Origin of the sequence: uncultured Fibrobacter sp., assembly GCF_947305105.1 — a bacterium.
In the GTDB taxonomy this organism is placed as follows: Bacteria; Fibrobacterota; Fibrobacteria; order Fibrobacterales; family Fibrobacteraceae; genus Fibrobacter.
Window position 1 is genome coordinate 57,672 of sequence record NZ_CAMZCS010000001.1, and the last position, 57,554, is coordinate 115,225.

51 protein-coding genes (2 of these 51 cut by a window edge) are annotated in these 57,554 nt (G+C 53.3%); 28 read left to right on the forward strand and 23 right to left on the reverse strand.

Annotated elements, in window-relative coordinates; genetic code table 11:
• On the reverse strand, positions 1 to 1,279 hold the 5' portion of the coding sequence (gene mutL, locus Q0Y46_RS00245) for a DNA mismatch repair endonuclease MutL (protein WP_297943565.1). The gene continues 566 nt to the left of window position 1, outside the view; only the first 1,279 of its 1,845 coding nucleotides appear in the window; it begins with the start codon at positions 1,277 to 1,279; its stop codon lies off the left edge, out of view.
• A gap of 84 nt (positions 1,280 to 1,363) precedes the next feature.
• On the opposite strand from mutL, the gene Q0Y46_RS00250 reads away from it, so the two are divergent.
• A complete protein-coding gene (locus Q0Y46_RS00250; RefSeq protein WP_297943568.1) occupies positions 1,364 to 2,662 on the forward strand; it encodes a hypothetical protein in 1,299 nt (432 codons plus the stop codon).
• 352 nt (positions 2,663 to 3,014) lie between these two features.
• Here the strand turns inward: Q0Y46_RS00250 and thrC are convergent, their stop codons facing one another.
• A complete protein-coding gene (gene thrC / locus Q0Y46_RS00255) occupies positions 3,015 to 4,355 on the reverse strand; it encodes a threonine synthase (protein ID WP_297943571.1) in 1,341 nt (446 codons plus the stop codon).
• Between the two features lie 80 nt (positions 4,356 to 4,435).
• A complete protein-coding gene (locus tag Q0Y46_RS00260; protein ID WP_297943574.1) occupies positions 4,436 to 5,446 on the reverse strand; it encodes a hypothetical protein in 1,011 nt (336 codons plus the stop codon).
• 208 nt (positions 5,447 to 5,654) lie between these two features.
• Between Q0Y46_RS00260 and Q0Y46_RS00265 the strand changes: the two genes are divergently transcribed.
• The 4 genes from Q0Y46_RS00265 to Q0Y46_RS00280 are packed head-to-tail and all read left to right on the forward strand — an operon-like array spanning position 5,655 to position 11,304.
• Entirely contained in the window at positions 5,655 to 7,136 is a 1,482-nt protein-coding gene (locus tag Q0Y46_RS00265) for a hypothetical protein (protein WP_295678380.1), read from the forward strand.
• Positions 7,129 to 8,373, forward strand: coding sequence for a hypothetical protein (locus Q0Y46_RS00270; protein WP_297943577.1), 1,245 nt, complete (start codon positions 7,129 to 7,131; stop codon positions 8,371 to 8,373). Before Q0Y46_RS00265 ends, Q0Y46_RS00270 begins: the two co-directional genes overlap by 8 nt.
• Positions 8,374 to 8,412: 39 nt before the next feature.
• On the forward strand, positions 8,413 to 9,669 hold the full coding sequence (locus tag Q0Y46_RS00275; protein ID WP_295678384.1) for a DUF4912 domain-containing protein: 1,257 nt from the start codon (positions 8,413 to 8,415) through the stop codon (positions 9,667 to 9,669).
• Positions 9,670 to 9,723: 54 nt separating this feature from the next.
• The gene (locus tag Q0Y46_RS00280) at positions 9,724 to 11,304 is read left to right on the forward strand and encodes a 1,4-alpha-glucan branching protein domain-containing protein (RefSeq protein ID WP_297944006.1); all 1,581 of its coding nucleotides are present in this window, start codon (positions 9,724 to 9,726) and stop codon (positions 11,302 to 11,304) included.
• Here the strand turns inward: Q0Y46_RS00280 and Q0Y46_RS00285 are convergent.
• From Q0Y46_RS00285 to Q0Y46_RS00305, 5 genes are all read right to left on the reverse strand, one after another.
• Positions 11,301 to 12,935, reverse strand: coding sequence for a hypothetical protein (locus Q0Y46_RS00285; RefSeq protein WP_297943580.1), 1,635 nt, complete (start codon positions 12,933 to 12,935; stop codon positions 11,301 to 11,303). The two genes, Q0Y46_RS00280 and Q0Y46_RS00285, sit on opposite strands and share 4 nt — an antisense overlap.
• Entirely contained in the window at positions 12,932 to 14,722 is a 1,791-nt protein-coding gene (locus tag Q0Y46_RS00290; RefSeq protein WP_297943583.1) for a UbiD family decarboxylase, read from the reverse strand. Before Q0Y46_RS00290 ends, Q0Y46_RS00285 begins: the two co-directional genes overlap by 4 nt.
• Positions 14,723 to 14,726: 4 nt before the next feature.
• Entirely contained in the window at positions 14,727 to 15,221 is a 495-nt protein-coding gene (locus Q0Y46_RS00295; RefSeq protein ID WP_297943586.1) for a hypothetical protein, read from the reverse strand.
• A 169-nt stretch (positions 15,222 to 15,390) separates the two neighbouring features.
• The gene (locus Q0Y46_RS00300) at positions 15,391 to 17,235 is read right to left on the reverse strand and encodes a DNA topoisomerase IV subunit B (protein WP_297943589.1); all 1,845 of its coding nucleotides are present in this window, start codon (positions 17,233 to 17,235) and stop codon (positions 15,391 to 15,393) included.
• A 165-nt stretch (positions 17,236 to 17,400) separates the two neighbouring features.
• Positions 17,401 to 18,162 carry a transporter gene (locus Q0Y46_RS00305; protein WP_295678392.1) on the reverse strand — a complete coding sequence of 254 codons (762 nt, stop codon included), beginning with the start codon at positions 18,160 to 18,162 and terminating at the stop codon, positions 17,401 to 17,403.
• A 285-nt stretch (positions 18,163 to 18,447) separates the two neighbouring features.
• Here Q0Y46_RS00305 and Q0Y46_RS00310 point away from each other — a divergent pair, with 285 nt between their 5' ends.
• The 5 genes from Q0Y46_RS00310 to Q0Y46_RS00330 are packed head-to-tail and all read left to right on the forward strand — an operon-like array spanning position 18,448 to position 22,757.
• Complete coding sequence (locus tag Q0Y46_RS00310) at positions 18,448 to 20,187, forward strand: type II and III secretion system protein (RefSeq protein WP_297943592.1); 1,740 nt, start codon at positions 18,448 to 18,450, stop codon at positions 20,185 to 20,187.
• A complete protein-coding gene (locus Q0Y46_RS00315; protein ID WP_297943595.1) occupies positions 20,177 to 21,268 on the forward strand; it encodes a hypothetical protein in 1,092 nt (363 codons plus the stop codon). Before Q0Y46_RS00310 ends, Q0Y46_RS00315 begins: the two co-directional genes overlap by 11 nt.
• A gap of 7 nt (positions 21,269 to 21,275) precedes the next feature.
• A complete protein-coding gene (locus Q0Y46_RS00320; protein ID WP_297943598.1) occupies positions 21,276 to 22,175 on the forward strand; it encodes a hypothetical protein in 900 nt (299 codons plus the stop codon).
• The gene (locus tag Q0Y46_RS00325; RefSeq protein ID WP_297943601.1) at positions 22,153 to 22,524 is read left to right on the forward strand and encodes a type II secretion system protein; all 372 of its coding nucleotides are present in this window, start codon (positions 22,153 to 22,155) and stop codon (positions 22,522 to 22,524) included. Before Q0Y46_RS00320 ends, Q0Y46_RS00325 begins: the two co-directional genes overlap by 23 nt.
• Positions 22,515 to 22,757 carry a prepilin-type N-terminal cleavage/methylation domain-containing protein gene (locus Q0Y46_RS00330; protein ID WP_295678399.1) on the forward strand — a complete coding sequence of 81 codons (243 nt, stop codon included), beginning with the start codon at positions 22,515 to 22,517 and terminating at the stop codon, positions 22,755 to 22,757. Before Q0Y46_RS00325 ends, Q0Y46_RS00330 begins: the two co-directional genes overlap by 10 nt.
• A gap of 18 nt (positions 22,758 to 22,775) precedes the next feature.
• On the opposite strand, the gene Q0Y46_RS00335 is transcribed toward Q0Y46_RS00330, so the two are convergent.
• Entirely contained in the window at positions 22,776 to 24,347 is a 1,572-nt protein-coding gene (locus Q0Y46_RS00335; RefSeq protein ID WP_295678400.1) for a glycosyltransferase, read from the reverse strand.
• A 170-nt stretch (positions 24,348 to 24,517) separates the two neighbouring features.
• On the opposite strand from Q0Y46_RS00335, the gene Q0Y46_RS00340 reads away from it, so the two are divergent.
• From Q0Y46_RS00340 to Q0Y46_RS00370, 7 genes are all read left to right on the forward strand, one after another.
• Entirely contained in the window at positions 24,518 to 25,030 is a 513-nt protein-coding gene (locus Q0Y46_RS00340) for a sulfurtransferase TusA family protein (RefSeq protein ID WP_295678402.1), read from the forward strand.
• A gap of 12 nt (positions 25,031 to 25,042) precedes the next feature.
• Entirely contained in the window at positions 25,043 to 25,633 is a 591-nt protein-coding gene (locus Q0Y46_RS00345; RefSeq protein WP_295678404.1) for a hypothetical protein, read from the forward strand.
• 4 nt (positions 25,634 to 25,637) lie between these two features.
• A complete protein-coding gene (locus tag Q0Y46_RS00350) occupies positions 25,638 to 25,988 on the forward strand; it encodes a hypothetical protein (RefSeq protein WP_295678405.1) in 351 nt (116 codons plus the stop codon).
• A gap of 304 nt (positions 25,989 to 26,292) precedes the next feature.
• On the forward strand, positions 26,293 to 28,200 hold the full coding sequence (sulP, locus tag Q0Y46_RS00355) for a sulfate permease (protein ID WP_297943605.1): 1,908 nt from the start codon (positions 26,293 to 26,295) through the stop codon (positions 28,198 to 28,200).
• Between the two features lie 568 nt (positions 28,201 to 28,768).
• Complete coding sequence (locus Q0Y46_RS00360) at positions 28,769 to 28,984, forward strand: DUF3791 domain-containing protein (protein ID WP_290956653.1); 216 nt, start codon at positions 28,769 to 28,771, stop codon at positions 28,982 to 28,984.
• A complete protein-coding gene (locus Q0Y46_RS00365) occupies positions 28,981 to 29,460 on the forward strand; it encodes a DUF3990 domain-containing protein (protein ID WP_297943608.1) in 480 nt (159 codons plus the stop codon). Before Q0Y46_RS00360 ends, Q0Y46_RS00365 begins: the two co-directional genes overlap by 4 nt.
• A gap of 1 nt (position 29,461) precedes the next feature.
• On the forward strand, positions 29,462 to 29,680 hold the full coding sequence (locus Q0Y46_RS00370; protein WP_290956655.1) for a hypothetical protein: 219 nt from the start codon (positions 29,462 to 29,464) through the stop codon (positions 29,678 to 29,680).
• A gap of 5 nt (positions 29,681 to 29,685) precedes the next feature.
• On the opposite strand, the gene Q0Y46_RS00375 is transcribed toward Q0Y46_RS00370, so the two are convergent.
• The 5 genes from Q0Y46_RS00375 to nadE all read right to left on the reverse strand — a co-directional run bounded on the left by Q0Y46_RS00375 (position 29,686) and on the right by nadE (position 35,675).
• Positions 29,686 to 30,723 (reverse strand): SufD family Fe-S cluster assembly protein, encoded by a 1,038-nt coding sequence (locus Q0Y46_RS00375; RefSeq protein ID WP_297943612.1) that lies wholly within the window; start codon positions 30,721 to 30,723, stop codon positions 29,686 to 29,688.
• A gap of 2 nt (positions 30,724 to 30,725) precedes the next feature.
• Positions 30,726 to 31,469, reverse strand: coding sequence for a Fe-S cluster assembly ATPase SufC (gene sufC, locus Q0Y46_RS00380; protein ID WP_295678411.1), 744 nt, complete (start codon positions 31,467 to 31,469; stop codon positions 30,726 to 30,728).
• A 12-nt stretch (positions 31,470 to 31,481) separates the two neighbouring features.
• Positions 31,482 to 33,422, reverse strand: coding sequence for a DNA primase (gene dnaG / locus Q0Y46_RS00385; RefSeq protein ID WP_297943615.1), 1,941 nt, complete (start codon positions 33,420 to 33,422; stop codon positions 31,482 to 31,484).
• Positions 33,423 to 33,428: 6 nt separating this feature from the next.
• Positions 33,429 to 34,046, reverse strand: coding sequence for a peptidylprolyl isomerase (locus tag Q0Y46_RS00390; protein ID WP_297943618.1), 618 nt, complete (start codon positions 34,044 to 34,046; stop codon positions 33,429 to 33,431).
• Positions 34,047 to 34,136: 90 nt separating this feature from the next.
• Positions 34,137 to 35,675 (reverse strand): NAD(+) synthase, encoded by a 1,539-nt coding sequence (gene nadE / locus Q0Y46_RS00395; RefSeq protein WP_297943621.1) that lies wholly within the window; start codon positions 35,673 to 35,675, stop codon positions 34,137 to 34,139.
• A 130-nt stretch (positions 35,676 to 35,805) separates the two neighbouring features.
• Between nadE and Q0Y46_RS00400 the strand changes: the two genes are divergently transcribed.
• The 3 genes from Q0Y46_RS00400 to Q0Y46_RS00410 are packed head-to-tail and all read left to right on the forward strand — an operon-like array spanning position 35,806 to position 38,917.
• Positions 35,806 to 37,323, forward strand: a complete 1,518-nt coding sequence (locus Q0Y46_RS00400; RefSeq protein ID WP_297943624.1) for a hypothetical protein — start codon at positions 35,806 to 35,808, stop codon at positions 37,321 to 37,323.
• Positions 37,324 to 37,346: 23 nt separating this feature from the next.
• Entirely contained in the window at positions 37,347 to 37,586 is a 240-nt protein-coding gene (locus tag Q0Y46_RS00405; protein WP_295678421.1) for an XRE family transcriptional regulator, read from the forward strand.
• A 2-nt stretch (positions 37,587 to 37,588) separates the two neighbouring features.
• Entirely contained in the window at positions 37,589 to 38,917 is a 1,329-nt protein-coding gene (locus tag Q0Y46_RS00410; RefSeq protein ID WP_297943627.1) for a TldD/PmbA family protein, read from the forward strand.
• A gap of 125 nt (positions 38,918 to 39,042) precedes the next feature.
• On the opposite strand, the gene Q0Y46_RS00415 is transcribed toward Q0Y46_RS00410, so the two are convergent.
• The 4 genes from Q0Y46_RS00415 to orn form a co-directional block, all read right to left on the reverse strand.
• Positions 39,043 to 39,957, reverse strand: a complete 915-nt coding sequence (locus Q0Y46_RS00415; protein WP_297943630.1) for a PD-(D/E)XK nuclease family transposase — start codon at positions 39,955 to 39,957, stop codon at positions 39,043 to 39,045.
• A gap of 162 nt (positions 39,958 to 40,119) precedes the next feature.
• A complete protein-coding gene (gene lgt / locus Q0Y46_RS00420; protein WP_295678425.1) occupies positions 40,120 to 41,001 on the reverse strand; it encodes a prolipoprotein diacylglyceryl transferase in 882 nt (293 codons plus the stop codon).
• Positions 41,002 to 41,008: 7 nt separating this feature from the next.
• Positions 41,009 to 42,334, reverse strand: a complete 1,326-nt coding sequence (locus tag Q0Y46_RS00425) for a penicillin-binding transpeptidase domain-containing protein (RefSeq protein ID WP_297943633.1) — start codon at positions 42,332 to 42,334, stop codon at positions 41,009 to 41,011.
• Between the two features lie 3 nt (positions 42,335 to 42,337).
• Positions 42,338 to 42,883, reverse strand: a complete 546-nt coding sequence (gene orn, locus Q0Y46_RS00430; protein ID WP_295678427.1) for an oligoribonuclease — start codon at positions 42,881 to 42,883, stop codon at positions 42,338 to 42,340.
• A gap of 313 nt (positions 42,884 to 43,196) precedes the next feature.
• Here orn and fabF point away from each other — a divergent pair, with 313 nt between their 5' ends.
• Complete coding sequence (gene fabF / locus Q0Y46_RS00435; protein ID WP_295678429.1) at positions 43,197 to 44,429, forward strand: beta-ketoacyl-ACP synthase II; 1,233 nt, start codon at positions 43,197 to 43,199, stop codon at positions 44,427 to 44,429.
• A gap of 172 nt (positions 44,430 to 44,601) precedes the next feature.
• Here fabF and Q0Y46_RS00440 read toward each other — a convergent pair whose 3' ends face one another.
• Together Q0Y46_RS00440 and Q0Y46_RS00445 are read right to left on the reverse strand one after the other, a co-directional pair.
• On the reverse strand, positions 44,602 to 44,763 hold the full coding sequence (locus tag Q0Y46_RS00440; RefSeq protein WP_297943636.1) for a hypothetical protein: 162 nt from the start codon (positions 44,761 to 44,763) through the stop codon (positions 44,602 to 44,604).
• Between the two features lie 111 nt (positions 44,764 to 44,874).
• On the reverse strand, positions 44,875 to 45,510 hold the full coding sequence (locus tag Q0Y46_RS00445) for a hypothetical protein (protein WP_297943639.1): 636 nt from the start codon (positions 45,508 to 45,510) through the stop codon (positions 44,875 to 44,877).
• 1 nt (position 45,511) lies between these two features.
• Here Q0Y46_RS00445 and Q0Y46_RS00450 point away from each other — a divergent pair, with 1 nt between their 5' ends.
• The 3 genes from Q0Y46_RS00450 (at position 45,512) to Q0Y46_RS00460 (ending at position 47,956) form a co-directional block, all read left to right on the forward strand.
• The gene (locus Q0Y46_RS00450) at positions 45,512 to 46,165 is read left to right on the forward strand and encodes a fibrobacter succinogenes major paralogous domain-containing protein (protein WP_297943642.1); all 654 of its coding nucleotides are present in this window, start codon (positions 45,512 to 45,514) and stop codon (positions 46,163 to 46,165) included.
• A 250-nt stretch (positions 46,166 to 46,415) separates the two neighbouring features.
• Positions 46,416 to 47,345: a hypothetical protein gene (locus Q0Y46_RS00455; protein WP_297943645.1), complete on the forward strand. Its 930-nt coding sequence runs from the start codon at positions 46,416 to 46,418 to the stop codon at positions 47,343 to 47,345.
• 32 nt (positions 47,346 to 47,377) lie between these two features.
• Complete coding sequence (locus Q0Y46_RS00460) at positions 47,378 to 47,956, forward strand: fibrobacter succinogenes major paralogous domain-containing protein (RefSeq protein WP_297943648.1); 579 nt, start codon at positions 47,378 to 47,380, stop codon at positions 47,954 to 47,956.
• Here Q0Y46_RS00460 and Q0Y46_RS00465 read toward each other — a convergent pair.
• Together Q0Y46_RS00465 and Q0Y46_RS00470 are read right to left on the reverse strand one after the other, a co-directional pair.
• On the reverse strand, positions 47,953 to 48,948 hold the full coding sequence (locus tag Q0Y46_RS00465; RefSeq protein ID WP_295678439.1) for a bile acid:sodium symporter family protein: 996 nt from the start codon (positions 48,946 to 48,948) through the stop codon (positions 47,953 to 47,955). The two genes, Q0Y46_RS00460 and Q0Y46_RS00465, sit on opposite strands and share 4 nt — an antisense overlap.
• A 23-nt stretch (positions 48,949 to 48,971) precedes the next feature.
• Positions 48,972 to 50,399, reverse strand: coding sequence for an alanine/glycine:cation symporter family protein (locus Q0Y46_RS00470; protein WP_297943651.1), 1,428 nt, complete (start codon positions 50,397 to 50,399; stop codon positions 48,972 to 48,974).
• 406 nt (positions 50,400 to 50,805) lie between these two features.
• Between Q0Y46_RS00470 and Q0Y46_RS00475 the strand changes: the two genes are divergently transcribed.
• Genes Q0Y46_RS00475 through Q0Y46_RS00490 form a run of 4 tightly spaced genes read left to right on the forward strand, consistent with a single transcriptional unit; the run spans position 50,806 to position 54,826 of the window.
• Positions 50,806 to 51,639: a TIGR02147 family protein gene (locus Q0Y46_RS00475; RefSeq protein WP_297943654.1), complete on the forward strand. Its 834-nt coding sequence runs from the start codon at positions 50,806 to 50,808 to the stop codon at positions 51,637 to 51,639.
• Positions 51,632 to 52,510, forward strand: a complete 879-nt coding sequence (locus Q0Y46_RS00480) for a hypothetical protein (RefSeq protein ID WP_297943657.1) — start codon at positions 51,632 to 51,634, stop codon at positions 52,508 to 52,510. Before Q0Y46_RS00475 ends, Q0Y46_RS00480 begins: the two co-directional genes overlap by 8 nt.
• Positions 52,511 to 52,521: 11 nt before the next feature.
• Entirely contained in the window at positions 52,522 to 53,646 is a 1,125-nt protein-coding gene (locus Q0Y46_RS00485) for a hypothetical protein (RefSeq protein ID WP_295678445.1), read from the forward strand.
• Between the two features lie 34 nt (positions 53,647 to 53,680).
• Complete coding sequence (locus tag Q0Y46_RS00490; RefSeq protein WP_295678446.1) at positions 53,681 to 54,826, forward strand: hypothetical protein; 1,146 nt, start codon at positions 53,681 to 53,683, stop codon at positions 54,824 to 54,826.
• 116 nt (positions 54,827 to 54,942) lie between these two features.
• On the opposite strand, the gene Q0Y46_RS00495 is transcribed toward Q0Y46_RS00490, so the two are convergent.
• A protein-coding gene (locus Q0Y46_RS00495; RefSeq protein WP_297943661.1) for a GH116 family glycosyl hydrolase crosses the window boundary here: on the reverse strand, positions 54,943 to 57,554 show its 3' portion. Its footprint extends 526 nt past the window's final position; only the last 2,612 of its 3,138 coding nucleotides appear in the window; its start codon lies beyond the right edge, outside the window — the gene reads right to left on this strand; its stop codon occupies positions 54,943 to 54,945.

Genomic DNA, 57,554 nt, shown 5'->3' on the forward strand with positions numbered 1-57,554 from the left:
GCGCCCAGGGCTGTTCTTGTTGGGGTACTGCGGTTTGTACAGCCTGCTGCCCTGGTTCCAGCGAGATGATTTTCCCGAGTTCCGGCTGCGAGAAAAGGTCTTGTACGGTGTCATCTTCTGCGGTGTATTTGGGCGGCTTGCGTTCGGCGAGTTTGAAGCTGTCTTGCGAGGGCATCTTCTGGCTCATGAAGCCAACGTCGGTGTGAAAACTTTCTGGGGAAGCCCCGGTAGAGTGATTGGTGAAGGTCTCGTATTTTTCGTCGGACAGGTCGATGATGGGGGAGGATGCCTCCATGGCGGCCTTGAATGTTTCGCGGATGGCATGCGTCACGACGAGGAATACCAGGTTCTGGTTGGCGAACCGGATCTCGCGCTTGGCCGGGTGGACGTTCACGTCGAATTCCATGTCGGGCATGTCGAGGAACAGCACCGTGACCGGCTTGCATTGCGCTCCGTAGGGCTCGTATGCCTGCGAGACGGCTTTGCCAATCAGCTTGCTTTCGAAGGGGCGGTTCCGCATGAACAGGAACTGGTGGTGGCGCTTGCCGTTAGTCTCGGTGACAGGGGAGATATAACCGGAAACGTGGATCTGCGCTTCGGTGTAGTCGACAGGCAAGAGGTTTTTGGCAACGCCCGAACCGATGGCTTCGGCGAGGCGGTTCTTGAGTTCTCCCGGGACTCCGATGAATACGGACTTGTCTCCTACCTTGTAGTCAAAGCGGATTTCGGGGTGCGCGACGGCTGCTCGGATGACCACGTCCAAGACGCGGGTCCCTTCGGAGGTGTCGCTGCCGAGGAATGTCCTGCGGACAGGCGTGTTGAAGAATAGGTCTTCGATGAGGAACGTCGTCCCCCGGCTTGCCTGGATGTCTTGCTTTTCGACGACTTCTCCGCCTTTCAATATGATTCTGCCGCTTTCGCCATCGTCGGTGGCGCTGGTAATCGTCATTTTGGATATGGCGGCAATCGATGCCACGGCTTCGCCACGGAAACCGTTCGTGTGCAGGTGGAAAAGGTCGTCTGCACTATGCAGTTTGGATGTCGTGTGGCGGAGGTAGCAAATGTCGAGGTCGGCTTGTCCCATGCCTTTCCCGTTGTCCGAAACGAGAATTTTTGCCTTCCCGCCCTGCTCAATCTGGACTTGAATACGGGTCGCTCCCGCATCTATGGCGTTTTCAATAAGTTCCTTTACGGCGGATGCAGGGCGCTCAATAACCTCTCCGGCGGCAATTTTATTGATGATTTCGTCGGGTAATTGGTGTATTTCGGCCATTTTCATGACAAAAATATAGACAAAATCGGTTGTTTCTACAAAGTTTTGCTACATTTTGCCAAACAAAAGTTCTAGGTACGAGGTACAATTATGGTATCCAATCTGTTTCTTCAATTGATTCACATTGAACTTCTCCTTTCCTATTCCGTCAAGGAAATTCTGACGTTGGTGAAGAGAGATCCTCGCTTTAATGTGAAACTTCTGAACGATCTCTACTTTGGAGATTCCGTTATCGATGAAGAAACCCACCGTTTCATCGCGAACAATGTCGTTTCGTGGTTGTATGAGCGAGGGGAGAATCCGGATGAGTTCATCGAACGCATCGTCAAGCGTTGTTCGGATTTCGAGGCAATCCCGTCTCGGTGCGTCCTGCGTACCTACCTGCCTTATATTTCATCCTTCTATTCTTGCAAGGATGTCCGCGAACTCTGCCTGGAAATCATACCGAAACGTTACCAATTTCTTAAACAGGCGGCCGTACTACGTAACGAGGTCGTGGCTGAAAATCGCGAGATGCTTTTCACTTATAAGTTCGATACTCCGAGTGCTCTGGTGTCCAACCCGATGCGCTGGATTATCGGTATGTTCCGCGTCGGCCCGCTTCTTTTGGGGACTCCGACCTACGAACACATGAACTTCCTCGCCTCGCAGACCTCGTTTATCGAAGCCATGGAAAACCGCCTGCCTGTTGAAATGAGGGATGGTGATGTCTATGTCAACGGCGAAGTCGTCGGCAAAAGCACCCTCTTTGGTGAGTGCGTGAAAAAGTGCGGCATCAAGTGGGAAGATGAAAGAGAATTGGAAATCGGTTGCGTACTGGCAACCAAGGATGTCATTGACCCGAAAACGAAAACGGTCCTTGCCAAGGAAGGCTGCTTCTACGGTGCTCCGGCAAACATCCTCGATGTGAAGTTCAAGGCGAATATCAGTTGTGTCGAACCGTTCATCAAGTTGATGAACTCTGTCGTCAAGCAGGAGTTCGAGGCTTGGCAGCCCATCCAGAAGGCGCAGGAACAGCTCCTCGACGCCATGAACGATTCCGTGACCATTGTTTATTACAAGAGCGATGATTCCATCTCTGTGAACAGCAAGCACCTCATGCGCAACGTTCCGGCTCGAATCCTTCGCAACCTGCTTCGCGAATACACTGCGACCGGTCGTGAAGAATACGAGAACCGCGAATTCAAGCGCGACTCGGCTATCTGCATGGATCCGCTCCGCCCGAATTTCGAAAGCCGCTTGAACCGCGTCATTGCCCACATTAACGGCACCGACGACAAGGACGGCAAGGAAAACGAAGGCGTGAAGAAGTACTTCGAAATCGAACGTCACCGCCGCGGCGGCTTCCGTTTTGTTCCGAAATGCAAGATTGTTTTCCGTGAAGAATAGTGAAAAAAAACGAACTTTGAAAACAAAAATTGACGTATTTAAAATCGTTGTTTCAAATAAGTAAAATAAAATATCCGTCAATTTGTTTTTTGGCTATATTCTAGGTCGTGAGCAGGTGAAAGGTAAATCCTTATACAACTTTATCGTTGCTCCCCTCCTGATAAGTTCAAGGTTCTGTAATCTCTCATATTTTCTCCTTCTTAGGAAAGGGCTCTCGCAAGAGGGCCCTTTCTTTTAGTTCTTCTTTTGTATGTAGTTTCGCGCGATGCCGCAAATGCCTGCAAACAAAAAGCTCCGCGCATAGCGCGGAGCCTTTAAACACTCTAGCCTCTAGATCCTAGATTCTAGCCCCTTATCTCCTTCTCTCCGCCATCTCTTTCTTCAAGATGTCCATGACAGCGCCGAGGTCTGCCGGAGCCTTGAACACGGGGTTCGCGAACTTGGAGCAGATGTTCTCGAGCTTCTTTTCGTGGTAGCCAACCTTGAATTCGGTGAACTTGAGGCCGTGTGCCGTGCTGATGACGACCACGTTTTCTTCCTTGTCGATCTTGCCTGCGGCAACGAGCTTTTCGAGGGCGCCGAGAGCGACACCCGTATGCGGGCAGCAGTAGAGGCCGATGCGGTCGCCGCGGTGGGCGGCGTTGGCGAGTTCTTCTTCGGAGACGCTCACGACCATGCCGTTCGTCTTCTGGATGGCGCGTACTGCCTTCGGGTAGCTGACCGGGTTACCGATCTGGATGGCAGAAGCGAGAGTCTTCTTCGCCTGCACCGGGACGAGCTTGTCGAAGCCGCGTTCGTAGGCCTGGAAGAACGGGTTCGCGTTCTCGGCCTGGGCGACGATGATGCGCGGGATGCGGTCGATAAGGCCCATGGCCTTGCAGTCTTCGAAACCCTTGGCCAAAGCACTGACGTTACCGAGGTTGCCGCCCGGGATAATCACGGTGTCGGGAACCTTCCAGCCCAATTCCTGGCAGATTTCCGGAGAAATCGTCTTCTGGCCTTCTACGCGGAGGCTGTTCATGGAGTTGGCGAGGTAGATGCGGTTGTCGGCGGTGACCTGCTGAACAATCTTCATGCAACCGTCAAAGTCGGTGTCGAGGGCGAGCACGATGCTGCCGTTGGAAATCGGCTGGATCAGCTGGGCAACGCTCGTCTTGCCGGCGGGCAAAAAGACGATGCTCGGGATGCCGGCCTTGGCGCAGTAGGCGCTCAAAGCGGCGGAGGTGTCGCCGGTAGAGGCGCAGGCCACGGCGTCAATTTCGTGAATCCTCTTCTTGATGATATGGTTCACCTGGCTCACGAGAACCGTCATGCCGAGGTCCTTGAAGCTACCCGTGTGGGAGTTGCCGCAAAGCTTGACCTTGAGGCTCTTGATGCCCATTTCCTTGGCGAGCGGGGCGGCGTCAAAGAGCGGGCTCCAGCCTTCGCGCATCGTCACGATGTCTTCGATGGGCATGTCGGGGAGCACCATTTCGCGCTTGCTCCAGATACCGCTCATGTCGGCGGGTTCGAAGCTCATGCGGCGTTCGGCGAAGAGTTTCTTCCATTCGTCGGGGCTCTTGCTGGCGAGTGCTGCACGGTCGTGTTCGACTTCGAGCAGGCTGCCGTCCACCTTGCTGCGGTAAATGACGTCGGTCAGCGGGTAGGTATCGTCCCCGTTGATGTTCCTAAAATGCGCGTTAAATTGGGCCATAGTTTCCTCTTGATTTTTACGAGGGTAAAGATAGTATTTTAGGGGCTAGAGACTAGGGGCTAGAGGCTAGTTTTTAGAGCCTATGCCGGGGTATTTGTCGTGTCTGCTGGTGTGCTGGTGGAGTCTGCCGGAGCCGCTGTGCTGTCCGCCGGTGTTTTTGTGCTGTCGGCCTGGACTTCGGCGGCTTTGCAGTCCTTGATGGCCTTGTCGACTTCTTCGCGGATGGAGTCCAGCTTTGTCTGGTAACGCGGGTTTACGGTCGTGTCACCGTCGCAAATCTGGGTCATCGCGTATTTCCCCTCGTTGTTGTACGGGAACGAACGTTTTACACAGTTTCGCAGGTTGCTGGTAAGGGTTTCACCTGCTGCCACAAGGCTGTCCAGTTTCTCTTCCTTGCTGCGCAGAATCACTCTGTTCTTGGATATGAAATCTGTTTTTTGACAAAGCGGAGAGGGCGCCGCTGAACTGCTGGATGCCTCGCTGGAACTGCTATTGAATAAACTGTCGTACTCGTCGTTTGTATAAACTAACCCGTCCTTTGTCTTTAAATTTATATAACTATTGCCGTTGGAACACTCATATGTATATTCGTAATCTGGCCAGTAGTTCACACAGGAATAACCAATTCCGTAAAGGGGAGCAAAGGCAACATCTGTGCAATAGTCCAGAGTGTCTTCGATTTGAATCAGTTCTTCGATTGACAGTGTTGTGTTGGATTGCAACTTGGTTTCTTGGGAGGAGCACAAGATGTCTGTGGACTTGGGCTTGTCCACGCAATGGGTGCCGAGAAATCTTTGTTCTCTCGTACAGGTTACGCTTGTGTCGCTGGCGAGCTTGAATTGCTCGCCGCTGCTGCTGGAAACGTCCCCAGTCGGAGCCGAGGATGACGATTCGGGAGAACTGCTAGATATCCCTTTGGCAGGGTCGGAACCGTTTGTGCTGCTCGATTGTAGCAGGGCGTCTCTGGAACTGCTTGATTCCGAGGCGGGTTCGTTGATGTTGATGGGTTGCGTGTTGTCTTCGCCGCAGCTGGCCCAGAAGAATCCCGTGATAATCAAAATGGATTTTCTTAAGAAAGATCTGAATTTCATGGCGGCCTCGGGATGTTGTTGATTGTCTATGGTTAATATATGTTTTTGTGTTTTGAATGATTTTTATTGATAAATCTTTCGGTTGATTTTTTGTCTATGGACGGCCTGCCTCGGTATGGCTCCATTTTTTGGATGCTATTTGGGTTAGAATAGGGGGGATTTTCTATATTATAGCTCGAAAAAAGTTCAACACGATTCGGAGAACTGTGTGAAGAAAAAATTTGTTTTATTGTCTTTTTTGCTCATAGGTGCTTTGGCCCTTTCTGCTTGCCTATTCGATTCCGATGAGGATGGTCTCGGTAACTGGCTTTCGGACCAAGGGCTGCCGAATAGCTACAAGGTTCAGACGGTAAGCATCAATGGTCTTGTCCCGTCGGAGGTGGGGGCCTATAGGGATTCTACTCCGCTTATCATGAATAGCCGTATTGCCTTTGGTAATTCTGCCAACATGTCGCATGAGATGGCTCTTGAATTCCTTTATGTGGCAGATACCTCTTTTTTGAACCGCTTCAAAAATGCCGACACGATTGGCGCATATATTTCTTTCAATATGTACGCCCCGTTCTATAAGGATAAGAACATCCCTGTTGAACGTTTGCCTATTAAGGAAAAACTGAAGGTCCAAGTTAGCTGGACGCTCCGTAAAGGCAAAAGCAAGGCTTTTGTGGATAGTCTTGCTTCTGTTTCTGATTCTGCATGGCAGAGAGGAATGCAAAACTGGGAGCCGGATCTCGTCGTCGACACGACCTATTCCATCAAGGTGAAGAAGGCGGACACGTTGGTCTATTTTGATATGCCGGAAGCCTTCTTGGATAGTATCAAGACTTGCGATAAGGCTTGCCACCTGGAAGTGCGTTTCGCTGCTCCTGAGACCGAAAATTTGTATCGCTTCTATGCAAAAGAAAATAAGAAAGACCCCGTGTTCCGTATGAGGGCGGTGAAAGAGGGCGATACCCTTAATTATTTCAAGCAGTATCCTCCCTGCCGTATGGCGAACGTCGTTATCAGTAACGATTGCTCGGATTGTCTTGTCTTGCATGGTGGTGTCAAGGATTCGATTGTCTTTGAGTATCCTGCAGAACCGGTTCTTAATGCTTTGGCTGAATTTTATGGGGACGAGTTCCCGTATAAGGAAGGAGATGGCTACGATGTACGCCAGGCGGTCGTCCTTGCGCAGTTGACTTTTGCTCGCGACGATTCCGAGAGCGAGAATTATCTTGGTTTGCCGATTTTGGTTGCGGCCAGTTCCTTTGCCGATAGTGCTTCGGGTAAGGAATATCGCATCTCGGAACCTTATACCCGATTTGACAAGAAATATGTCGTAGCGAACGGCCACCAGAACATTGTGTTTTATGGTGGGGATTCTCTGACGCTCCAGGTTACGCAGGGCTTGCGTAATTTCCTCAATCGTGCAAGCAATGGTGCAAAACTGAAGTTCATGATAAATCTGTCCTACCCACAATTGCTAGATAATGATTCCTCTTTCCAGACAAGGATTGTCGAAGAAGAATTGATCAAGAAGAGAGTCTTTAATGGGGACACGATTGAAATGAAATATGCTAAAGGCGATACCGTTTATAAGTTCCTCAGCTATTACGATTACGCCCGCTATGATTTCTCCACCATGATGCAGAAACCGGCGACACTCAAGTTGTGGCTTGCCACCAAGCGTGGAGGTGATGATGAATAGGCTGTTGTGTCTTATCCTTTTTGCTGCATGCTTTGCCTCGGCTTCTATATTGGGTATAGAAGCTCTTGGGGAAGAAAATTCACTTGGTGGAATGGCGAATACTGCGGGTCGTGGCTTTGCGGGTGGTGCTAAGACAGGTGATGCCGAAGGCGTGTCCGTCGTGAACCCGGCGCGTATGGCTTTTGATACTAAGGTCGTGTTCAACTTGAATTTCTTCATTGACATGACGACTGCGGAAAACGATAATTCCACGTATTCTACGACGAATATCTCTTTGCCGTCGTTCAATTTCTCGTTCCCGATGGGGTCGTTCGGTGCAATGGGACTTTCCCTTTGGCAGCACTATGCATCCAATATGGACGAGGATATTCAAGATTCCGCGTTGAAAATGGATGCAGAGGTCAAGTACCAGGGCAGTGTCTACGAAATCGTCCCGGCTTATGCGGTGCGCCTGCCGTTCTTCCGCATGATGTCGTTGGGTGCATCGGCTCATTTTGTGATGGGCAATGTGGAACGCAGCTTGACTTTGGGCCCGGATAAAAGTGAAGTCAGTGAACGCGATTATTGGGCGACAAATGAATCCAAGGTGAACGACTTTGTAAGTGGAACCTGGGAAATCAAGAACCATCCGGCCTACTATACGTTGTCTACGCAGTTCCGTGGTCGCCAGTCGTCGTACTACTTCTCTTATACGACTCCGTATACGTTGCAGAACGATTTGACCTACAATTTGCGTTTTAGCCAACTGGATACTTTGATTCCTACTCGCAGTAGTCGCGAAATCGAGATTCCGGCCCTTTTGGCAACGGGCGTGAACTATCGCCTGTACAAACGCCATAACGTGATGATGGATTTGCAATGGCGCGCTTGGGACAGCGATGTCGAAAATATCGCAGGTGGCTGGGAAATGTCCAAGGTGACCGAAACACAGAACGATTTCATGGTTTCTCTGGGTTATCAGCGTGATGGCAGCCCGTTGTTCTATGATTCGTATTTGGAAAGGACGACATTCCGTTTTGGCGGCTGGATGAAAAGCTGGTACGTGAAGGATGTCTATGAATATGGTGGCTCTATCGGAGCCGGGCTCCCCATGGGTAAAAAGGGAACAACAATTGATTTGGCCTTGCAAGGGGGAAAACGCACTACAGGTGGGCATGGAGACTGGGAAGAATTGTTCTTCGGAATTCGTGTTGGCCTGATGGGCGTTGGCACTTGGGGACAGTCCCGCGCAAGGTAACCGCGAATCTGGATGATTTAAAGAGAAGGAGGTTCGAAAATGGCTGTTAAGAAGAATGCTAAGGATACGAAAACAGAGACAAAGAGTGTGAAAAAGGTTGCTGCCAAGCCGGCTGCTAAACCTGCGCCGAAGCCGGCGGCCAAGCCCGCCGCCAAGCCTGCTGTGAAGGCTCCTGCGAAGGCCGCTGCTAAACCTGTTGCCAAGGCTCCCGCCAAGGTTGCCGCTAAGGCTCCTGCCAAACCTGCGACGAAACCCGTTGCAAAGGCCGTTGTTGCCAAACCGGCCGCCAAGCCGGCTGCTAAACCTGCACCGAAGCCTGTTGCCAAGCCCGCCGCAAAGCCTGCTGCCAAGGTTGCAGTCAAGGCTCCCGCCAAGCCAGCAGTGAAACCTGTTGCAAAGGCTGTTGTTGCCAAACCGGCCGCCAAGCCGGTTGTTAAACCCGCACCGAAGCCTGTTGCGAAGCCCGTCGCTAAACCTGTAACAAAACCTGCAGCAAAGACTCCGGCTGCCAAGCTGGATCAGCCCTTCGACGCCGAATACCTTGTGCTCATGCAGAAAGATCCGAACTGGCTGCATGCCTTCTGGGAAGTTTCTGAAGAGAGAGTGAAACGCTCCAAGAATGGCAAGGGCAAGCTTGTGTTGCGCTTGTTCGACATCACGGACGACTTGACCGTACAGCGTAGCAAAAAGCGCAAGTTCCACGATGTGGAAGTCCCTGCCGACGCTCGCAGCTGGTATGTCGAGAATCCTGTCGGTAATAGCTGCATGGCTGTCCTCGGTTCCGTTGACGGGAATCAGTTCATGCCGATTCTTGAATCGTCCCCGGTGCTCACGTTCGACAAGAATGCTACAGTCCCGTCTTTCGACGACGAATTTGTCCGCGCTTCCTTGGGTGGCAGCGTGCAAGGGAACTTCATGAGTTCAGGCTTCTCCAGCACGACGGCCGAATCCTGGCTCAACAGCCTGCGTTTGGGCAGTTCCTCCGAATCCATGTTCTCCGGCGCACTTTCCAGTGCGGCGCTCAAGAGCAACGAAATTGCCGCTCCGAAGGATTCTGTCAACTATGGCAAGGATTTCTTCTTGTGGGTCAAGACGCGCTTGATTGTGTACGGCGGAACCCGTCCCGATGCCCATTTGCAGGTGCGCGGTGAACCGTTCCCGTTGAACCCGGATGGCACGTTCAGCTTCGAAGAAGATCTCCCGGATTCCACGAAGATTATCCCCGTGTTCGCCACCGACAAGGATGGCGATTTCCCGACGACAATCGTTCCTATCGTTGTCAAGCGCACGGAATAATTCAGTTTTTCGGGTGTTGTTAGCTTGTCTGCACCAGGCCAAATCCTTTTTCTGTTGCATGCGCACTTGCCTTTTGTGCGTCATCCAGAATGTGAACGCTTTTTTGAGGAAAACTGGCTTTTTGAGGCGGTTACGGAATCGTACCTGCCTCTGGTGCAGTCCATGCGGCGCCTGCTCGAAAAGGGCGTGCCGGGCAAACTCAATTTGAGCGTGTCCCCGCCGCTGATCGAGATGCTCCGCGACGAGAGCCTGATTTCAAAGATATCCGGCCATCTGCAGCGCCAACTTGAACTTGCCGAAAAAGAGGTCGCCCGTTTCAAGGACGGCCCTCAGGCGCATCTTGCCCGTTTTTACTTGGACCGTCAGCGTGCGCTGATTGATACGTGGGAAAACCGGATTGGCCGGGATTTGTTAAAGGAATTCAAGGCCCTGGAAGTTGCAGGGAAACTGAACTTGCTCACGTGTGTCGGGACGCACCCCTTCTTGCCTGCATACCAGAGCGACCCTGCTTCTATCCGTATGCACCTGGCCGCGACGGTATCTTGTTTTGAGCAGGCATTCGGGCGCAGGCCCAAAGGCGTTTGGCTCCCGGAATGTGGCTATTTCCCTGGGCTGGAACGTTATTTGGCCGAATTTGGCCTGAAGTATTTTTTCCTGGAAACGCACGGAATCCTGTTGGCGTCTCCGCCGCCCAAGTACGGCGTGTTCACGCCGCTCCTTACGCCGTCGGGGCTCTATTGCATGGGCCGCGAGCAGGCCAGTTCCATGGAAGTGTGGAGCCGCCGCACGGGTTATCCGGGGCATCCTGAATACCGTGAATTCTTCAAGGATATCGCAAGGGAGCGCGAACGCTCTTACCTAGGCGAGTATTTCTTCTCGGGCGATACTCCGATCGATTCTGGTTTCAAGTATTACCGTATTACGGGGAGCGAGCAGAAGGAATTCTATCGCCCGTGGAATGCGATGCGCCTTGTTCAAGACCATGCGCGACTGTTCGTGGCGAACAGGGAGGCGACCCTTTCGGATATCATTCCCAAGATGGGCGGAAACAAGGCCGCACTCCTTTGCCCATACGATGCCGAACTTTTTGGGCATTGGTGGTTCGAAGGCCCGCTTTTCTTGGAAGCGTTGTTGGAACGTGCCGCAGCGAGCTCTATCTTGGACTTCACGGGTGCCGACGATGTGATGGTATCCTCTGCCGACCCGGATGCCCATGAACCGGCTTTCTCTTCGTGGGGCGAGGGGGGATTTGCTTCGGTGTGGATCAATCCCGAGACAGAGAAATATTACCCGCTATCGTACCGTATTCGGGCGAGGATAGATTCCCTGAAACGCACGTCTTCTAAGGTGGATGATGCCGAAGTCGCGGCGCTGATGCAGCGCTTTGTCCACCAGATGGAACGCGAACTGATGCTGTTCCAGTCGTCGGACTGGGCGTTCATGATTCACAACCATTCTACAGAAGAGTATGCGAAACACCGGCTGGAATCGCATTACCTGCGGGCCGAATCGCTGTATGGTGAAGCCTGCATGGTGTTAGACGATTTCAAGGATTGCAAGAGCCTTGACCAGTTCGATACTTCTGTCTTGACGAAACTCGAATCCGAAGATTGCATTTTCAAGGATTGTCTCTAGTAGACAATCATGAACTTTTCGGCTTTGCCGCTGTTGCCCGCACGGAACCAGTAGACTCCAGGGGCCATTTTTTCACGGACTTTGTTTTCTTCGATGCAGAGAAGCGTGCCTTGGTATTTTTCGTGCATGACGATGGCTCCACGGCGGTTGCGGATTTCAACGTAGTCCTTGTCTCGCGGGAGCGGCGTAAAGCAGAGAGAGCCTTCGCGCCAGGGGGTAGGGTATGCCCTGAGCTTGCCGTTGGTGTAAAGCGTCTTGACAAAGTCGCTTTCTCCAAGCCTGCTGAAAATCCAGATTGTGGAATCTGCGCTAGACATGGTGCTGTAGATGGAGTCTGCCGTGTTTGTCGATTTGATGGGAACGATGCTTGCTTTGCCTTTGCGGTAGATGGCCGCACTTGCATCCCCTTTGTAGCGGGTGAAGTCAGGATACCCTCCGGCATAGTACGAAAACAGGAACCTTGTAGTATCGGGCTCAAAGGAGGGAACGTTTGCGTAGCGGATAGTTGTCCAGTTGCCCTCGTCGGCGTAGACCCAATCCGTTTTGTTGATTGCGGAACTGCGGCTGCCCGAGAAAGAAAGGCGTACAGCGTAATCATGGAATACGGAGTCGGCATTGAGCTTTTTCTTGCTCAAGTACTTTGCGAGATGGATGTCGAAACTTTGCTCGTGATTTTGCTTGAACCCGTTCCAGATTTCTTTGTCGAATTTTTTCTCGACATTGTTGAAAAGGTAAAGGTAGAGGGTGCTCATTCCGTAAGCGTCTGAATCGGCAAGGGAATTGATGGGGGTGCCTATCTGTTTGAATGTGTTGGCGATATATCCAAAATAGTCGTTTACGTTGGGGTCGCCCAATTCTTCGACCCCTGTGGCCGAGGCTTCGAACCAGAATGTCCAATAATTAAACATGTTCAGGTAGCGGAGTTGGCTTGCATGGTACATCTCGTGGAATGTGGTTATTCGAATGGCCTTGTCCCAGTTCTTGCTGAAATCTTCACCTGTTGTTTGCTGCGTGAGCGGAATGGATGCTTCGATGTAGGTACACTCGGGATTGTTCGCCATGCTTTTTCGGTTACCTATTGAGCTTATGTATTTGAAGTCGTTGTCAATGAATAGCTGGGTCGTGTCTGTCGTTATCTTGTTTTTGGGAAGGGTGAGCCCGAAGCAACCTCCGCAAGTTTGTCCGAGAAATATGGAAGACGCGTCACGGATTAGATCGACGTCAATGATTTCGACGGGATAGAGTCCCTTGTCGACGTCTTCGTTGAAATGGTGTGTCTTTGTCGAGCCAATCGGTTGGCTCATGCCTAGTTCTTTGGTGTGCATCGTGTATGCACGTTCCAGGTTTACAGCTACACTGTCGACGAATGCTTTCTTTGTGGCGTGGGGGCCTTCTAACGTGTAGAATATCTGGAAATGCTCCGTCTTTTGCGAAAGCACTTTGTTGTAATAGTTTTCGGCAGGACAGTTTGCAATTTTGAACAGGTCCGCTTTTTGTGTGTGTGCCTGTAGCGGGCCCCTGTTGTACTGCTTATGGTGGAACAGGTTTGCCGTTGCGCAGTTTCTGCCGTGAGCGAATGCTCCGGTACAAGCGATGAGTATGCCAAGAATTAATGCTGTCAGACGCGTCATTTTGCCCTGTCGAGAATTGCCCTTGCGCGGTTCGTGATGGCGTCCGGGACGGTGAGGGGTTTCTGGTGGTGCGGCTTGGTTCGTGCGTCGACGATGAAGGGCGGCTGGATGCTCCAGTGCTTATCGCGGAATTCCTCGTTCAGGCCGTGTGCATCCTGCGCCGGGTCGGAGCGAGTGAATGTCATCCAGAGGAAATCTCTCAGGTCGATGTTTTCCGTCGTGTCGACAAGGCTCACCCAGGGATAGTTTTCGCGGTAGCCCCAGTTTTCGATGCCCTTGCGGAACGCGTCCAGGTCGGCATCCGCATTTGCGTGGATGGCGATGGTTCCGGGCAGAATGACCTTCGGGCTGTCGAAACCGTCCGCTAGGGGGAGCGAATCTAAATCGTGCGCGTTGTTGCGGAGAATCCGTCGGGGTTCGCCGACAGCGACAATGACGAGTTTGGATCCGTGATTCAGCTTGGTGCCCGTGTAGTCCAGCGTGTCAATGGTCGTGGATGTCTGGAAATGCAAGTCGCGACCGAAGTCGATGCGCTCGAGAACATGCGTGAAAAATTCAGGAATGTTGTTTACGTCCAGTTCGGGATTGTCCTGCTTGGCCGCAAGAATCAGGTATTTGGAAAGGCTCACCTGGTTAAAGCCAAGGAGCGCGTTTGCAATCTTCAGGATTCCCAGGGGTTCCCTGCCGCTGTTGTATGGGCATTCCTTTTCGCTTGCGATGGCAAGGCATAGGGAATGGACTCCGGCATCGTCGACCGCGTTGATGGCGTGGACGCCGGGCACCGAGGCGGGCACCATCGGCCTTGTCACCTGGTGGATGAACTTGCCGAACAGGGTGTCTTCTTGCGGGGGGCGACCGACGACAGTGAAGGGGAAGATGGCATTCTTTTTGCAGAGCACCTTCTTCACGTTGATGTAGGGGAAGGGGTGCGTAGCGGAGTAATAGCCGATGTGGTCGCCGAAGGGGCCCTCCGGCTTAAGTTGCGGAGCAACTTCGCCGAGGATGCAGAAATCTGCATCCGCGGACACGATATAGCCATCATGGATAAAGTAGCGGAACCGCTTGCCACCGAGCATGCCGGCAAACACCAGTTCCGAGAGGTTCTCGGGCATAGGCATGATGGCGGCTATCGTGTGAGCCGGAGGCCCGCCCACGAAAATGCTCACCTTGAGTGGCTTGCCTGCTTCTATGGCGGCTTGGTGGTGCCTTGCAATGTCCCTGCCCAACTGGTAGTGCAGTCCGCATTCGTTTACCATGTAGCTGTTGCCCGAAATCTGGATACGGTACATGCCCACGTTTGTCTGCAATATGCGTGCCTTGGGCGATGGCCGCGTGGCGACCTGCGGTAGCGTGATGAACGCACCGCCGTCTTCGGGCCAGCACTGGATTTGCGGCAGGTCCGCGAGACTGCATTCCTCGAAATCGTGGATGCTCCCGGCTTTGAGGGGGAGGCTCGCCTTGCCGGCCTTGGCCGCGCGGTACCAGCGGAACGGGTTGAGGCTCCTGAAAAAGCCTGCCGGGTTGGCCTTGAACGCCACGGCATCCGTTACCGATTTCACCTCTTTGCGGAACAGGTATTGCATGCGCTCTTGGGTGCCGAAGATGTTGCATGCGGCGCGGAACCGGGAACCCTTGACCTTCTCGAACAGAATAGCCTTGTCGCCCCGTGCGAACGCTTCGCGGGCGATGGCTGCCATTTCGAGATTGGGGTCTACCTCTTCCTTGATTCTTTTCAGCATCCCCGCTTTTTCAAGATCCAGCAGGGCCTGTTCGAGGGAGGTGTACATGGGCCTACCCCGCGGTTGCGCTGGAATCTAGGCTTTCGAAAGACTGGGTCTGCTTTTTCGCTTCGACAGCGAGTTCGATTTCTTGGGCTGCCTTGCGGGACCTCAGTGCGTAGATGACGTGCGTCTTGTCGATCAGGTCCTTGAATTCGCTTTCCGAAATGTCGGTAAAACCCTGGAACGTGAACTCGTCGCAGCAGGCAGTGAAGCCGCCTTCGGCTTCGAACCAGTGCGTTGCCGTGAAGCCGCGGAACGGGCCTTTTTCGAGACGGACCATCAGCTTATTGCCGGTGACGGCACCGATGATGCCTGTCCAAGAAATAATCTTGAACCCGGCGACAATGGTGTACTTGATTTTTTCGCCAGCGACAAGTTCTTTGGGGAGGGTGTAGTGTAAAACGGGGTTGGCACCGATAGCCAGGTTCAGGGGGGCGAATGTGAGGATTTCCTTAACGTCTGCCAGGGAAAAGTCTTGCCACGATGTCTGACTCATTTGTACCATACATGACAAAGATAATAAAAAAAGCCCTTAAAAACGAAGAAAATGGCATCTAAAATACCTTTTGCTTGCGCTGGTTGCCTTAACGGCTTGATGGACAATGAGTTGACGAAATGAAAAAAAAGCCGCGGGGCGATAACCCCGGCGGCGGATAATATCGGGAAATGATTTGTTAGAGTTCTTCCACGGCGTTCGCGTGGAGGTTCTGCACAATGTGTTCCTGACGAGCGGGCGTGTTGTTGCCCATGTAATATTCGAGCATCTTGCCGAGGCTTGCGTCGGGCGGAATGTTCACGGTTTCGAGACGCATGTCTTCGCCGATGAACTGGCCGAACTCTTCGGGGCTGATTTCACCGAGACCTTTGAATCGGGTAATCTCGAGGTCCGTCTTGCCGATGTCGCTTGCGGCCTTGTCCCTTTCCGATTCGTCGTAGCAGTAGCGGGTCTCCTTCTTGTTCCTCACGCGGAATAGCGGGGTCTGCAAGATATAGAGGTGCTTCTGTTCCACGAGTTCCGGGAAGAACTGCAGGAAGAAGGTCATCAGGAGCAGGCGGATGTGCATACCGTCCACATCGGCATCGGTCGCGATAATCACCTTGTCGTAGCGCAGATTCTCGAGCCCGTTTTCGAGGTCGAGCGCGTGCTGCAACAGGTTGAATTCCTCGTTCTCGTACACGACCTTCTTTGTCATGCCGAAACTGTTGAGAGGCTTACCGCGCAGGCTGAATACGGCCTGGGTCTGCACGTTCCTTGCCTTGGTGATGGAACCGGATGCAGAGTCACCCTCGGTAATGAAGATCATGGATTCGCGGTTGAGCGCGTTCTTGGTGTCGGTGAGGTGGACCTTGCAGTCGCGGAGCTTGCGGTTGTGCAGGTTCGCCTTCTTGGCGCGTTCGTTCGCGAGTTTCTTGATGCCTGCGATTTCCTTGCGTTCGCGCTCGTTCTGGTTGATGCGGTTGAGAAGCGCTTTCTCGGTTTCGGGGTTCTTGTGCAGGTAGTTGTCGAATTGGCTTGCGACGTAGTCAACGACCCAGGTACGCAGCTGCGCGCCGCCGGGGGCGACCGTCGTGGAGCCGAGCTTGGTCTTGGTCTGGGATTCGAAAACCGGTTCCTGGATGCGCACGGAAATGGCACCGATGATGCAGTTGCGAACGTCGGAGGGGTCCAGGTCTTTCTTGAAGTGGTCACGCGCACCCTTGACGATGCCTTCGCGGAATGCCTGCTGGTGGGTACCGCCCTGGGTGGTGTGCTGGCCGTTCACGAAACTGTAGTAGTGTTCTCCGTACTGGTTACCGTGCGTGAACGCGCATTCGATATCCTTGTCCTTGAAGTGGATGACGGGGTAGCGGATGGAATCGTCCACGTGCTTCTGGAGCAGGTCCAGAAGGCCGTTCGGGCTCGTGTAGGGCTTGCCGTTCATGACGAGCGTGAGCCCGTTGTTCAGGTAGGCGTAGTTCCAGACCTTCTCTTCCATGTAGGCCGGGAGGTAGCGGTAGTTCTTGAAGATATCCGCATCCGGCTCAAAATAGATTTCGGTGCCGTTCTTCTCGTTGGTGGCGCATTCCCTGTATTCCTTGATCAGGACGCCGCGGCAGAACTCGGCCTGCTTCATGCGGCCGTCGCGGAAGCTCTTTACGATAAACTTGGTCGAAAGTGCGTTCACGGCCTTGGTACCTACGCCGTTCAAGCCGACGGATTTCTGGAACGCCTCGGAATCGTACTTACCGCCGGTGTTAATCTTGGAAACGCAGTCGATAACCTTGCCCAGAGGGATGCCGCGCCCGTAGTCGCGGACCCTGGCGGAGCGGTCTTCGATGTCGATTTCGATTTTCTTGCCGGCACCCATCACGAATTCGTCGATGGAGTTGTCGATAATTTCCTTGACCAGAACGTAAATACCGTCGTCGGGGCTGTTGCCGTCGCCCAGTTTGCCGATGTACATACCCGGGCGGAGCCGGATGTGTTCGTGCCATTCGAGGGATTTGATACTTTCTTCGGTATAGTTGTTCGCTACCATGGGAATCCTTTAAACTTTTTGCGGGGAGGGCCCTGTCGGCAATTTCCCCGGACAGGGAACAATATAGAAAATTTTCAGCTAGTGCACTTACGTTCACTGATTTTTAACATAAAAAAGACTGTGTCTTGCGAACACAGCCTAGAAAATGCCTTTTTGGGAGTAGAATTAGAAGTTGATGTTCAGATGGAGGTCGTAATACATCTGGACGTCGTCGTAACCATAGAAGTCTTCGCCGAACTGGAACTTGCCAGAGAAGTCAAGAGAGAACATTTTGCTGAACGTAAAGACAATGCCGAGGTACGGGGCCACAGAGAGGTCGCCAGTCCTGTTTTCGCCGACGTTGTCGCCGTCAATGGTTTTCTTGCCGAGGTACATAAGCAGATCGATACCAATATACGGGGTCAGCAATTGGGTCACTTCGAAATCGCCTTCCACACCGAGGTTAAGGGTCCAGGGCGGAGTCGTCTTGTCGTCGCCTCTGGTTTCCATCAGAAGGCCGAGTTCGGAGCCGAAGTTCAAGATGCCGAATTTCTGGGAGAACTGGGCGCCAAAGTGGAAGCCGAAACCGTCACTCTGGCCAATAGATTCTTCGCCGATGGGGAGGCTCACATCCAAGAAGGCGTTCATAATGGGCATGAACTGGTAGCGGACCATAATCGGGAGGTTGTAGATGCCGTCGGGGCCGTCAACTCCGTTGTTGTCGGTGAAAACCCTGTATTTGAAGATTGTTCCCAATTCCAAGTTCTGGATGATGGTAAAGCGTACGCCAGCGTAAATGTCGTCCATGCTGTCGTCATCGCTCGGCATGCCGTAGACTTCGCCGATTTTGACCTGTCCATTGTGGGTGTTGAGGACCGGGAATTTGTCCCAGGTTGCGAAGGATGCGGTTGCCACGAGAGCGGTGGCGAGGATGATTTTCTTTAGCATAGTGTCTCTTTTGGTTGTTGTTTATAACTAAAATCTAACAAAAATGAATGTTTTTTGGAAGATTTGAAAAGATGGGTGTGATATAGCGCAAATAGTGGAACTTTCTCGCCGTTTTTTGTATATTAATCGCCAATCAGGCGAATGTCCTGTGCACTTTCGGGTGCATTTGTACATCCCGGGCAGGGGCTGCCGGCCTCCAACGGTCACGGCGGGTATGCTTTTTCTAGGAGGCCCCTTGTGTGTTCTGGGTGTACGCCGCCGCTTGCTGCGGCTTGTTTTCTATTAGTGGTTCTTTTCCTATGTATCTTCGGCCCCGTCGGGGGCTGGTGTGCACCGTCGCGCGATGTTCCTGCGCGTACTGGCACCGTATCGCTTGATTTTGTCGATGCCACGCTTTCGGACGTGGCGCGCAGCCTCTCGCTGGCGTACGATACGCCCATCGTCGTTGACGAGGGGGCCGAGGTGCCGGTGACGCTGCACCTCGACAGCGTGGGGCTGCTGGAGGGGCTTTCCGCGATTTGCGGGGCGCACGGCCTCGAGGTGGTCAAGGACGGCCGTGTGTTGTATATCCGCCGCGTCCGAGAGCGTGGCGAATCTGAGTTCGCGGTGTCGGATTCCGGTGTTTCGCTGACCGTGAAGGAGAAGGACGTGGTTGAGTTTACGTCGGAGTATGCCGCGAATACGGGGCTCAATATCCTTGTGGAACCTGATGTGCAGGGCAAGGTGTCGGGGCGGCTGAGGAACATGCCCGCCGTGGCGGCGTTCCGGGCGCTGATGGAGTCGCAGGGGTTTGCTGTGCGCTCCGAGGGTGGTTGCTTGCGGGTGTCGGTACGCCGCGACCGGGCGGGTCCAGAAAGCGCGTCCGTGTTCCGCGACGATTCCCTGTATTCCGTTGACCTAGCCGCAGTCCCCTTGGCGAGCGTCCTGCGCGAGATCGCGGCGGCTGCCGGGTTGAACCTCGCGATGTACGGCGACATGCAGGAGCCGGTGCGCCTCAAGTTTGACCGCGTTCCGCTGCGGGATCTCGTCGGGGCGGTATTCCGGGGGAGTCGCTACGCCTATGTGCTGGATTCTGCAAATTTGTTCGTAGCCGAAACGGGGGTGCGCAATGCGCTTTCGCAGACGCGCCTTTATCCGCTGAAGTATATCGATTCGGAGAAGGCGCTTGCGCATCTCTCGAAGTTTATGCCTGGGAATAGTTTCGTTGCCGCCGAGGTCAAGGAACAGAACGCGCTGCTCCTGGGTGGCGTGCCAGAAGAAATCGCGATGGCCGAATCGCTCCTGGTGCAGGTGGACCTGCCGGCGCTCCAGGTGACGCTCTCGTGCATCATCGTGGAGATCAAGCGCAGCAAGAATTTCGAGATTGGCTTGCGAGGTGGGAACGCTCGGAAGACCGCTGCGGGGGATATCGGGTTCCGGGGTTTCTTTGATTTTTTGGGGAAGGACTTGTCGAAGTCGGGGGCGTTTGGGAAGGTCGGATTCTTGCCGGACCGCTTCGAGATGGAACTTGCGAGCCTTGAGGAAAACAACATGGCCGAGGTGCTGGCGCGTCCGAGGCTTACGACGCTGAACGGGAGCAAGGCGGAGCTGAACGTGACGAATACGGTCTATTACTTGGTGAGCCAAGTCTCGGCGGACGGTTATCCGATTACGGATTACCGCTCGTTCAACGACGGGATTTCGTTGGAGCTCACGCCTGTCGTGACGCGGGAGGGGAGTATCACGCTGGAGGTGTCGCCCGAAATCAAGACGGCCGGGCGGAGCTCCGGTGACGGCCCGCGCGACATCAGTACGCGGAACCTCAAGACATCCGTGGTGTTGCGCAACGGGGAGACGCTCTGCCTCGGCGGTCTGATGCGCAAGAACAAGTCGGAAGTGCGCACGGCCGTGCCGTTCTTGGGGAGTCTCCCGCTGGTGGGGCGGCTTTTCAGTTATACGTCCACGCAAGACGAACTGAGCGAACTGGCTATCTTCATAACGCCTGAAGTGGAGCTCTCACCTGCGGGAGGCTCCGATGTTCCGTAGGCTGGTCGTTGCGCTGGAGCGCGTGGGCGGTGTCGGGGCTTCCTTGTTTACTTGGGAAGTGTCGGTGCCGTTCAACGATGAACCCGGGGAGGCCCGACTCCGCGAAGAGTTTGCGCGGGAATTTCCGGAGTCGTCTGGCCGCGGCCGCCCCTGCTTTTGGAAAATGGTCGCCTTCAACGGGGATTCGGGAAGGAAGGTGCGTTACCTTGTTGCGGTGGCGGCTGCGCCTGTCGACGGAATGCGTCGGAAGTTCGACCGCGTATTGCCCGAGGGAATCGCCCTGTACGGAATGGCCGACCGCATTATCCGCAGTAGCGATGCCACGCACGGGAATGCGCTATTTTCGTTCTTGTGTGGAAGTCGCTTGGTGTTACTCGTGCTTTGCGAGGGGAGGCTTTGCCATTGGTCCGAAGAGGAAGGCTATGAAGATGGCTTCGGCGGTAGAGCCTATGCCGAGCGAATGGAGCGGTTCCGGCAATTCCTAGCCCGTGACGAGTATTTGGCCCGGGGTTGCCCGTACAGTGAATTCCGGGAGCGGGTGGACCCGGCAACGATGCAGGGGGAGTTCCGCAGGGCCGCGCGGGATCCGTTCTGGCGGGGGCTGGACTTGGACAATGCCCCGAGGGTGCGCCCGCTTGCCCGGCGGGCCGCACTCGCATTTTTGATTGTGGCGGTGATTTCTTGTACGCTGGGCTCTTTTGCGGCCTTGTTTTGCAATGGTCCTTTTGCAGAGGGCTATGACCAAAATGAGCCTTATGATATCGCGCTGGCAGACCCGCCCGCGCTTGTGCCTGCCGCAGATGAAGTCCGGGATACATTGTATCGGGCTCGCTTGCACAAAATATCCCGCTTTCATCGTGGGCCGCACTATAAATCTGATTTCAAAGCGAAGTGTGCCGCTCCGCCGCTCAAGTTGCGCAGCGTCGTACAGGGCGTCCTTTTCCAGGGAGATGTCGGGGGAATGTTGGGTTGGTACCGCCCCGGCGATTCTGTCGGGGCGTTCATCGTGGATTCCGTCGGTCGCGATGGAGTGTTCCTCAAATGCGGTGGGAAAAGGGTGGTTGTGTCACATGAGGAGTAAGCGGGGAATGGTGCTTTCGGTAGTCCTCGGGGTCGCGCTGGTGGTTACGCTGATGCTGTCGGGGCTTCTGCGCATGCCGTTTGCTGTTTCGCGGTATGCGCACCGCAAGGCGGAAAGCGTCGCCGAGGTCTACCGGGCGGAATCAGCCCTGCTGGCGAGCCTCGCAGGGTTCCCGTCGGGGTATTTCGATAGCCTGCCACCCGTATCGCAAGGGGAACTGGGACCGTGGGGAATGTGGTCTACTCCAGTAGAGAATGGGCGCATGACGCTCCTTGTCGGGATGTCGCGTGCGAAGGCTCCGTGGCCCCGCTATGCGGAATGGGCCGACGGTGCCGAGCTGTACCGGCAGGGATTGCGTGAACGCATTGAATCACATGCTCGGCGGCTCTCGGGTAACCGACGCTTCTTTAGGCCGGAGGTGAACATGGAATACAGAATCGAGGCGGGGGACCTTACGTTCGATGCGGATGGGCATGTTGGGCGGGCCGCATTTTACGTGGAGGGCTCCGCCTTGTTCAAGGGCAAACTCCACGTGGATACGCTGCTTGTGTATGCGGAAGGGCCTGTTACCGTGAGTGGACTCTTTAATTCCGACTGGGTCGAAATCTACAGCGGGGAGATTGTGCGGGTGGAGGGTTCTGCAACGTTGCACGGGCATGTCTGGGGTCGCATGGGTGTGACTTTTTCCGGGAAGGCGACAGCATCGTTCCCTAGTGTAATCCTTGCTATGGGTTCTTCTATTTCAGATGTGTTGGTACAAGGCCATGCGAAAATCGAGGGCGTCTTGGCCGCTCCCAACGGGCACATGGATGTAGAATCTACGGCGCGGTGGGATTCTGCGGGTGCCCTTTTCCCTATTTACGTGCAGGGGGTTCCCGTTGCGTTTGAACAGAAAATGTCGAGATAGAGGCTTTACGTTGGTCGAAGTCCTTGTCGCCTTGTGTGTGTTCTCTTTTTTCGTTGCCTCTACAGGGCAATTTTTCCGTGCGTTCCATGCAATGCGGGCTCGGGAACGGGCCGCGGCAATGGCGCTTGTCGCCGCTACGGGCTACGTGGAAATGGCTGTTGCAAAGCCCCCTCGGTGCCTAGATACGAACTTTGTGGTTGCCCGGGAACAGAATGTTATTTTATCTGTGGGGCAGACCGTGCTGCCAGGAAGGGTGGGGATGCTGTGGCTGTCTGTGGAGGCCGCCTCGGTTCCGGTGAGTCTGTTGCCCGGCCCTGTCCGGCTGAGGAGGCTTGTCTATTGTCGTTGAAGTCGGGCTTTACGTTAATCGAGATGATGGTCGCCATGGCTGCGGCATCCATCGTCGTCTTGTCCGCCTATGCGTTTTTGGGGGCGAGCGCTCGTACGTTCAATCTATCGGTGAAGGCTTACGGCGAAGAATCGGTTGCGCTTGTCCGGAGCATACAGCAGTCTCAACAGGGAATTCGCTTGATCAAAACCGGGAAAAATAAAAGGGCGAGCCGGATGACTCGCCCGAACTGACCCTCTTGGTCCGACCTATTAGAGGACGGTTACCTCTTCGGTCGAAATCTTGGCGGACTTTTTCTTGGCCTCGATACGGGCCTTGTGCATCTCGACCAAGTTGCTCACGAAGTGCATGAAACTCAGCACGCCCACAGAAAGGAAGCCGACAGAATACAGGGCGAGGAACGGGCCGATGATGAACTTCTGGGCGCCGATGTATTCGAGAAGACCGAAGATGCAGTACACGCCCACGCCCAATTCGACAATCGCTTGCCACGGGAACTTCTGGGCATAGTGGCTCTTGGCCTTCTTCTTGGATCCGCCGCTCTTTGGGGTGCGGACGAAACTACCTTTGGTACCGATAACTGCCGAGAACACGGCGCGGGAGTTGCTCACTGCAATGCCGACACCCAGAGCCATGAGGATGGGGAGGCTCAAGAGGCGAATCTTCCAACCGGTGTAACCGGAGCAGCGCTGGGCAACAAAGTAAAGAACAGAAGGAGCGATAGCGGCGAGGAAAATGAAACTGAACCCGATGGTGTAGCCCCAGCCCGGGATGTGTGCGACCGGTTCAAAGAAGGCAAGCAACGGCCATGCGCAAAGGGCGGTAAACAACATGCAGGGGTGAATCGAATAGTGCGTCGTGTGGAGGATGGCGCCAATCTTGACACGGAGAGGAACCTTGGCCTTGAGCACGCGCGGCAAAATCTTGATGGCTGTCTGAATGGAGCCTTTTGCCCAGCGGAACTGCTGAGCCTTGAACGCGTTGATGTCGTTGGGGAGTTCGGCCGGGACGATCACGTCGAAGACGAACTTCATGCGCCAACCGGCAAGCTGGGAACGGTAAGAAAGGTCCATGTCTTCGGTGAGCGTGTCGCCTTCCCAACCACCGCCGTCGTAGATGGCCTGCTTGCGCCATACGCCTGCGGTACCGTTGAAGTTCATGAAGAGCTTGCCCCAGCTACGGGCGGACTGTTCCACCACGAAGTGTCCGTCGATACCGATGGACTGGGCGAGCGTCAAACCGGATTCGGTGCGGTTCAAGTGGCCCCAGCGGCCCTGGACCAAACCAATCTTTTCGTCCATCACCAGGTAGGGGATGGTCTTGAGGAGGAAGTCCTTCTCGGGGACGAAGTCCGCATCGAAAATAGCGAGGAATTCGCCCTTTGCGATAGCCATGGCTTCTTTGAGGGCACCGGCCTTGAATTCGGCGCGGTTCGTGCGGTGAATGAGCTTGATGTCGTAGCCCTTGGCTGCCAGTTCGGCGACCTTCTTCTTGGCTACTTCGTAACATTCGTCGGTAGAGTCATCCAGCACCTGGATTTCGTGCTTGTCTTTGGGGTAGTCGATGGCGCACACGGCGTCCAGAAGGCGCTCGACGCAGTTGGCTTCGTTGAATACCGGGAGCTGGGTAGTGACTTGCGGAAGTTCGTTGATGGAGTGTTCGCGGTAGAACTTGAGAATGGCCTTCTTGTCGCTGAGTCGTGTATGACGGCTATTCTTCAGGAAGAGATAAATGCTGTAGTAACAGCTGAACCCGTATATGACCAAGCCTACGCCCGCGATAACGTAGACGACAAACATTGCGTATAGAAGAACAGTACTCATTCTATAAAAAACCTTTGCACATTTGTATGCTTGGGGCCAAATATAGAAACCATTGTCAAACTTTGCTACATTCGGGATGTAATTTTTGTACAAATAATAATGATGCAATAAAAATGCTTAAAGTGCCTTTATTTTTTTACAAATTAAACCCTTGACAAAACGAGAAAATGATGTCGAAAACGCCTTTGCTCAACTGGATTGAATCGAATAGAGGAAAAAATGGTTTTGGTGAGTCCTTGGTCGACCTTTTAGGCTTTGCCTGTGCCGAATGGTTGCGCCGGTGCCGGGGGCGTGTGCTCTCGAAGGAGGCTGCGTTTTACATTTTCTTGTCGTCGCATTGCGGTTACGACGTGGGGGAGTGGGCGACCCATCCCGAGGATTATGCCGAAAAAATTGCCGATTTTTGTGAAAAATCTAAAGAATTACCCCTGCCCGAGGCTATTTCGGTGGATTTTCCGGAGTACTTGGACCTGAGGGGCGTGGTTTGCCCGGGCAATGCGGTGAGGGCGCGTCTTGCTCTCGCGGGGTTGCCGGAGGGGTTCCGCATCAAGATTGCGCTCGACGAAGGTTCCCCCATCGAGAATGTGCCGCAGGCACTGGTCGCGGATGGGCACAATGTCGTTTTTCGAGAAAAAAAAGCAAATTTTTGGGAAATTACGGTGGTCAAACGCGGTTCCATGTAGTAGATTTTCAGTGTGGAAAATAGGATTTTAATTATAGGTGACGAACTGATGGGCGAACAGGGCGAGGCGGCGAACCATGCTGCCGAGATAATCCTGTGCCGCGAGGCGAATCTCCCGATCCAGTTCTATATCAATGCTCCGGCCCCGCAGTCGATTCCGCTGTTCCTGGCGCGGCTTGCCTCTGATATCATCGGCAAGAAGGCTGGCCGCCTTGTCATGGGGCTCGGGCTCCGTGAACTCCGCCGTGCCGGTGGTAATGGGGAGGCTGTGGCCAAGACTTATGGGGCGCTCGTGGAGCGGCTCGTGAACAAGACGCAGGGGAGTCTCCATTTTTTGACTATCCCGGAAGACATGTTCCCGGAGGCCCGTTTTGAGGTCGCTTACTTGAACGATGTCGTGCGGGGCTTTGCTTCGCTTTCTCCGCAGCGCGTCTCGGTATGGGATTTTGCTCGGCATGCCGCCGAATTTAGGGAAAAACAGGCCGAAAGAGGCAAATTTGCCCGTTCCCTTTACAATGAGGACGGTTCTTCGACCTCTTTGGGCAATATGCTGATGGCATTGTTCCTGCAAGAATGTATATTAAAGGAAGTAAAAAGAGGATAACCCCATGAGCTTATTTGACGATCGTTTTGCATCCAAGAACGCTGCCCAGGCTAGGGCTTGGGCCATGAATTCGGAAGAACGCGCCCGCGACAATTCTTCATCCCAGCGTCGCCACGAACCGGCGGCCCCGAAGATGGGAATTTGTGACAAGTGCCATAAGGAGGCGCTGCTCAGGTCGTATCGTTCCCGCCAGACCGATGTCGTCGATGGCGCAGCAAGCTTTGGCGTGGTTATCAAGCACCTTTGCGAAGATTGCGCCCCCAAGTCCCGCCGTGAACGCGATGCCGATGTACCGCAGCTTAGCAACAAGCAGGTGAAGAACCTCATGCGCTCCGCCAAGAAGGGACTGCTGTAGCGGCTTCGCCGTGATGTGCAATGTGTGGAAAGTCATCAGTTGTGAGTTGTCAGTTGTCAGTTGCCAGTTGTCAGTTGCCAGTTGTCAGTTGTGAGTTGTGAGTATATAATTTGGTGCTGAGGGCGAGATTATTGAAACTCAAAGGTGTGTAGCACCGACTCGTTACTCAAAACTCATAACTCAAAACTCAAAACTCATAACTCATAACTCATAACTCATTCCACATTACTTTTTTCTTCCTCCCCCTTAACGGGGTTTGTAAAGTTTTCTAAATTTGGGCGCGCTTGATTGAAGGAGTGTCTAAATGCAGAATATCCATGCCAAGGAATCGTTCAAGAGTTTCCTCGCTGGCGTAAAAGCGACTGTTACCCCGGAACTGTTCCGCACAGTCCGCAAGGGTTACACCAAGAAAAATCTCGTGAGCGACCTCATGTCGGGCCTTATCGTGGGTATCCTCGCGCTCCCGCTCGCCATCGCTTTCGCCATCGCTTCGGGCGTGGGTCCGGAACAGGGCCTTTACACCGCGATTATCGCGGGCTTCACAATTTCCCTTTTGGGCGGTTCCCGCTTCCAGATTGGTGGCCCCACGGGCGCCTTCATCGTGATTGTCTACGGCATCGTGAGCCAGTACGGTTACGACGGCCTTGCCTCGGCGACCCTCTTGGCGGGCATCTTGCTCATTATCTTCGGCATCGCGAAGTTCGGTGCTATCATCAAGTTCATCCCGTATCCGGTGACCGTCGGCTTTACCGCGGGTATCGCCATCATCATTGCGCTTGGCCAGGTCCCGAATTTCTTCGGTCTCCGTTTCTTGGCAAAGGACCCTGCCGATGCGGTCGGTAAAATCAAGCTTTATGTGACCTCCTTTGATACCATTAATATATATGCTGTCATTGTCGGCCTTGTGGCGCTTGCCGTTTGCATCCTGTGGCCGAAAGTCACCACGAAGGTGCCCGGCTCGCTGATTGCGATTGTCGTTGCGACCGTGCTCGTGAAGGTGCTCGGCTGGGACGATCCGGTGACGGGTCATGGCGTGGTGACGATTGGCATGAAAAACCACATCCCGAGTGGTTTTCCGGTGCCGCACCTGCCGAACATCAGCCTCGAAATGATGCAGAAGGTTTTCCAGCCCGCTTTGACGATTGCGATTCTCGGTGCAATTGAATCTTTGCTTTCGGCTGTGGTGGCCGACGGTATGACCTCTACCAAGCACCGCTCCAATACCGAACTCTTTGGCCAAGGTGTGGCAAACGTGCTTTCGCCCATGTTCGGTGGCATTCCTGCTACGGGCGCCATTGCCCGTACCGCGACCAATATCCGTAACGGTGCCGTGAGTCCGATTTCGGGCCTTGTTCATGCGATTGTGCTCTTGCTCATCATGCTTGTGCTCGGCAAGTATGCTGAAATGATTCCGATGGCAGCCCTTGCCGCCGTGCTGTTCCAGGTGGCCTTCAATATGTGTGGCTACCGCAGCTTCATCAAGATGTTCAAGGCCCCCAAGAGCGACGTGATTGTGATGCTCGTCGCATTCTTCCTCACGGTCATTATCGATCTTACTATTGCAATCGAAGTGGGCGTGCTTTTGGCTGCTGTGCTGTTCATCAAACGCATGAGCGACGTGTCCGAAATGGAAACGGTGACATCGGCCCTCAAGGAAGACGACGAAGAAGCAGCCCACAACGAACTCAGCCGTCAAGTGCCGAAGGGCGTGGTGGTTTACGAACTTGCTGGCTCGCTGTTCTTCGGTGCGGTCGACAAGTTCAAGGATACGATGGCGCGCATCTCCGACAAGCCGAAGATTCTCATTTTGCGCATGCGCAGTGTCTCGAGTATCGATGCTGCCGGTATCCAGATGATTGAAGACTTGCTCAACCGCTGCAACCGCGAAGGCACGCAGCTGCTGCTTTCCGGCGTGCATGCCCAGCCCGTGGTGGCGCTGACTCGCGCTGGTGTTTTGAAACAGCTCGGCGAAGAGAATGCTCTTGGTAATATTGATGCGGCTCTCAACCGTGCTCGCGAACTCTTGGGCCTCCCCATTGTTGATACTTCGCACGAAGTGCAGCAAGCGCCTACAGTCTCTTGGGAAAAGAGCCTTGACAAGCCGTGGATGCCCGAAGAATCGAACGCCGCGATTGCCGAAGAAACTCCTGAAGTCATCGCCGAACGCATGCTCGATGAACCTGTACGTAAGATTGAAGAAGAGAAAAAGTGATATTTCTCAAATTAGTTTCTTACAAATTTATGTCATGAGGTAAGAAGGGCGCATCCCGCGCCCTTTCTGCTATACAGCGCGTGTGACTTAAATCTCATTGTGATTTCGCTTACTTGGATTGTCCCTCGATAGTTTATATCTTATGTAACGTAAGGATGGAGGGTATAACTATGAAACTCAACAATGAAACGGTGTATGTCTCGGATTACTTTATTGTGAAGTTTATAGTTGTGTGCTCCGGGGTCACGCTGCTCCTCTTATCTACGATTTCCTAAAGAGAAGCATAGGCTTTCTTTATGGGGAGGTTCGGCATAGGCGGCAACGCCTATGCCGATTTTTTTTGTACCACACGCACCCTTGTCATCCCCGCGTAGGCGGGGATCTCCTTTTAAAAAGGGCCGCATAATGCAGAAAACAATATTGCAACCTCGGTGAAGGCAATGTTCGAGACGTGTGCCCTGCAGGTTGGCACCTGCCCAGCATGTTTGAATGAGAAGCCCTGTTCTTTGCAGTAGGGCGACAAGCTATTTGAGTGTAGTTACAAACTGTTTTTTATATATTATAGGCAATGATCCAAGAATCTTTTGAATTTGTAGTGTATATGATTCACGCTTGCGCGAACAAGTGGAACCGTTTCCCGTCTTTTGTCTATCAAAAGCTGGCTGCTTCCGGCTGCATTCAAAAGTTCCTTGTGCCCAATTACGAGATTCTGCATACGCAAAGCACTGATTTTGTTGTCAACGACATTGAAGAATACCTGAAAGTACGCAAGGTGGCAATATGATTGTCTATCATGGATCAACAATTGTCGTTGATAAACCGGATGTGGAGCATTCGTTCCGGCCGCTGGATTTTGGCAAGGGCTTTTATGTGACGACTGTGCGGGAACAGGCGGTTCGCTGGGCTCACAGGAAGGCCGACGTTCTTGAGGGGGCAAAACCGGTACTGAATATCTATGACATGGCTGAAATTCCGGTTTCGCTTTCTACAAAAACATTTCCAGATGATTTGGAAGAATGGATAAATTTCGTCTGTGAATGCCGAGATGGTTCCATAGAATATGCCAAATACGACATCGTTATGGGCAAGGTCGCAAATGACAAGGTTTTCCGTGTCGTTGACATGTATCATTCCGGTATCTGGGATATGCCGCGGACGTTGAAAGAAATAAAGGCTTATCCGACTTACGACCAGATCGCCTTTATCACGCAAAAGTCTATTGATGCCGTCCTGAAATACAAGGGTTGCGAAGAGGTATAAAATGGTAGACGAAGATGTCTTGGAAAAAGTCTATCAGGAACGCCTGGAAGAGCGCATTATAGCGCACCTTGCGCAGGTGAAGAATTGTTCGCTGGAACAGGCAATGGACTTGTATTATCGCAGCAAGTTGGCAGACAAGGTCCACCAGGGGAAAGATGGCATCCAGTATCTGGATTACAAGGTCTTGGTGCAGATTCTTGTTGATACGGAAATAAACTAACCTTTTTAAACAGAAAGTGTCTGCAACAGACGCTTCTTGGCCGGAGTTTCGGGCAGTGGCAAGAAAGTCTCTTGTGCGAACGCCTTCATGAGCATCTTTTTCGCGGTCTCTTTCGGGATGCCGCGGCTCACGAGGTAGAACATCTGTTCCGCGTCGAGTTCGCCCACGGTGTTGCCGTGCGTACATTCCACGTCGTCGTGATAAATCTTTAGGACGGGCTTTACCGAAACGCTTGCATCTTCCGAAAGGAGAATCGTGTTCACGAGCTGGCCGGAGTTCACCTTGGTGCATTTTTCCCCGACAATGACCATGCCGTCGTAGCTGGCGTAGGCGCTGCCGGAAAGCAGGTTGCGCGCGAGCTGCGTGCTTACCGTGTTCGGGGCGTTGTGCCGTATCGTAAGGCGTTGGTGCATGCTGGCCGTGTTGTCCAGTATGGAAAGGCTCCTGTAGTCAAACGTCGCACCTTCTCCGTTCAGGTCGCAGTCCATGCTGATGCGCCCGATGCCCGAATCCGTCAGGATGTTCGAGAAGCGCACCATGCTGTTTGCCGCCTGCGTGATGCGGAAATGGCGGAAGCGGAGCGGCAGGGCGCTGGCCGGGTTCGCGAAGAAGATTTCCACGTCGGCGCCTTCGCCCACGCTGATATCGAATCGCTCGGCGACAATTTCGTGCTGGACTTTGTTGTCAAGGATTTCCAGGCTCACGTGTGCGCCTTTCCCGATGTCCAGTACCGTGTGCCCGAAGTCGTCGTTGCACTTGAGCATGGCCATTTCGTTTGCGCCTTCGGGAATCGTCCGCACCATGGTGCGCGCATTCTTTGCGAGCGGGAGAAGCGCCGCGAAGTCGTTTTCTTTTGAAAAGTCTAATGATTCCTGTTTGTCATTGCGAGGAGCGTTAGCGGAGCCTGCCACGAGCGAAGCGTGGTGGCGGCAATCTCCATCAGCGTTCAGTACGTTCGGAATCTTTGCCACGGGGAAGAATGTCCACAACTCGTTGTTGCGGCGGGGCATGCCTATTTGCTGTATGCGGGTGACTGCGTCCATCTTTATTCCTCGATCCAGTCGTAGCCCTGTTCTTCCAGTTTCAGCGCCAGTTCCGGGCCTCCGCTCAGGATAATCTTGCCGTGGCGCAGCACGTGTACGTAGGTGGGCTTGATGTAGTCCAGCAGGCGCTGGTAATGCGTCACGAGAATGACTGCCTTTTCGGGGCTCATGATGTGGTTGATGCCGTTGGCGACGATGCGGAGCGCGTCAATATCCAGGCCGGAGTCCGTCTCGTCGAGGAAACTCACTTTCGGGTCGAGGATGGCCATCTGGAGAATTTCGTTGCGCTTCTTTTCGCCGCCGCTCATGCCGTCGTTCACGCCGCGCTCGCGGTAACGTTCGTCCATTTCGAGCAGCTGCATTTTTTCTTCGCAGAGTTTCTTGAATTCGTCTTCGCCGATTTCGGGGAGGCCGAGGTAGGCACGCTTGCTGTTGAGCGCCATCTTCAGGAATTCCACGTTGTTCACGCCCGGGATTTCGGTGGGGTACTGCGTGCTGATGAACAGGCCCGAGTTCGCGCGTTCGTTGATTTCCATTGCAAGCAGGTTCTTGCCGTCAAGTTCGACGGAGCCTCCGTCCACCTTGTAGGCGGGGTGCCCGGCGATGACCTTGGAAAGGGTGCTTTTGCCCGATCCGTTCGGGCCCATGATGGCGTGGACTTCGCCCGGTTTGACCTCCAGGTTGATGCCTTTGAGGATTTGGGTCCCGTCTTCGATGCTTGCTTTTAGGTCTTTAATGGATAGCATAAGGTTTCTCCCTTACATGGGCATGGATGCCTGCAGTTGGATTAAACTTGATTTGCTGCGGATGATTTGGTCCGCAAAAGTGTCGATGGTGATGAACCCCGATTTGTAATCGCGGTTGATTTTTTCCATTTCGTTTGTAAAACCGTTCAGTTTCAGGCGCTGCTGTACGCCTTCGTCGCTGTCCAGCGGAATCGCCTTCTTGTAGCGGTTGCACAGGCTGAGCGTGAAAAACATCAATGAATCGTAGAACTCGTAAATCTCGTTGGGCGGAGTCCAATTTTCTTCGGGGAGCCCTTCGATGAACAGCTTGAGTTCGGGCGAGACGCTGTCGTAGAGGACCTGCGGCGAAAAGTACCCGGTCTCGGCGTACTGGGAAAGTATCGTACCGACAAATTCGTCTACGATGGAGGATTCGAGGAGCCTGATGCCGCTCGCGGCATATTCCATGTCGAAGTATTCGCTGGCGCGGTCGAGCAGGGTGGGGTTCCTGAAAAGCAGGTTGGCGAAGCGCACCTCGATGGGCGGGAGCGCATACCAGGGAATGCTGACTTCGGGGGCGGCTTGTTCTGCGGCTCCCATCGGGTCGCCGTCGGCCGGGGGCGGGGCGTCCATGTTGTTGGGCTGCGGCAGGGGTTGTTTAGCTTGTACCCTGTGCTTGGGCTGGATGCTCTTGATTTGGTCGAGCGAACGGCTCGTGTTGAACCTTTCCGAGACGAGCTTGAGGTATTCGTTCTTGAGCTCGGGATTGTTGATGCTCTTGATGATGGATTTCGCGTAGGTGATGAAGTTCGCGCGGTCTTCCAGGCTCGTCGTGGGCATCTCGTGGCTCAAGTAGCTGAGCCAGTCCTCGGCCTTGGAAAGTTCGGCTCGGAAGGCGTCGGCGCCGCGTTCGTTCACGAAGTTGTCCGGGTCGATCTTGGTGCCGTCCGGGCGGGAAAGTGCGAAGATGCGCGGGGCGATTCCCTTGGGAAGCACGATTTCGAGGCTGCGGAGCGTGGCTTTGCGGCCGGCGGCGTCGCCGTCGAATACGAGGTAGGCCGTCTTGGCGTAGCGCGAAAGGATGCTTGCGTGCGTCTCGGTGAGGGCGGTGCCCGATGCCGCCACGACATTCGTGACGCCACCTTGGTAAAGGCTGATGAGGTCGAAGTACCCTTCGACGATGATGACCGCGTTTTCCTTGGCTATGGAGGCGCGGCTGTGGTTCAGGCCGAACAGGATGTCGCTCTTGTTGTAGAGCGCCGTGTCCGGGCTGTTCATGTATTTGGGCCGCTCGAAGCCTTCCTGCTTGGGGGCCAAATCGCGCCCGCCGAACGCGACGACGATTCCCGACTGGTTCTGGATGGCAATCATGAGGCGGTCGCGGAACTTGTCTGCGATGCCCCCGTTCTTCTTTTCGGTGGCAAGGCCCGCCTTGACGCAGTCCCTAGGCGAGAACCCGTTGCGCGCGGCATACCCGATAAAGCCTTCGCGTCCGTCGGGCGCGTAGCCGATGTGGAATTCCCGTCGCGTGCTCTCGCTGATGTTGCGCTTGGCCAGGTATTCGAGTGCCTTGGGGCTCAGGGCGAGCTGCTGCTCGAACCATTCGCAGGCCAGTTCGTTCAGCTTGCGGACCATGGTGCGTTCTTCGGTGACTTCGGCGCTTTCTTTGCTTGCAAAGTTCGGGAGAGGGAACCCTACAAAATTGGCGACCCATTCCACGGCTCCGTTGAAGTCGATTTTCTCGTGCTCCTGGACAAACTTGAACACGTCCCCACCGGCACCACAGGCAAAGCACTTGTAAATTCCGAGCGTCGGGTTTACGCTCATGCTGGGCGAGTGGTCGTCGTGGAAGGGACACATCCCCACGAAGCGTCCGTTCCCGCTTTTCTTGAGCGGGATAAACTGCTGGATGACAAGCGAAATGTCCGCTTGCGCCTTCAGCTGTTGGATGACTTCGTTAGGGTAGAATGGCATAGGTTTTTATGCGTTGTGGTGCTTGTCGTGGTTGGGGCAGCCGCAGCCACCCTTGCCGTCGCAATTTTCTTTTTTACCGGTCCCTGAGCCTGTCGAAGGGTCGCCGCCACATTCGCATTCGTGGCCTTCTTCGCCGCACTTGCATTCACCGTCGCCGCCACAGCAGCAGTGACCCTGCGGGTTCAGTTCTTCTTCGGTCGCTTCGCGGACATCCACGACTTCGATGGCGAAGTTCAGGTTCTGGCCAGCCAGTTCGTGGTTCGCGTCAATCACGGCCTTGTCGCCCGAGACGGACTTCACGCGGATGGGCATCGGGCCCATGGGCGTCTGGGCGTAGAACATCATGCCGGCTTCGACATTCTGGACATCCTGGAAAACGTCCAGCGGAACTTCCTGGGTCATGCGCTCGTCGTATTCCCCGTAACCTTCGGCGGGGATGACCTTCACGTCGAACTTGTCGCCGACTTCATGGCCGACCATGGCCTTTTCGAGGCCGACCACGATCATGTGGGCTCCTTGGATGTACTGTAGGGGCTCGCGTCCTTCGGATGAATCGATGACCTTTCCTTCGTCGGAGGTGAGGGTGTAGTGCATCTGGACGACGGTCTTGTCGGCTATTTTCATAAGAATCCTTTTTTTGGCATGCGGGAGCGGCCCGCATGAGAATGGGGGTTGGAGCCTAAATATAGAATTTTAGCGATTCGCTTGTAGAATTTACGCTTGGGCTTCGTAGTACTCGCCGCCGAAGGGATGGCTCGAGATGGTGAGCGTGGGCGGGAACTGCAGGCGCTTGGCGAGTGCGATTCCCCTGTAGCGGCGGTGCCATGCGGCCATGTCTTCGGAGGCGGCTCCGTCTGTCGGGAAATGCTTGCGGAAAAGAGCCTCGTCGACACCGAGTTCGCGGCAGAAACTGGACGCCCCGCGGCCGAGGAGTTCGAGGGAATCTTCCAGGGACTTGTTGCGTTCCACCCAGTAGGCAAAGAGCCTGTCGTGGTAGGGGTAGATTATTGGATCTCCCTTGCCCTCGTCCACGTTCATGGCTTCGCTCAGTTCGGCACTCGCAGGGATTTCGATGCTTGCCCTCGGGATGATTTCCTTGTCCTTGTTGATCTCGTGGGCGAGGGCGTACACTTGCGTTTTCCAGAGGTCGCCCAGGGCGCACATCACGCCGCAGGTATCGCCGTAGAGCGTGCAGTAGCCGACCATGGCTTCGCTCTTGTTCCCGTTGCAGGTGACTCCTGCACCAAGGACGGAGGCGACCGTCGAGAGCACGGAAGAAGAACGGGTGCGGGCTTGCAAGTTCTCGTAGTTGATGCCTTCCACCTTCATCGGGGTGTCGTTGCGGACAAAAGAACATTTGCCGAGGCTTTCGCGGACGGAATCGAGCATGTCGGATATGGGGACAACCATGTAGGGGGTACCCAGGTTCTCGGCCAAGTCACGTGCCGCATTCTTTGTCGTGTCCGAATTGAACTTTGTCGGCATGTTCACCAGGAACACGTTTTCGCTGCCGAGGGCTTCGGTATAGAGAGCCGCAGAAACAGCGCTGTCGATGCCGCCGCTCGCGCCGATGACCATGCGCTTGATTCCCATGCGCTTCAGGTTCTCGCGGATCATGTAGACCAGTGCTGTGCGGATTTTGGCAATGCTCGAAAGTTGTTGCGGCATGCCGAGCGCGATGCCGAAATCGGTCTCGGCGGTGACTTTGTTCGCCTGGACGTCGACGAGGGCAGAGAATGCTTCGAAGGCGGGAAACTGGTAGGCGATGGAACCGTCGGCGTTGATGGCGGCGCTGCATCCGTCAAAGGCGAATATGCGCTTGCCCGTGTTTTCGGTGCCGACGGCGTTTACAAAGAGAATCGGCTTGGCGGTGCGTTTCGCATCGGAACCAAGCGAAGAAAGGCGCGTCTCGGATAGCCCGACGGCGAAGGGACTACAGTCAATGCGGATTGTGCATTGCGTCAGGGGCTTCTCGGCGAGTTTGCCTGCGCTTGCGTGGATGACCTTGTTGCGGTTTTCGCGGTCGATGTTGCCGAAGATGATGTCGATATTCTTCGAAAGCGCGATGATTTTTTCACCGTACTTGTTGCACTTTTCCCGGAAGGACTGTTGCAAGAAAAGGTCTCCTGCCATGGCCCCGGAGAGGCAGAACGACGGAAAAACGACGAGCTCGGCGTGCTTGGCGACGGCCTCGGCTACGGATGCCTTGATTGTTTCGAAGTTAGTTTCCGGCTTTCCCGGGACGACGTTCATTTGGCACAGGAATATTTTCATAGGAAATTCTCGTTTCAGTCTATAGACTTCCTTTGTGCCAAAAATAATAATATTCTATCTTTCAAATGTGCAGAAAAAGTACGTCATTTTAGTTGTTTTTTTTGGAATTTTGCTTTTGACACCTTTTGGTGTGCAGGCAATTGACGATATTCGTGGCGAAAAACGATTCGTTTCCCTCGATATTTTCAAGGATGTTGTTTATACCCCGTTTGTCCGTGAATCAAATATCGCCGCTGGTGCTCTCAAATTGGATAGTGCCTGGCGTGTGGCTCGGGAATCCATTGCGGGTGGGGCGGAAACTTCCGAAGCTCTTGAACCGGTTGTCGGTGCGCTTTCTGATTTAGAAGCCTCGGTGCTCACGGTCAATGCCTATGCGGCGTTGGATACAGGTGAAGCCGATTACAAGTTGCTCAAGCGTGCGGATACATTGCTCTCGACGCTCGAGGATGAACCCGAAAACTTCAAGGCGGCCGATTCCACGCTCAAGGCGGTGGTCGGCGAGTTCGGGCATTTTTCGCTGTGGCGTGCATTCCTCGGGGTCAAGCATTACGGCGTGTGGACGAGCCGCTATTTGCGAGCCTTCGAAAAGAAGGTGGAAGACGAGAATGCTCTTGTGCTCGCGGTTAGGCCGCAGTACCAGCTTGCTGTGTGGAATATCTTTAACGACCCAGGCGAAAAGGTCGTACTCGGCTCTGGCGAAGGGCGCTGGCTCTTTTATAGACAAGACGTTGAATTTTTGGTGCAACCATCGCCGCTCGATGTGCGTAGCGCAAAGCTCGACAACCCGATTCAGGCGATTCTCCGCTTCCGTGACCAGCTCAAGGCGAAGGGAGTGGAACTCCTTGTGGTGATTACTCCGGGCAAGCCGAGCGTGTATCCGGAACGCTTGACCGGTGCTGCTATAAACAGTGCGAGCCACGGCAAGAAGATTCTTGATTCGCTGGCATCGCTTGGGCTCAATACGGTGGATTTGTACACGCCTTTGTTGGCTGCGAAGGCGGATGATTCAAACCTTGGAGCACTGTACCTCAACGACGATACGCACTGGACTCCCCGAGGTGCCGAACTTGCCGCTAGCGTGATTGCAAAGAAGGTTCGCGAAATGGCGGAGGCAGGTGTTGTGGACATTGGCGAAGCCTCCATCAACTTCGTGGCAAGCGATTCCTTGGCCGACCGCATGGGCGATATCGGCGAGATGAGCGGGCTCAATAAGTTCAATGTGTTCAAGGTGCAACAGGTAACCGGTCATGTGGTTTCGCAACAGGAAGTTTCGGAACGCATGGAAGCACCGGCGGATTCCCTTTCAGATTCGACTGTCGTGCGCGACACGACAAAGATTCCGTTTAAGGATGACTTCCGCAAGGCAAAGATCTTGATTCTCGGTGATAGCTTCAGCCGCATCTACCAGACGGATGCTCCGGTGAACGCAGGTTGGATTGCGCATTTCGCAAAGGAAATGGGCAGGCCTGTTGCAAGTATCGTGAGCGATGGTGGCGCCTCGACCTTGGTGCGCGAAAAACTCGCCCGCAAGGCCGGCGTGCTCAAGGGCAAGAAACTTTTGATTTGGGAATTTGTCGAACGCGACCTCCGCTTCGGTGCGGAAGGTTGGAAAGAGGTTGCGTTCTAGACGAGACGAAAAAGGATAATGCAATGGCAAGACACGGAACTCCTACGCCGGGACAGGCGATTCTCGAAGGCCTCGAATGGCTCAAGATGGACAAGGCTGAATTTGCCCGCCGTATCGGTGTTTCGATGGAAACGCTCGAAGGTTTGATTGATGGCTCCGTTGAAATCACTCGTGAACTTGCTGAATCCCTTGAATCTGTGACCGGCAGCCCCGCCGCCTACTGGCGCATGCTCGCCAGCAAAGCAAAGAGGAGTGAGCCTTAATTATGAACATTACCGAAGCCGTTTCTTGTATGTGTGACCTCGCGAAGGGCGAGGCTGAACAGTTTGACATTATTGCCTCTACCGACCACACCGAAGGCCTCTCCGTTTTCCAGGGGCAGGTGCAGAATACAGAAATTTCTGATTCCGTGGGGCTCGGCATCCGTGTCATCAAGGACGGTCACCCAGGTTATGCGCATACGGAACGGCTTACGAAGGACGCTCTCGGGCAGACGCTGAAGGATGCGCTTTGCCATACGCAGTGGACCGAGAAAATAGACATTGAACTGCCTAGCGCTGCGCAGATTCCTACGGACGAACCGAATTACGACCCTTCCCTGGAATCGCTGGACTTGGCCCAGATGAGGGATTTCTGCATCCAGTTGGAAAAGGAAACGTTCGCGAAGTGCAACGAAATCGTGAATATTCCCTATCTCGGGGGCGATATCGAATCGAGCCTTTCCATCGTGGCGAACCATACGGGGCTGATGTATTCCGCGAAGTCGAATTCTGTGTCGGCGGGCGTGGGTGCCGTAGCCGCTCGTGGCGAGACCAAGAAACTCGGACACTTTGTCAAGAACGGCCGCCGTTGGGATGAATTCGATGTCAACGAAATTGCGACGAAGGCTGCTGGCTATGCGGTGGAGCTTTTCGGCGCCAAGAAAATTGATGGTGGTGTCGTTCCGGTGGTGTTCTCGGAGCGCATTTCTTCGCGCCTTGTCGGAATGTACACCCAGCCGTTCATTGCCGAGGCCATGCAGAAGGGAATGTCCCGCCTGGCCGGCAAAGAAGGGGAGACCATCGCATCCAAGGAATTTTCGCTGTGGAACGACCCGACGGGTGATTTGTTCCAGCATCGCTTTTACTTTGATTCCGAAGGCTGCCTGACCCGCCGCGTGAAAGTGGTGGACGGGGGCGTGTTCAACGAGGCCCTGTACAATCTGGAAAGTGCTTCGAAGGCGGGTCGCAAGACAACTGGCAACGGGGCCCGCGATTTCGGCGGCAAGATGGGAACCTCGTTCTACAATCTTTGCGTACCTCCCGGAACGATGTCGACCTCGGAACTCCTGAAGCTTTTCCCCAAGTGCTTGCTGGTTGTCCGGCTGGAGGGCAACTCCGGCTGCAATGCCGTCTCGGGTGAACTCAGCATTGGCGCTCACGGGTTCTGGTGCGAAAACGGCGTGATTCAACACCCCGTCGATGGTGTTACCTTGTCTGGAAACTTCTTCGATATCATCAAGAATGTCGTCGGAGTCGGCAACGAATACTACAATCCGTTCGCAAGCTACAAAGTCCCTGCCCTCGCCATAAGCGAACTCGCGGTGAGTTGCTAAAGGTTTGAGCTATGAGGCTCCAGGCCCGAGTTTGAATGAAACGTTCATAAATCTAACATAAAAGGGTGTAAACGTTTCTATAAGGCAAAAGCCCTGTCTTTGGGACAGGGCCGTGAACATACAAATTACAGCTCGCGGATAGTCTTTTCCGAGAGACCTGTATAAGAGGCTATTTTCTGTATCGGTTCGTTTTGATCGCGCATTTTCTTCGCGATTTCTTCCGATTTTTTCATCGCTCCTACATACCTTGCCACAGCTTCGTCAAAGTCACTCATGTCTACTGTCATAAGATACCTCGAACTGAAATTACATAATTTCACCTCGTTTTGCAATAGCCTGAAGATGGGGTCGTTTGCAAATTCGCTGAAATCAGCATCGCGGTTCAAGGTGTCAATGGCACGGAGCCACTGGGCGAGGCGACTACTGTCCCCAACGAACCTTTGTGCTTTCTTGAAGAACTTTTCCACCTCAATCAGCGTGACTGTCTGCTTGTCAAAATACACCTGCTGTTCCTGGTTGCGTAGCTGCACCGTGTGGCGATAGTTCGCCGACTCAGGAAACGCGTCAAAGAACAGAAAGCTAATCACATTCAGGTTTTCAAGACGGGGCGTTTTCCCCTTCCTAGCCATGTTGCTTGTGAGGCGTGCCACGTAGAGGACCAGACGGTCTTTGAACAAGGATTTGTTATCCTCGTGCTGGACCTCGATGGAAATGCGGTCCCGAGGCACATCGCCATCGCGGTCATTCGTCAAAAGGATGTCCGGTTCTACGTTGCGGTAGCCCAATTCCCCTGGGATGAACGGGTTGACAAGTTTTGGGTTCTCGATGCGTTCGGAGCCGATGAGGCCCAGGGCTGCGTTCACCAGGTCCGTCGTGAGCATGAGGTTCTTCTCGCTCGCGAGAATCTTCTTGATGCAGCCGTCATTGTAGAAGTACACATTCCTATGCTCGTGTTTCTTGACGAATGTGTCTATATCTCCTCCGTTGTCGTTTATTTTCCTGAGTTCCTTGAGAAATTCGGCAAATTCTTCTCGAATCATGTGTTTTTCCCTTGCCGGAACGCGCCGGTTCGCAGACGGGCTCATGCCCGTCTGTTCCTATAGACGTTTTTACGGCGGTTTTTGTCCAGGGGAATGAAGAATTTTACTTGTCCGCGTTGCGGATGACGTCAATCATGTCCCTTACGGTGCGGCCCACGCCTCTTAACTTTCTTTCTTCTTCTTGTTCCTATAAACAATCACGAGCAGCCAAATCACTCCGGCCAGGATCATTAGGCTGCAGAGCGTTTGCCCGCGGCTCATGCCGAACAGGTCCACGCGTCCGAGGTGCGCATCGGGCCTGCGGAAGAATTCAATGAAGAAGCGGAACAATCCGTAGCCCATCAGGTACAGGCACGGCATCTTGTCGCGTAGGAGAGGTATCTTGCGGAGGTTCCACAGCAGTACGAACAAGATAATGCCTTCGAAGCACATTTCGTAGAGCTGGCTCGGGTGGTGCAGAATCGGATTCGTGATGGGGCTGTCGTGGGCGAGCGGGAACCACATGCCGATGGGGCTCGTCGTCACTTCGCCAAAAAGTTCGCCGTTGATGAAGTTGCCGAAGCGTCCCCAAGTGTAGGCGAGCGGTGCCGCCAAGAAACTCAGGTTGAGCGTTTTCCACACATCCATCTTGTTGCGCTTCATCCCGATGACGGCAAAGATTGTGCCGAGAATCATGCCTCCGTGGTAGCTCATGCCCGAAATGCCGGTGAAGTGGTAGCCGAGCGCGTCATGCGAGAGTGGCAGGATAATCTCGGTCGGGTTCGCGAAATAATAGCCGGGCTTGTAGAAGAAAACGTAGCCGAGGCGCGCACCGATGAGGATGCCGGCGATGGCCCAGGTGAACAGGCTGTCGAACTGTTCCTTGGTATAACCCAGGTTCTCTTTTTTGTTGATTTGCGTCATGACGAGGTAGGCCGTGACAAACGCGAAAATGTACATCACGCCGTACCAGTGGACGGGGAAGTTGCCGATGGTGATGGCAATCCCGTCAAAGTAGCTCGGGATGAGGTTCCACCAGGAGGGGTTGGTTATGTTTTGAGTCATGTTGTCCTCACTTCTCTAAATTCTGGTGTGCCCAGTGGTTGATGACGACGGCGGCCACTTGGGTTGCCGGCTGCGAACGGATTTCTTTGTGGACCTGCATCACGACGACCACGATAGCCTTGCTCGGGTCGTCCTTGGCTTGGGCGAATCCCATGAACCAGTCGTAGCGTCCGGCGGGGTCCTTTCCGTCGAGGGAGCCAGTCTTTCCGCCGAGATAGAGCGCTTCGAAATTCTTGCGGGCGATGTTCTTGCGCGACATGTGCTTGCGGGCAGTGCCTTTTTCGACGGCGCGGATCATGGCCTGGCGGAGCCCGTAGTAGGTGTTGTCACTGAATTTGCCCACGTCGAGCGCAATGCGGTTTGTCGGGGCGTAGGGGGCGAGGTTGTCTGCCCAGGGAATTTCTAGGGGTTGCTTCATGAGAATGGCGCGGACCTGGGCTGCGGCGAGGAGCGGCGGGAGCGTGATGTCTTCGGTGAAGCCGCAACTTGTTTCGGCGAGCCCGTAGCCGGTGTCGGGCGGGTTGTAGGTGGCTCGCCCGGGGATGCCTCCCGGGAAGTTCATGTTGTAGCCCAGGTTTTTCGCGCTGCTGCGGAGCTTGTTTGCACCGACATTCATGCCGATGATGCCGAGCGGGGCGTTGCTCGACTTGGCGTAGGCGTCTTGCAGTTCGATGGTCGTGCCGGTGTAGTCTTCGGGCACGCGGAGCTGGCTCTTGTAGAGCGTGTGGCTTGCCCCGCGCATGGGGATGGGCGTGTCGAGCGAGTAGCGTCCGGATTCCATGGCTGCGGCGATGGTGACCGTCTTCGCGAGCGAAGCGGCGGGGAAGGAATTCTTGACGAAGTAATCCGGCTGGTTCTGCACCTTGTCGTCGCGGCGTTCGCCCCAGGCGATGATTTCGTTTGTCTTGGCGTTCACGACGAGGACCACGCCGTAATCGGGCTTGTAGCGGCGCAGCATCTGGTCGATTTTTTCGGCGAGGAACACGTTCCTCTGCGATTTGATGTGTGCGCTGTCGACAATTTCGGGCTCGGGCGCGTTTTCGGGGACAATTTCGGCAACGAGCGTGGCCTGTGTGTTGCTCAGGTCTTCTTGGTGTTCCTGCTCCCTTTCGATAGAATCGGCTTTCTTGAGCTCGGCAATTTTCTGCTGGATTTCCTGCGATTCTTGTGTCGCCACTTCTTTTTTGGGGGTGTCCTGGGGTCTAGTATCTTCGTGGAGGATGGCGGCACCGACTCCGAAGGCGATGAGGACAAGGAGGGCTATGGCTATAATGCGGTTGCGGAGCCTCTTACGATAGGGGAGGCGGTTTGTCGTGCTGTAATAATGTTTCATTGGCTACTTGAAAATGGTTTTACGGTAGTAGGCGAGCTCGGCGATGCTTTCGCGGATGTCGTTCAGGGCTTCGTGGCGTTTTTCCTTCTGGAATTCCTCCAGTTTCGGGTACCAGCGGTAGGTGAGCTCCTTGATTGAACTGACATCGATATTCCTGTAGCACAGCCACTCGGAAATTTCGGGCATGTATTTGTAGAGGAATCGCCTGTCCTGCGTGATGGAATTGCCGCAGAGCACGTTTTTCCCCTTTTCGGTGAACGGCTTGATGAACCGGAGCGTCTCCAGTTCGGCGTCGGCCAGGGAATATTGCGAATGTCGGCAGCGTTCCACGAGCCCGCTCTGGTTGTGGTGGCGGGTATTCCACTCGTCCATGCCCTCGAACACGTTTTCCGGCTGGTGTATCGCGATGACAGGGCCTTCGGCCAGGATTTCCAGTTCGGCGTTGGTGACGATGGTCGCAATTTCCAGGACAACGTCCTTTTCGGGTTCGAGGCCGGACATTTCCAGGTCCATCCAGACGAGATTGTGGGAACTTTTCTTTTTCGTCATGATAAGAGCAAATTTAATATTTTGCCGGTTGGAGATGGCCGTTTTGTGGGGCTCCGTCTGTAAAAAAATGGAGGGGGGACTTTTAGTACATGTAAGTATTTTGAAATTTTTTTTTATAATCGGTTCTTGTGGCGATGCAAGGTGGAATTATGCCCGTACGGAGCCTGATTTTTGATTTTATTGTTATTTTTTTCCGTTTAATGGCAATTTTGGGCTGTTTTATCGCTTTTTTCTTTTTTAAGCCCTTTTTAGGACTTGGAAACTGTAATCTTTTTCTATATTGGCACCATTAATTTGTTAAAGAAGGACTAATATGGAAGAAGTAGTCATTACCGGTATGGGTTGCGTGTCGACCCTCGGCAACTCCCCTGATTTACTCTGGGACAACCTCCTGCAAGGAAAGTCGGGAATCGATATCATCGACAGGTTCGACGTATCCGCTTTCCCGATCAAGATTGCCGCTGCAGTCAAGGAATTTGATGCGTCGGAGTATTTCAGCAACCGCGACCAGTCCAGGTATTCCAAGTGCATCCAGTATGCGGTATTCTCTGCCTTCCAGGCTTTGAAAAATGCTGGAATCAATCCCGAGAACGAGGATCCTACCCGTTCCGGCGTGATTATCGGTGCCGGTATCGGCGGCATGAACCCCTACATGGAAAACGCCGTCACGCTCGCCAACCGTGGCCCGAGCCGCGTATCCCCGTTCTTCATCCCGATGTCCATCACCAACATGCCGGCTGGCGAAGTTTCCAACCGCACCAAGTGGATGGGCCCCTGCTATGCGGTCGTTTCCGCATGTGCCACTTCTAACCATTCTATTGCCGCCGCCTACGACCAGATTCGTTTCGGTCGTGCCGACATCATGCTGGCTGGCGGTGCCGACGAGACGGTCAACCCGCTCGCCCTTGCAGGCTTTACCTCCATGCATGCCTTGAGCAAACGCAACGACGATCCTGCCACTGCATCCCGTCCGTTCGACAAGGGCCGTGATGGTTTCGTCATCGGCGAAGGTTCCGGCATCCTCGTGCTCGAAAGCCGCACGCACGCCGAAAAGCGTGGTGCCAACATCCTCGCCCGCATTGCGGGTGTCGGTGTCAGTGCCGATGCTCACCACATGTCCGCTCCCCGCGAAGACGGTGAAGGCGTCCGCCTCGCTATTGAGATGGCCCTCCGCGAAGCCGGCATCTCCCCGAAGGACGTCGGATACGTCAATACGCACGGTACTTCCACTCCGCTGGGCGACGTCGCCGAATGCTCTGCCCTCGAGAAGGTCTTCGCCGGCTCTTTGGACAGCCTCAAGGTGAACTCCTCCAAGTGCATGATCGGCCACGCCCTCGGTGCTGCTGGTGCTCTTGAAGCCATCATCACCGTGAAGTCCCTCGTGAACCAGACCATCCATGCGACAAGGAACGTCTTCGAACAGGACGAACGCATCCACCTGGATGTCTGCGCGAACGGCAACGTGAACCATTCGTTCAAGTACGCTCTTTCCGACAGCTTCGGCTTCGGCGGACAGAACAGCGTGCTCCTGCTTGCCCGCGACTAATCAGTAATGTGTCATCCCCGCGGGGATCTCCACTAAGAAACTCGCCTCGCCGGAAAATCCCGGCGAGGTTTCTTGTTTATAAAGTATGTGCAATCATCTTTGAAAGATTTTAGCATCCAAAGAACGAGCAGAAAAAAGCCCTGTCTTTGGGACAGGGCGGTGAATATACAAATTAAAGTTCGCGAATTGTCTTTTCTGAAAGGCCCGTGAACTCGATGATTTCCTCAATCGGCTTGTTCGCATCGCGCATTTTCTTCGCGATTTCTTCCGATTTTTTCATCGCCCCTACATACCTTGCCACCGCTTCGTCATAGTCGCTCATGTCTACTGTCATAAGATACCTCGAACTGAAATTACATAATTTCACCTCGTTTTGCAATAGCTTGAAGATGGGGAAAAAACTGTTCCAGCTGGCTACGAAGGTTGCCCGCAAGGCGGAAAAATGCTACCATTTCGAGATAGGGGACTCCGATACGAACACAAAATCAGGGTAGATTGCGGTGAAGAATAAATTTGTATTTGCATTTTTTGTTTTCTTCTTCATTTCGTGTGGTGGAGACAGTTCCAGCGGTAGCTTGAGCCCAGAGGAACCTTCTTCTGAAGATTCTTCTAGCGAGACTCTGTCCTCTTCGTCGAAGGATTCGTCTTCAAGTACAACTAAAAACAAGCCTCTATCATCCTCGATAAAAATCAATTCTTCATCATCTTTGAAAAAAGAGAGTTCTTCAAGTATGATGAAAGGCAAGTCTTCGTCATCGTCGGTAAAGAACGAATCTTCTAGTTCAAAGTCTGATGTCTCTTCCTCATCGTTAGAAACGGCAAATTCTTCAAGTGAGCCGAAGGGCAAGTCTTCATCATCTTCGACTAACAGCAGTTCTTCCAGTGAAAAAAAAGATAGTTCTTCGTCAGTCAAGAGTTCGTCGAGCATTAAGCCGGAAGAATCATCATCTTCCGAAGACAAGAGTTCATCAAGTGTGAAACCCAAAGAATCATCCTCGTCGGAATACAGTTCATCGAGTGTACAAGAAACCAGTTCCTCATCATCGGAGGAAAGTTCTTCTAGCAGCTTTGTTGGATGCATTATGGGCTCTTTATACGATGACCGTGATGGCAAAACGTACAAGACCGTAAAAATTGGCGAACAAGAATGGATGGCTGAAAATTTGAATTACGATGTCCAAAATTATAAAAGTAGTTATCGTAGTTGGTGTTATGACAATAAGGATGGTAAAGATGGCGAGGTTGACAACTGCCAAAAGTATGGCCGTCTTTATCGTTGGTCTGTCGCAATAGATTCTTTGACTTTAGCGCAAGAACAAGGAGCAACTTGCGGGTATAATACGGCCGGAGTGGGAAATTGTTTTGTTCCAAATAATTGGAAAGGAATTTGTCCAGATGGTTGGCATTTACCAACAACAAATGAATGGAATGACTTAGCAGATTCTGTTGGTGGCTCTAGTTTCGCGGGAAAGAACTTGAAAAGTTCAGAAGGATGGGATTTGATAGGTGGTGTTAATGGTTCTGATGAATTCTGCTTTTCAGGGTTGCCTGCTGGTTATCGAAATGGGTCGGGTAAATTTGCTACAGATTACACATATTTTTGGACTGCTGATAAGTCTAAAAATCTGTCATATAGAGCTTATGCAATGGGTATTCCATATCAAAAAGATGTTTTCGTAACGGGCGATAGAGATGTTGGTGTTAATGCATATTCAATTCGATGTGTGAAAAATTAATTGTATAAGGATGCTGTGCTATGCCTAAAGCCCTGCCTTCTCTGGTCTGATGTTTAATGTGCAGAGGAAAAGTTCGTGCCGAAATATTTGATACTGATGCTTCTTCCTTTACTAATGCTTGTCTCTTGTGGAGATGACGATTCTGGAAAATCTCCGGTTCAATTTTCGCTGCGTAAAGGACTTCGATAAAATCCATTAAAAAATCGCCTCGTAGTTCAAATTTCGGCGAGACTTATCTATCTTTACGCGTGTGAAATTGGCTGGTTCGAAAATAATCGCTTTTTTTGTGTTGGTGCTGCTTGCTGGAGCTGCTGTGGCGGCTCCTGGAGACCCGTACACCTGGCGTGATTCCACGTGGGATTACCGCAGCGAAGATTCGACGGACATTGCAGCGGAGGTCTCTGTCCCAAAGACGGTCGGTGTTGCGTCCATGACTCTCATCGCCTACGGTGCCGCCTATTGGCTTGTTTTCCAAAAAGGCTGGTGGGATGACGGAAGGGGCCATTTCCGTTTCGAGAACGATTTCGATTATGCAATGAATCTCGACAAGTTTGGCCATTTTTTGGGTGGCGTCTTTTTGGGAGAATCGTTCTACGAAGGCTACCGCTGGGCCGGAACGAGCGAGTTCAACGCTTACCTGTTTGCGGGCCTTTCTGCGATGATGACCCATGTCGCGATTGACGTGAAGGATGGTTATTCCCCGGAATGGGGCTTTAGCATTTTCGATGTGCTTTCGGGAACGCTCGGTGGTTTCTATCCGATGGCAGAACGCTACATTCCCGCATTCAAGTACATTGATTTCAAGTGGAGTTATTGGATCAATACCAAGGCTTACTACAGGCAGAGCAAAACAGGCATCTTTACCGACGACTACGTGAACCAGACTTTTTGGCTTTCGGTCAAGCCGTATCGCTTGTTGCCGTCTGGTGCGAGGGCGTATTACCCGAGCTGGCTTGCCTTCGCGGCCGGTTTGAGTATCGACGAGAAGGTGTTTACCAAGGAACCGCACCCGCGTCGTGAAGTTTATCTGGCGTTCGACTACGATTTGGAGGCGTTCCGCCCGCAAAGCCGCATGGCCCGTACCATTATCAAGTATTTGAACTATTTCAAGTTGCCGGCACCGACAATTCAAGTTTATCCTGAATTCCACTGGTACTTGCTGTATCCGATAAAGTTCTAGCTTTTTATACGTTTTTTCGTTTAGGGGATTTTATGAAGAATGTCTTTGGAAAAATGATGGTCCTCGTGGCTCTTGTCCCGCTTGTGTGTACCGCCGCTCCGCAGACAGGGAATTTTCGCGATACCCGCGATGGCAAAACCTACAGGACGGTTGTTGTTGGGAGCCGCACATGGATGGCGGAGAACCTTGCTTATAACGTGAAGGGAAGCGCCTGTTACGATAACAAGCCCGAGAACTGCACAAAGTATGGCCGCCTCTACAATTACGAGATGGCGACAAAGGCTTGCCCTTCGGGATGGCACCTGCCCGATAACGACGAGTGGAAACGTTTCCGCACTTTTATCGAAGATAGCGACGGCAAGGAAGCCGCATGGGTGAGCCTAAAGTCCCGTGATAAGTGGGACGGCAGCGACCGCTACGGGTTCGATGTCGTGCCGGCAGGCAAGGCGACCGACGAGTTCGTAGAACTGGGCGTGTCGGCGCATTTCTGGAGTGCCACAAGCGAAGACGGCGATGCCTACGGTTGGCACCTCGCGCCTCCGGGCGATTTCGGTGTGGATTTCGACATCAGCAGCAACATGTATTCCGTGCGCTGCCTCAAGAATTACTAAACAGAAGATTTCTTGTCTCGCCAGCCGAAGTAGTTGGCAAGGACGGTCCCGCTAATAGAGTGGTACGCGCAGCTAAGTGCGCAGGGCACGACGCAGAGCACAGCTTCGGGGTGTGCCGCCACGTTTTCGGGATTGGCGAAGAACCCTGCGGCAAGGACTGTGGCCATGCCGGCGTTCTGCACGCCGACTTCAATTGCGATGGTGCGTTTTTTGGCGGTGCTGAACTTGAATAGCCTGCCCACGCTGTAGCCCAGGATGTACCCGAGCGCGTTATGGCAAAATACAACGGCAAGCACGAGGAAGATAAGGCCGATTCCGTTTGTCAAAAGTTGCGGGCGCACAGTCACGACAACTCCGCCCACGATCAGCATGAGCCCGATGACGCTGACGGCCGGCATGTCTGCCTGGATTTCCTTGAATATGGGGCGTTTCCCTAAGAAATAATTGAGCAGGAAGCCGATAGTTACCGGGAGGATGGTGACATAGAGAATGTTCAGGAACATCCCGATGGCGTTCACGTTGATGCTCGTGTCGGCAAGCCAAAGTACCAAAAGCGGAGTCATGATGGGGGCGAGCAAGGTCGATACGGTTGTCATGCCCACGGAGTAAGCGACATCGCCCTTGGCGAGGAAACTCATGATGTTGCTCGAAACTCCGCCCGGGCAGCACCCGACCAGAATGATGCCTACGGCAAGGTATGGGTCAAGGCCGAATACCTTGGTAAGCGTAAAGGCGACGAGCGGCATGATGGTGTATTGCGCGGCGGCCCCGAGCAATATGTCGAGCGGGCGCCTAAAGAGAATGCGGAAATCCTCGACCGAAAGCGTGAGCCCCATGCTGAGCATGATGATGCCGAGAATGACGGATGAAACGTTGCCGTGGACCCAGCCGAAGGCGATGGGGAGGAAGAATGCGACGATGGCGCTTGCGATGACGAATGGGGAAGCGTAAGAAGAGAGAACGTGGCAGAAAGCCCTAACTATCTTAAACATGCCTTAAATATAGATAATCCGCTTTATCTTTGCTTTACCCAGTAGTCGGTGGGTTGCTTCACTCCGCATTCCTCGGCGATGTAAACCGGTTCGACACCTTTCTTCTTTTGCTCGGTGTAGTTCTTGAGTGCCTTGAAGGCAATGGGCGAAAGAATCAGGATGACGGGGATGTTCACGAGGACCATGAGTCCTTGGCAAAGGTCGGCGCTGTCCCAGGCAAACGAGGCGCTGGAAATCGCTCCCGCAAAGACGATGACCGTGGCAATCGCCTTGAAAATATTGCGAGTGACGTTATTCGGGCGCTTGTTCAAGATGAATCGCAAGCAACCTTCGGTGTAGTAATAGTTGCCGATGAGCGTGGTATAGCCGAAAAGGCACATGGAGAACGTGATGAACAAGGCTCCATGAGTGCCCAAGACGGATGTCAGCGATTTCTGGACGTAGAGAATGCCGGAAATTTCCTTGGTCGGTTCCACGTCGCACGAAAGGCACATCAATGCGGTAGCCGAACAGATAAGCAATGTGTCGATGAATACGGAGAGCGACTGCACGAGACCTTGCTTGACCGGGTGCGACACGCTTGCGCTTGCACTCGCGTTCGGTGCAGAGCCCATGCCCGCTTCGTTGGAGTAGAGCCCGCGCTTGATGCCGTACATGATGCAGCTTCCGGCGAATCCGCCGAAGCCGGCGTTGAACGAGAAGGCGCTCTTGAAAATTGTCGCAAACATTGCCGGGACGTTTGAAATGTTGTATATGATAATGCCTAGGGCTACAAGAACGTATATAGTGCCCATGAGCGGGACGAGATAACTCGTAATCGTGGTAATTTTCTTTGCTCCGCCCCAGATGCACACAGCGAAAAGTACAGCAAGGATGATACCGGTGATGACCGGCGTGGAACTCTTGTCGTAGAATTCGTAGTTAGAAAGGGAATCCTGGATGTTGTAAGAGGCGAGCAGGTTATAGCCGATGATATAGGTGATGAGCACGAAGACGGAGAAGAGTATGCCCAACCAGCGCATGCCAAGTGCTGTCTGGATATAATACGAAGGACCGCCATAGGAATGCCCCGTGATATTGTCGTGGCGCTTGTAAATCTGTGCGAGCGTAGATTCAACGAAAGCGGATGCCGCCCCGATGACTGTAATGAACCACATCCAGAAAATGGCGCCTGCGCCGCCGAGGCAGATGGCGGTTGACACGCCGACGATGTTTCCTGTCCCCACGCGCGATGCGGTTGAAACCATCAATGCACCGAACGATGAAATGCCGTGTTCGTGCAGCGGTTTTTCGCGGGTGACGCGGAGCATTTCGAAGAGGTGCCGAATTTGCGGAAAGCCCAAGCGGATCGAAAGGAAAATGCCTGCCACTATCAGGAATAGCGGGATGATGTAGAAATCGTATAGTACAGTATTTAATGTCGAAACGACGGGATGCAGTATCTCAAACATGTATTTACTCCGTTTTTTTAAAGTTAATAAATGCTTGAAAAAAGTTTTGTCCTGCTTAAGTCAATAACTTGTGATTTTAAACATCAAAAAGAAGTATTTCTACTAAATGAATTCTGCGTGGCTTATTTTAGCTTATATTAAAAGTAACGAAAAGTCCATTTTGTGCTCCTTGTAAAAACGGTCCTGTCCTTTTGGACAGGGCTGTTTCTTTTTATATCAAGATTTCCAGAGATATATTGCGCCCGTTTTATTTTTTGTGCTGTATTATATTATACTATACGATGTGTATAATATACGTTTAAAGTGTGATGCTTATTACAATTTTTATGTCAATTTTTACGTAAAAAGGCAATTTTTGTATAATATGTTATTGACGGACGTGTGAAATGAATATACATTTATGTATATGAAATCGGTACTTGAATACAAAGACTATCACCTCTTTATGCAGGATTATTACGACGAACGCAAGCGTCTCGGTGCGTTCTCGTGGCGCGAATTCTGCAAGAGTGCCGGCTTTACGTCTCCGAATTTTTTGAAACTCGTGTGCATGGGCCAGAGCAAACTTTCCAAGATCAAGGCACGTGCTGTGGCGCAGGCCATGAAACTCGTCGATTACGAGGAAGATTACTTTTGCGAACTCGTCACGTTCTGCAATGCCGAGAAGGATTCCGTCAAGAAGGATGCTCTCCTTGAAATGCAGAAAATCGCTCTGGAACACAAAGTGCGCGTCGTCGACGGCGAGGCCTTCCAGTATTATGAATCTTGGAAGTATCCGGTGTTGAGGGAACTTGTCCCGATGATGCCGGGGGCAACAGCCCGCGATATCGCCGAAGAATGCAAGGAGCACGTGTCGGCAGAAGAAGTTCACGACATCCTGAGTTTCTTGGTCAAGGCCGGATTCCTGAAAAAGGACGGCGAGAAGGTCTATTCGCAGACGGAACAGACTGTCATCGGCTCGAAGGAAGCATTGCCCATCGCGATCCGTTCTATGCACAGGGAAATGGCGAACATGGCGGTACGTGCTGTAGATCGCTATTCTCCGAACGAACGCTTTTTTACCGGGGTCACGCTCAGCGTAAACCAAGAAGCGAGCAACAGAATTGTCGAAGAAATCAACGCTTGCTGCAAAAAAGTGCTATCTATTGCAAATGAATACAAGGACCTGGACCAGGTCTGCCGAATCAATTTTCAGTTTTTCCCGGTAACGGAAAAGATCAAGGAGGTACGCCATGCTTAATAGAATGGTTTTCTCCATTAGCGCCCTTTCTTTTATTTTCATAATGGCCTGCTCCAGCGATAACGTGGCAGGAGGAACTATCGATCCCAACTCTATTGCGGAAATCAGCAGTTCCTCCGAAGGGGGTGGCGGAGCAAATGCGATTTCCTCCGATGTAGGGGATATCTCCAGCTCGTCCAAAAAGAATGATAGGGTTGAATCCAGTTCGTCTAATTTGCCGAACAAGGGTGTGACCAGTTCGTCCGAAAAGGTGGAGAAGGTCGAATCGAACTCGTCGAGTAGTGGACAGTATGACGATTCGTCGCTTGTTCCTGATCCTGTTTCGTCCAGCTCGCGTTCTCGGTCAAATAATGGTGACTTGCGGGACGGTGGGCAAAATGGCTTAGTGCCGCAACCGAATTCGTCTGATTGTTCCGAATGTGATGTCCTCGTGTCTTCGTCGGGGGGCAGCGGCCTTGTTGTCCATGCGGAAAATTTCAGTTTGCAGTGCAAAGAAGAAGCTGTCTATGGCGACGGGAATGCTCCTGATGATGCTCCACCTTCACCTTCGGCATCCTTCTATGTATATAATGAAGCCGAGGTGATTACGTTTGAAAATGTCTATTTCGATCTCCCTTGCAACAAGGAAAAACGAACCAAGTTCTTGAATGACCTTTATGAAAATGGCACAGACGTAAGCCTTGACGGTGATACGGTATTTGTCAATTTGCCGCAGACCGAAAGCATTAATTGCGGTTGTGTGGCAGAAGGTGGCTTTAGGCTTGACAAATATTATCCTGATATAAACTATGCAGTCTTTAATCAACAAAATGCAATTCAGTTATATGAAATGCACTATACGTTGGTCGAAGACATAGAAGGCCATAACTAAAGGAGGAAATCATGAAAAAGATACTTGCTTGCTGTGCGGCTCTGTCGCTTATGCTTATGGCTTGCGGGGATGAATCGTCTTCGACGGCTCCGATTGCCCTTGGGGAAGAATTGTCTGGTACGGAAGTCAGTTCTTCGGGGACTGAGGGCCCCGCGTCTTCGGGAGTGCCGAACTCTAGTGCAACGGCTCCGGAATCCAGTGCTGGCAAACCTGAATCTTCTAGTGCGGTTGTGCCCGAATCGGGTGCGGCAGGGAAATCTTCGTCTTCTGTTGCGGTGCCTAGCTCCGCTACGCCGGAAGCGGCGCCAATCCACCTGATGCTCACGGATGTCTACGGGATGTGCGATACCAAGAAAACGCAGAACCGTCCTGCCATTTCGTTGGATGCCGGATTGTATGCCGAAGACTTGGTTCCAGTCGCGGACACCCAGCCTGTAGCCTACAGGCATGACGAAGCAGATTCCATAGAATATACGGTACATATTACCTTGACGTGCGGCATTGTCTTGGATAGCTTGGATTTACTTGTAGAAGGGGATACAATCCATGCGAAAACCTTCTTTGATCGTAGCGGTGCAATGAGGTGCCTTTGCTCATCGGTCATTGAGTTCAAGGTAAAGAAAGAAGATTCGTTCCTGAATGCGCATGTACTTGTCTTGGACGACGAGAATATAATACCCATTCTTGAACGTAGCGGAGAATCCGGCACGAGCGAACCTCGGCCTCGCCAGTCAACATCGAGCGTTAAGGCCCAATGCAACCATAATGCGAATAATGCTACGAATGTCGTTTCAAATGCGGTAGAGTCTGAAGATACATCCACCTTTGTTATCGATGTGATTGAACGTGCCGAGCCTGCGGCCCGAAAGTATGTTGGCGAAGACAGCATGACGGTTGTCCTTGACAATGTGACGATGAGTTGTGGGTCGATTGTCGAGAGCGTTGATGTTACGGCTGCTGGCGATACGCTTGTTGTCAAGATAAATTTGGACCCGAATGCGCCTTTGGCAAATTGCATTTGCCCGACGCAAGTATCCTTTACAATAAAGAATGAAGCCGAGTTTACCAAGGCGACCTATGTCAATGGAGCTTTCTTCGATCCGATTCCCTTGCTGAGTGGAACATCCGGGGAATAACGATAACCAGACTTTGAAAATGGAGGCTGAGAATATGAAAAAGATTTTTGCTTTTTGTACAGCATTATCATTAATGTTGATTGCTTGCGGGGACGATTCGTCCTCGACGGCGCCTGTTCCCGTTGGTGCGGAATCTTCCCCTGCAATGGGGGTATCTTCGAGTTCCGGGGACCCTGCGTCTTCTGGTTTAGAGGAATCTTCTTCGTCTGCAACGTCAGCCTTGTCTAGTGGAACCGTGCCGGAATCGAGTGCGATAAATCCTGAATCGAGTGCTGTGGGGTCGTCATCAAGTTTCAATCCTGCTTCGAGTGCAACGGAATCTTCTTCGTCTGTCTTGAACAATTCCGTTCAGGTGGTCGCAATGGAAGGTGGTACGTGCATAGAGAATAAAACATCGGGCGACCCCATGAAGGACGCTGGCGCTGTTGGAGGGGACCAGGCGCTCCCGCCGATGGCCTATATAGAAGTTGCCGAGGATTCTGAATATGCAGCTGTTGTCGTTGAAAGAGTGAAGGTTGCTTGCAATCAGATAGGTGGCTTTGCAGGCATGATTGAACAACCTGCTCTTGACAGCCTCGAAATTTCGGTTGCGGGCGATACGCTCTACGTAAAGCCTTTGATTGGTGGTTCTGCGGGTACGGGATGTACCTGCCAGGCAAAATTCTTCTTCAGGGTGGGCGCAGAAAGTCCCTTTATGAACACAAGCCTCCTTGTTGTGAATGATCAACTGAATTTGGGCAACAGAATGCAAATCCACAATAAAACCGCTGAAAAAAAGGAAGAGCAAGAAAGAGCGGCTTTCCTGGAGAGAGGTTTTAAAGCGGGCCGTTGCGTTGCCGGCTTCGACGGTGTTCCTGTTGCAAACAAGCCTGCGCTTTTTAAAGATTCGGTGACCGTTCTGGTCAATGTGGAACTCCCCGAAGCCACCTTGTCAATCCACGATAATGGAGACAATGTCTTGATTCTCCAGAACGTAATGGACTATTGCGGTGTTAATGCGAAAATCTCCCAGGAGATGGTTGGCGATACGCTGTATCTGGAATATACAGATGTTGTGGATGTCACCGATTGCATGTGTACTTTTGATGAGTTCCGTTTCGCCATACCGGATGAAAACGTGAATGCCCGATATGCAAAGTTCAATGGCAAATTATATATGATTGTCCGTTCAATATCTTAATAAGGAATGTACACCTCTAAGAAAAGGGCGCTCCGTTTGGAGCGCCTGTTTTATGTTCTATGGATTGCTTCGGGGCTATATGCCCCTCGCAATGACACACTAGGCGAGCGGTCTCACTAGTACAGGAGCGCGAACACCATGCCGGGGCGGAAGTACTTACCGGCGGTGTACTTGAGCGCCGTGCTGTGGAGCAGCATGAACAGCGCGCTTGCTTCAACCTTGTTGGCCTTCGCGATGCTGCCGAATGCCTTGGTAAAGGCGGGCAGGTTGCGCGGGAGTTTCGGGCTGATGCGGCTGTCGGCAAGGAGGGCGCCCTTCTTCAGGAGTTCCTTGTGCATCTTGTCGGCGGCGGTGGCGCTGAGGTTAAATGCCTTCACGAGCGCTTCCGGGTGCAGGCGGCAGGAACCGTTGAATCCTTCCGGTGCGGCGAACGGGATGCGGGCTTCTTCGTAGAGGTTGCGGATCATGGAATCGCCCATGTCGGCAGCCTGCTTTTCGAGGCCGTGGTGCATCATGGCGCACATGATGCTGTACTGGATGCCAATCCACACGTCGTGAGCCTGGAAGTTGAATTCGTCGAGCGGAGAGCCGTCCTTGCGCACGAGGTTTGCAGCACCGATGAGCGGGCTGTTGGCCTTGTAGTTCGTGTTGAATACGCGGAGCAGGTTCGCCTTGGCCTTCTTTTCGTCGCTGATCGGCTTCAGGCCGAGGAGGCGGAGGTAGGTGTCGGCGAGCATCGTGTCGGCGAAGACGTCGTCGCAGTCGTTGGCGATCTTGGCGTTCCAGCTGGCGGTAAAGGCTTCCTTGCACTGGGCGGTGAGCCACGCCTTCTTGAGACCGCGGAGTTCGTTCTTCGAAAGTTCCACGTCGCTCGGAATTTCACCGGAGTTGAGCCATTCGTTGATGGCCTTGAGGGCGGCCTTCACGTCGCTGCCGTCGATGGCGAGCGTTTCCTTGATGGCGTCGGCGAGTTGCGGGAGCTTGTCAGCCACAACGTCCTTCGCTTCCATCGGGGTCACGAAGAAGTGGTAGTAGCCTTCGGCTTCGTCCCACAGGGCTTCGTCGAATTCCTTGTTGGCGGCATCGGCCTTGGCGTTCCATGTGTCTGCCTGCTGCTTGTCGCCGAGGATCTCGGCAATCTTGGCGGCGGCGCGGAGGCCTGCAATCCAGAGGCTACCGCAGTACACGGAAATGCCATGGCTGGAGAGGTTGTCGAACGTGTCGTCGGTACCGTGGGTGAGCGGGAAGTTTTCGCCTTCGTTCACCATCTTTTCGAGGTACTGCATGGCGGCGTAAACGGCTTCCTTGCAATCCTTCAGGTTTTCGATATCCTGCGTCTTTACGTAGTGGCGGAGAACCATCAACACATACTTCGGAGCGAGATCCTTCCATTCCTTCACGTTGTGCCAGTCGTAGGCATCGGGTTCAGCATCGAAGGGACTTCCGAGGTCGTGAATCACGGCGCCACGCACGGCGCGCGGGCCTTCAAGTTTCGGGTCCGGAAGGTCAGCGAACGGGTGGTTCACATATTCGTGGTGACGGCGACGGTTGTCGTTCACGGCGAGAATCGCATCGCCGAAGCGCTTCATGACCACGCCGTCGAGGCGCGGCATCAGAGCCATCAGGCTGAAGCTGCCGTAGAAGTAAACGTCGAGGGAGTTGAAGAACGGATAGTCGGCGCATTCGCGGACGAGGAAGCGGTCATCCTTGTCCCACACGGTGGCTTCGGCGAGGAAGCTGAGCGTGTTGATGGCGAGGCTCTTGAATTCGTCCTGCTTGGCAGCCGTCTTGTAAAGCTTGGCCACGGCCTTCTTCGGGACTAGAGCTTCGAATGCCTTGAGGCGTGCGTCCATGTTTTTGTCGGCGGCGAGGGCTTCTTCGAGGATAGCGCCCACGCGGCCATAGGCTTCGGGGAAGAACGTGGTGTACTTCTTGGCGGAAGTAAGCTTGTTCAGCTTGATTTCGGGGAAGTCGAGTACCAGGTTGAACTGGAAGCTGACCTTCTGCTTCGGCTTGAGAACCGCAGTAACGGCGACGGCACCGGCCATCGTTTCGCGGCCGCTGTAAACGTTCTTGACCCAGGCTTCGCAAACGCGACCGCTGCGGAGGGCGCCCTTCAGCACGGAGGCGGCGTCATCCTGGTAGAACATCGGCTTCACGGAAACGTTCAGGTTATCCTTCTTGTTCCAAGCGACAGACACGCCCATGCAACCATTGAAATCGCTTTCGGCGAGCGGCTTTTCGTTGTAGAATTCGAGACCGCGGACTTCGCGACCGTCCTTGGCCTGCTTGCTGAACTTCACGCCCTTCGGGAAACGTGCAGACGGAACGAGCACGAAGCTAGAATCCTGAACGCCTTGGCGGTCCTTCTTGGCCATGTAACCGGCGATGCAGTCCTGCACCTGCACGATCGTGATTTCGCGGGTTTCCTTGGTGGTATTTTCGAGAGTGAACACGGTAGCGTTCACCGGGAGGCTGGAGAGGCGTTCGTCACCCGGAGTCACGTAGCTGGACTGGGTCTTGGTAATCTGAACACCCTTGCCTTCGTACTTGGTTTCGCTCACGGGGTAGAGGGCGGCGTACTGCATCTTGGCGGCATCGTAACCGGCTTGGCCCAGGAATACATTGTCGTTTGCCCAAGCGGCGGTGAGGGCGCCCTGACGCACAACCTTTTCGCCCACGACACCGTTGAAGAAGTCGATGACGGCGCTGCGGTTGAGTTCGGCAC

Coding starts and splice junctions, on each gene's coding strand:
- Q0Y46_RS00250 (WP_297943568.1), top strand. CDS start 1,364: ATGGTATCCAATCTGTTTCTTCAATTGATTCACATTGAACTTCTCCTT.
- thrC (WP_297943571.1), bottom strand. CDS start 4,355: ATGGCCCAATTTAACGCGCATTTTAGGAACATCAACGGGGACGATACC.
- Q0Y46_RS00260 (WP_297943574.1), bottom strand. CDS start 5,446: ATGAAATTCAGATCTTTCTTAAGAAAATCCATTTTGATTATCACGGGA.
- Q0Y46_RS00270 (WP_297943577.1), top strand. CDS start 7,129: ATGAATAGGCTGTTGTGTCTTATCCTTTTTGCTGCATGCTTTGCCTCG.
- Q0Y46_RS00275 (WP_295678384.1), top strand. CDS start 8,413: ATGGCTGTTAAGAAGAATGCTAAGGATACGAAAACAGAGACAAAGAGT.
- Q0Y46_RS00285 (WP_297943580.1), bottom strand. CDS start 12,935: ATGACGCGTCTGACAGCATTAATTCTTGGCATACTCATCGCTTGTACC.
- Q0Y46_RS00290 (WP_297943583.1), bottom strand. CDS start 14,722: ATGTACACCTCCCTCGAACAGGCCCTGCTGGATCTTGAAAAAGCGGGG.
- Q0Y46_RS00295 (WP_297943586.1), bottom strand. CDS start 15,221: ATGGTACAAATGAGTCAGACATCGTGGCAAGACTTTTCCCTGGCAGAC.
- Q0Y46_RS00300 (WP_297943589.1), bottom strand. CDS start 17,235: ATGGTAGCGAACAACTATACCGAAGAAAGTATCAAATCCCTCGAATGG.
- Q0Y46_RS00305 (WP_295678392.1), bottom strand. CDS start 18,162: ATGCTAAAGAAAATCATCCTCGCCACCGCTCTCGTGGCAACCGCATCC.
- Q0Y46_RS00315 (WP_297943595.1), top strand. CDS start 20,177: ATGTTCCGTAGGCTGGTCGTTGCGCTGGAGCGCGTGGGCGGTGTCGGG.
- Q0Y46_RS00320 (WP_297943598.1), top strand. CDS start 21,276: ATGGTGCTTTCGGTAGTCCTCGGGGTCGCGCTGGTGGTTACGCTGATG.
- Q0Y46_RS00335 (WP_295678400.1), bottom strand. CDS start 24,347: ATGAGTACTGTTCTTCTATACGCAATGTTTGTCGTCTACGTTATCGCG.
- Q0Y46_RS00340 (WP_295678402.1), top strand. CDS start 24,518: ATGTCGAAAACGCCTTTGCTCAACTGGATTGAATCGAATAGAGGAAAA.
- Q0Y46_RS00350 (WP_295678405.1), top strand. CDS start 25,638: ATGAGCTTATTTGACGATCGTTTTGCATCCAAGAACGCTGCCCAGGCT.
- sulP (WP_297943605.1), top strand. CDS start 26,293: ATGCAGAATATCCATGCCAAGGAATCGTTCAAGAGTTTCCTCGCTGGC.
- Q0Y46_RS00360 (WP_290956653.1), top strand. CDS start 28,769: ATGATCCAAGAATCTTTTGAATTTGTAGTGTATATGATTCACGCTTGC.
- Q0Y46_RS00365 (WP_297943608.1), top strand. CDS start 28,981: ATGATTGTCTATCATGGATCAACAATTGTCGTTGATAAACCGGATGTG.
- Q0Y46_RS00370 (WP_290956655.1), top strand. CDS start 29,462: ATGGTAGACGAAGATGTCTTGGAAAAAGTCTATCAGGAACGCCTGGAA.
- Q0Y46_RS00375 (WP_297943612.1), bottom strand. CDS start 30,723: ATGGACGCAGTCACCCGCATACAGCAAATAGGCATGCCCCGCCGCAAC.
- sufC (WP_295678411.1), bottom strand. CDS start 31,469: ATGCTATCCATTAAAGACCTAAAAGCAAGCATCGAAGACGGGACCCAA.
- dnaG (WP_297943615.1), bottom strand. CDS start 33,422: ATGCCATTCTACCCTAACGAAGTCATCCAACAGCTGAAGGCGCAAGCG.
- Q0Y46_RS00390 (WP_297943618.1), bottom strand. CDS start 34,046: ATGAAAATAGCCGACAAGACCGTCGTCCAGATGCACTACACCCTCACC.
- nadE (WP_297943621.1), bottom strand. CDS start 35,675: ATGAACGTCGTCCCGGGAAAGCCGGAAACTAACTTCGAAACAATCAAG.
- Q0Y46_RS00405 (WP_295678421.1), top strand. CDS start 37,347: ATGGCAAGACACGGAACTCCTACGCCGGGACAGGCGATTCTCGAAGGC.
- Q0Y46_RS00410 (WP_297943627.1), top strand. CDS start 37,589: ATGAACATTACCGAAGCCGTTTCTTGTATGTGTGACCTCGCGAAGGGC.
- Q0Y46_RS00415 (WP_297943630.1), bottom strand. CDS start 39,957: ATGATTCGAGAAGAATTTGCCGAATTTCTCAAGGAACTCAGGAAAATA.
- lgt (WP_295678425.1), bottom strand. CDS start 41,001: ATGACTCAAAACATAACCAACCCCTCCTGGTGGAACCTCATCCCGAGC.
- Q0Y46_RS00425 (WP_297943633.1), bottom strand. CDS start 42,334: ATGAAACATTATTACAGCACGACAAACCGCCTCCCCTATCGTAAGAGG.
- orn (WP_295678427.1), bottom strand. CDS start 42,883: ATGACGAAAAAGAAAAGTTCCCACAATCTCGTCTGGATGGACCTGGAA.
- fabF (WP_295678429.1), top strand. CDS start 43,197: ATGGAAGAAGTAGTCATTACCGGTATGGGTTGCGTGTCGACCCTCGGC.
- Q0Y46_RS00440 (WP_297943636.1), bottom strand. CDS start 44,763: ATGACAGTAGACATGAGCGACTATGACGAAGCGGTGGCAAGGTATGTA.
- Q0Y46_RS00445 (WP_297943639.1), bottom strand. CDS start 45,510: ATGCATCCAACAAAGCTGCTAGAAGAACTTTCCTCCGATGATGAGGAA.
- Q0Y46_RS00450 (WP_297943642.1), top strand. CDS start 45,512: ATGGGCTCTTTATACGATGACCGTGATGGCAAAACGTACAAGACCGTA.
- Q0Y46_RS00460 (WP_297943648.1), top strand. CDS start 47,378: ATGAAGAATGTCTTTGGAAAAATGATGGTCCTCGTGGCTCTTGTCCCG.
- Q0Y46_RS00465 (WP_295678439.1), bottom strand. CDS start 48,948: ATGTTTAAGATAGTTAGGGCTTTCTGCCACGTTCTCTCTTCTTACGCT.
- Q0Y46_RS00470 (WP_297943651.1), bottom strand. CDS start 50,399: ATGTTTGAGATACTGCATCCCGTCGTTTCGACATTAAATACTGTACTA.
- Q0Y46_RS00475 (WP_297943654.1), top strand. CDS start 50,806: ATGAAATCGGTACTTGAATACAAAGACTATCACCTCTTTATGCAGGAT.
- Q0Y46_RS00480 (WP_297943657.1), top strand. CDS start 51,632: ATGCTTAATAGAATGGTTTTCTCCATTAGCGCCCTTTCTTTTATTTTC.
- Q0Y46_RS00485 (WP_295678445.1), top strand. CDS start 52,522: ATGAAAAAGATACTTGCTTGCTGTGCGGCTCTGTCGCTTATGCTTATG.
- Q0Y46_RS00490 (WP_295678446.1), top strand. CDS start 53,681: ATGAAAAAGATTTTTGCTTTTTGTACAGCATTATCATTAATGTTGATT.